At 72.0% G+C, this 57018-nt stretch carries 47 protein-coding genes and 2 tRNA genes; 24 read left to right on the top strand and 25 right to left on the bottom strand.

The window, feature by feature from the left end; all coding sequences use genetic code 11:
* Positions 1 to 114: 114 nt before the first annotated feature.
* The 3 genes from ABZX85_RS33715 to ABZX85_RS33705 all read right to left on the bottom strand — a co-directional run bounded on the left by ABZX85_RS33715 (position 115) and on the right by ABZX85_RS33705 (position 3228).
* The gene (locus ABZX85_RS33715) at positions 115 to 1245 is read right to left on the bottom strand and encodes a MerR family transcriptional regulator (RefSeq protein ID WP_355877174.1); all 1131 of its coding nucleotides are present in this window, start codon (positions 1243 to 1245) and stop codon (positions 115 to 117) included.
* Positions 1246 to 1349: 104 nt separating this feature from the next.
* Positions 1350 to 1853 carry a glutathione peroxidase gene (locus tag ABZX85_RS33710; RefSeq protein WP_355877171.1) on the bottom strand — a complete coding sequence of 168 codons (504 nt, stop codon included), beginning with the start codon at positions 1851 to 1853 and terminating at the stop codon, positions 1350 to 1352.
* A 412-nt stretch (positions 1854 to 2265) separates the two neighbouring features.
* A complete protein-coding gene (locus ABZX85_RS33705) occupies positions 2266 to 3228 on the bottom strand; it encodes a helix-turn-helix domain-containing protein (protein ID WP_355877169.1) in 963 nt (320 codons plus the stop codon).
* A gap of 82 nt (positions 3229 to 3310) precedes the next feature.
* Between ABZX85_RS33705 and ABZX85_RS33700 the strand changes: the two genes are divergently transcribed.
* The gene (locus ABZX85_RS33700) at positions 3311 to 4510 is read left to right on the top strand and encodes an MFS transporter (protein ID WP_355877166.1); all 1200 of its coding nucleotides are present in this window, start codon (positions 3311 to 3313) and stop codon (positions 4508 to 4510) included.
* A 116-nt stretch (positions 4511 to 4626) separates the two neighbouring features.
* Complete coding sequence (locus tag ABZX85_RS33695; RefSeq protein ID WP_355877164.1) at positions 4627 to 5190, top strand: hypothetical protein; 564 nt, start codon at positions 4627 to 4629, stop codon at positions 5188 to 5190.
* A 41-nt stretch (positions 5191 to 5231) separates the two neighbouring features.
* On the opposite strand, the gene ABZX85_RS33690 is transcribed toward ABZX85_RS33695, so the two are convergent.
* Positions 5232 to 5861 carry a hypothetical protein gene (locus tag ABZX85_RS33690; protein ID WP_355877162.1) on the bottom strand — a complete coding sequence of 210 codons (630 nt, stop codon included), beginning with the start codon at positions 5859 to 5861 and terminating at the stop codon, positions 5232 to 5234.
* 125 nt (positions 5862 to 5986) lie between these two features.
* Between ABZX85_RS33690 and ABZX85_RS33685 the strand changes: the two genes are divergently transcribed.
* Both ABZX85_RS33685 and ABZX85_RS33680 read left to right on the top strand, forming a co-directional pair.
* Entirely contained in the window at positions 5987 to 7789 is a 1803-nt protein-coding gene (locus ABZX85_RS33685) for an acyl-CoA dehydrogenase family protein (RefSeq protein ID WP_355877159.1), read from the top strand.
* Between the two features lie 301 nt (positions 7790 to 8090).
* Positions 8091 to 8594 carry a PaaI family thioesterase gene (locus tag ABZX85_RS33680; RefSeq protein WP_355877156.1) on the top strand — a complete coding sequence of 168 codons (504 nt, stop codon included), beginning with the start codon at positions 8091 to 8093 and terminating at the stop codon, positions 8592 to 8594.
* Between the two features lie 326 nt (positions 8595 to 8920).
* Here the strand turns inward: ABZX85_RS33680 and ABZX85_RS33675 are convergent, their stop codons facing one another.
* The 4 genes from ABZX85_RS33675 to ABZX85_RS33660 all read right to left on the bottom strand — a co-directional run bounded on the left by ABZX85_RS33675 (position 8921) and on the right by ABZX85_RS33660 (position 12567).
* Positions 8921 to 10156 (bottom strand): AMP-binding protein, encoded by a 1236-nt coding sequence (locus tag ABZX85_RS33675; RefSeq protein ID WP_355877153.1) that lies wholly within the window; start codon positions 10154 to 10156, stop codon positions 8921 to 8923.
* A 280-nt stretch (positions 10157 to 10436) separates the two neighbouring features.
* A complete protein-coding gene (locus ABZX85_RS33670; protein ID WP_355877150.1) occupies positions 10437 to 11111 on the bottom strand; it encodes a polysaccharide deacetylase family protein in 675 nt (224 codons plus the stop codon).
* A gap of 11 nt (positions 11112 to 11122) precedes the next feature.
* Complete coding sequence (locus ABZX85_RS33665) at positions 11123 to 11770, bottom strand: glycoside hydrolase family 11 protein (protein ID WP_355877542.1); 648 nt, start codon at positions 11768 to 11770, stop codon at positions 11123 to 11125.
* Positions 11771 to 12000: 230 nt separating this feature from the next.
* Complete coding sequence (locus ABZX85_RS33660; protein ID WP_355877148.1) at positions 12001 to 12567, bottom strand: TetR family transcriptional regulator; 567 nt, start codon at positions 12565 to 12567, stop codon at positions 12001 to 12003.
* A gap of 108 nt (positions 12568 to 12675) precedes the next feature.
* Here ABZX85_RS33660 and ABZX85_RS33655 point away from each other — a divergent pair, with 108 nt between their 5' ends.
* Positions 12676 to 13869: an MFS transporter gene (locus ABZX85_RS33655; protein ID WP_355877145.1), complete on the top strand. Its 1194-nt coding sequence runs from the start codon at positions 12676 to 12678 to the stop codon at positions 13867 to 13869.
* Between the two features lie 394 nt (positions 13870 to 14263).
* Here ABZX85_RS33655 and ABZX85_RS33650 read toward each other — a convergent pair.
* A tRNA-Arg gene (locus tag ABZX85_RS33650) sits at positions 14264 to 14336 on the bottom strand.
* 112 nt (positions 14337 to 14448) lie between these two features.
* Complete coding sequence (locus tag ABZX85_RS33645) at positions 14449 to 19326, bottom strand: hypothetical protein (RefSeq protein ID WP_355877142.1); 4878 nt, start codon at positions 19324 to 19326, stop codon at positions 14449 to 14451.
* A 784-nt stretch (positions 19327 to 20110) separates the two neighbouring features.
* Between ABZX85_RS33645 and ABZX85_RS33640 the strand changes: the two genes are divergently transcribed.
* Both ABZX85_RS33640 and ABZX85_RS33635 read left to right on the top strand, forming a co-directional pair.
* Positions 20111 to 20578 carry an RICIN domain-containing protein gene (locus tag ABZX85_RS33640; RefSeq protein WP_355877140.1) on the top strand — a complete coding sequence of 156 codons (468 nt, stop codon included), beginning with the start codon at positions 20111 to 20113 and terminating at the stop codon, positions 20576 to 20578.
* Between the two features lie 171 nt (positions 20579 to 20749).
* Positions 20750 to 21739, top strand: coding sequence for a hypothetical protein (locus ABZX85_RS33635; RefSeq protein WP_355877137.1), 990 nt, complete (start codon positions 20750 to 20752; stop codon positions 21737 to 21739).
* A 78-nt stretch (positions 21740 to 21817) separates the two neighbouring features.
* Here the strand turns inward: ABZX85_RS33635 and ABZX85_RS33630 are convergent, their stop codons facing one another.
* Entirely contained in the window at positions 21818 to 23467 is a 1650-nt protein-coding gene (locus ABZX85_RS33630; RefSeq protein WP_355877135.1) for an IclR family transcriptional regulator C-terminal domain-containing protein, read from the bottom strand.
* 61 nt (positions 23468 to 23528) lie between these two features.
* Positions 23529 to 24833: a M6 family metalloprotease domain-containing protein gene (locus tag ABZX85_RS33625; protein ID WP_355877133.1), complete on the bottom strand. Its 1305-nt coding sequence runs from the start codon at positions 24831 to 24833 to the stop codon at positions 23529 to 23531.
* A gap of 244 nt (positions 24834 to 25077) precedes the next feature.
* Here ABZX85_RS33625 and ABZX85_RS33620 point away from each other — a divergent pair, with 244 nt between their 5' ends.
* Both ABZX85_RS33620 and ABZX85_RS33615 read left to right on the top strand, forming a co-directional pair.
* Positions 25078 to 25725: a TetR/AcrR family transcriptional regulator gene (locus tag ABZX85_RS33620; RefSeq protein ID WP_355877131.1), complete on the top strand. Its 648-nt coding sequence runs from the start codon at positions 25078 to 25080 to the stop codon at positions 25723 to 25725.
* 142 nt (positions 25726 to 25867) lie between these two features.
* Positions 25868 to 27373, top strand: a complete 1506-nt coding sequence (locus ABZX85_RS33615) for an MFS transporter (protein ID WP_355877129.1) — start codon at positions 25868 to 25870, stop codon at positions 27371 to 27373.
* A gap of 37 nt (positions 27374 to 27410) precedes the next feature.
* On the opposite strand, the gene ABZX85_RS33610 is transcribed toward ABZX85_RS33615, so the two are convergent.
* Positions 27411 to 27923, bottom strand: coding sequence for a MarR family transcriptional regulator (locus ABZX85_RS33610; RefSeq protein ID WP_355877126.1), 513 nt, complete (start codon positions 27921 to 27923; stop codon positions 27411 to 27413).
* A gap of 101 nt (positions 27924 to 28024) precedes the next feature.
* Between ABZX85_RS33610 and ABZX85_RS33605 the strand changes: the two genes are divergently transcribed.
* Positions 28025 to 28810 (top strand): class III extradiol ring-cleavage dioxygenase, encoded by a 786-nt coding sequence (locus ABZX85_RS33605; RefSeq protein WP_355877124.1) that lies wholly within the window; start codon positions 28025 to 28027, stop codon positions 28808 to 28810.
* Between the two features lie 43 nt (positions 28811 to 28853).
* On the opposite strand, the gene ABZX85_RS33600 is transcribed toward ABZX85_RS33605, so the two are convergent.
* Positions 28854 to 29372 carry an N-acetyltransferase family protein gene (locus ABZX85_RS33600; protein ID WP_355877121.1) on the bottom strand — a complete coding sequence of 173 codons (519 nt, stop codon included), beginning with the start codon at positions 29370 to 29372 and terminating at the stop codon, positions 28854 to 28856.
* A gap of 181 nt (positions 29373 to 29553) precedes the next feature.
* On the opposite strand from ABZX85_RS33600, the gene ABZX85_RS33595 reads away from it, so the two are divergent.
* Complete coding sequence (locus ABZX85_RS33595; RefSeq protein WP_355877118.1) at positions 29554 to 30552, top strand: sigma-70 family RNA polymerase sigma factor; 999 nt, start codon at positions 29554 to 29556, stop codon at positions 30550 to 30552.
* Between the two features lie 1393 nt (positions 30553 to 31945).
* Here ABZX85_RS33595 and ABZX85_RS33590 read toward each other — a convergent pair.
* Complete coding sequence (locus ABZX85_RS33590) at positions 31946 to 32929, bottom strand: YafY family protein (RefSeq protein WP_355877116.1); 984 nt, start codon at positions 32927 to 32929, stop codon at positions 31946 to 31948.
* A gap of 209 nt (positions 32930 to 33138) precedes the next feature.
* Here ABZX85_RS33590 and ABZX85_RS33585 point away from each other — a divergent pair, with 209 nt between their 5' ends.
* The 4 genes from ABZX85_RS33585 (at position 33139) to ABZX85_RS33570 (ending at position 37673) form a co-directional block, all read left to right on the top strand.
* On the top strand, positions 33139 to 33900 hold the full coding sequence (locus ABZX85_RS33585) for a DeoR/GlpR family DNA-binding transcription regulator (RefSeq protein ID WP_355877115.1): 762 nt from the start codon (positions 33139 to 33141) through the stop codon (positions 33898 to 33900).
* 38 nt (positions 33901 to 33938) lie between these two features.
* Complete coding sequence (gene pfkB, locus ABZX85_RS33580) at positions 33939 to 34886, top strand: 1-phosphofructokinase (RefSeq protein WP_355877540.1); 948 nt, start codon at positions 33939 to 33941, stop codon at positions 34884 to 34886.
* Positions 34887 to 35058: 172 nt separating this feature from the next.
* On the top strand, positions 35059 to 37140 hold the full coding sequence (locus ABZX85_RS33575) for a fructose-specific PTS transporter subunit EIIC (RefSeq protein ID WP_355877112.1): 2082 nt from the start codon (positions 35059 to 35061) through the stop codon (positions 37138 to 37140).
* 233 nt (positions 37141 to 37373) lie between these two features.
* Positions 37374 to 37673, top strand: coding sequence for a hypothetical protein (locus ABZX85_RS33570; RefSeq protein ID WP_355877109.1), 300 nt, complete (start codon positions 37374 to 37376; stop codon positions 37671 to 37673).
* A 56-nt stretch (positions 37674 to 37729) separates the two neighbouring features.
* Here ABZX85_RS33570 and ABZX85_RS33565 read toward each other — a convergent pair whose 3' ends face one another.
* The 3 genes from ABZX85_RS33565 to ABZX85_RS33555 form a co-directional block, all read right to left on the bottom strand.
* Positions 37730 to 38476: a DUF6227 family protein gene (locus ABZX85_RS33565; protein ID WP_355877106.1), complete on the bottom strand. Its 747-nt coding sequence runs from the start codon at positions 38474 to 38476 to the stop codon at positions 37730 to 37732.
* A gap of 380 nt (positions 38477 to 38856) precedes the next feature.
* Positions 38857 to 39879: a P1 family peptidase gene (locus ABZX85_RS33560; protein ID WP_355877103.1), complete on the bottom strand. Its 1023-nt coding sequence runs from the start codon at positions 39877 to 39879 to the stop codon at positions 38857 to 38859.
* A 20-nt stretch (positions 39880 to 39899) separates the two neighbouring features.
* On the bottom strand, positions 39900 to 41147 hold the full coding sequence (locus ABZX85_RS33555) for a low temperature requirement protein A (RefSeq protein ID WP_355877100.1): 1248 nt from the start codon (positions 41145 to 41147) through the stop codon (positions 39900 to 39902).
* A 71-nt stretch (positions 41148 to 41218) separates the two neighbouring features.
* Here ABZX85_RS33555 and ABZX85_RS33550 point away from each other — a divergent pair, with 71 nt between their 5' ends.
* On the top strand, positions 41219 to 41401 hold the full coding sequence (locus ABZX85_RS33550; protein WP_355877097.1) for a hypothetical protein: 183 nt from the start codon (positions 41219 to 41221) through the stop codon (positions 41399 to 41401).
* 100 nt (positions 41402 to 41501) lie between these two features.
* Here ABZX85_RS33550 and mscL read toward each other — a convergent pair whose 3' ends face one another.
* The 6 genes from mscL to ABZX85_RS33520 form a co-directional block, all read right to left on the bottom strand.
* Positions 41502 to 41978 carry a large conductance mechanosensitive channel protein MscL gene (gene mscL, locus ABZX85_RS33545; protein ID WP_355877094.1) on the bottom strand — a complete coding sequence of 159 codons (477 nt, stop codon included), beginning with the start codon at positions 41976 to 41978 and terminating at the stop codon, positions 41502 to 41504.
* A gap of 141 nt (positions 41979 to 42119) precedes the next feature.
* Positions 42120 to 42707, bottom strand: a complete 588-nt coding sequence (locus ABZX85_RS33540) for a hypothetical protein (protein WP_355877092.1) — start codon at positions 42705 to 42707, stop codon at positions 42120 to 42122.
* Between the two features lie 256 nt (positions 42708 to 42963).
* Entirely contained in the window at positions 42964 to 43797 is an 834-nt protein-coding gene (locus ABZX85_RS33535) for an S-methyl-5'-thioadenosine phosphorylase (protein ID WP_355877089.1), read from the bottom strand.
* A 92-nt stretch (positions 43798 to 43889) separates the two neighbouring features.
* Entirely contained in the window at positions 43890 to 44207 is a 318-nt protein-coding gene (locus ABZX85_RS33530; RefSeq protein WP_355877086.1) for an FmdB family zinc ribbon protein, read from the bottom strand.
* 67 nt (positions 44208 to 44274) lie between these two features.
* A complete protein-coding gene (locus ABZX85_RS33525; protein ID WP_355877084.1) occupies positions 44275 to 45552 on the bottom strand; it encodes an MFS transporter in 1278 nt (425 codons plus the stop codon).
* A gap of 231 nt (positions 45553 to 45783) precedes the next feature.
* Complete coding sequence (locus ABZX85_RS33520) at positions 45784 to 47334, bottom strand: potassium/proton antiporter (protein WP_355877081.1); 1551 nt, start codon at positions 47332 to 47334, stop codon at positions 45784 to 45786.
* A 211-nt stretch (positions 47335 to 47545) separates the two neighbouring features.
* Here ABZX85_RS33520 and ABZX85_RS33515 point away from each other — a divergent pair, with 211 nt between their 5' ends.
* On the top strand, positions 47546 to 50371 hold the full coding sequence (locus tag ABZX85_RS33515; protein ID WP_355877078.1) for a penicillin acylase family protein: 2826 nt from the start codon (positions 47546 to 47548) through the stop codon (positions 50369 to 50371).
* A gap of 101 nt (positions 50372 to 50472) precedes the next feature.
* Here the strand turns inward: ABZX85_RS33515 and ABZX85_RS33510 are convergent, their stop codons facing one another.
* A complete protein-coding gene (locus ABZX85_RS33510; protein WP_355877076.1) occupies positions 50473 to 51099 on the bottom strand; it encodes a 5-formyltetrahydrofolate cyclo-ligase in 627 nt (208 codons plus the stop codon).
* 93 nt (positions 51100 to 51192) lie between these two features.
* Here ABZX85_RS33510 and galU point away from each other — a divergent pair, with 93 nt between their 5' ends.
* The 7 genes from galU (at position 51193) to ABZX85_RS33475 (ending at position 56922) form a co-directional block, all read left to right on the top strand.
* On the top strand, positions 51193 to 52104 hold the full coding sequence (gene galU / locus ABZX85_RS33505; RefSeq protein WP_355877073.1) for a UTP--glucose-1-phosphate uridylyltransferase GalU: 912 nt from the start codon (positions 51193 to 51195) through the stop codon (positions 52102 to 52104).
* On the top strand, positions 52101 to 53426 hold the full coding sequence (gene glp / locus ABZX85_RS33500; RefSeq protein WP_355877070.1) for a gephyrin-like molybdotransferase Glp: 1326 nt from the start codon (positions 52101 to 52103) through the stop codon (positions 53424 to 53426). The genes galU and glp overlap by 4 nt, the downstream gene beginning before the upstream one ends.
* 118 nt (positions 53427 to 53544) lie before the next feature.
* Positions 53545 to 54024 carry a cyclic pyranopterin monophosphate synthase MoaC gene (gene moaC, locus ABZX85_RS33495; RefSeq protein ID WP_355877068.1) on the top strand — a complete coding sequence of 160 codons (480 nt, stop codon included), beginning with the start codon at positions 53545 to 53547 and terminating at the stop codon, positions 54022 to 54024.
* Positions 54021 to 54542: a MogA/MoaB family molybdenum cofactor biosynthesis protein gene (locus ABZX85_RS33490; protein WP_355877065.1), complete on the top strand. Its 522-nt coding sequence runs from the start codon at positions 54021 to 54023 to the stop codon at positions 54540 to 54542. The genes moaC and ABZX85_RS33490 overlap by 4 nt, the downstream gene beginning before the upstream one ends.
* Complete coding sequence (locus ABZX85_RS33485) at positions 54539 to 55189, top strand: GNAT family protein (RefSeq protein ID WP_355877538.1); 651 nt, start codon at positions 54539 to 54541, stop codon at positions 55187 to 55189. Before ABZX85_RS33490 ends, ABZX85_RS33485 begins: the two co-directional genes overlap by 4 nt.
* Before the next feature lie 173 nt (positions 55190 to 55362).
* Complete coding sequence (gene glpR / locus ABZX85_RS33480) at positions 55363 to 56748, top strand: gephyrin-like molybdotransferase receptor GlpR (protein ID WP_355877062.1); 1386 nt, start codon at positions 55363 to 55365, stop codon at positions 56746 to 56748.
* Positions 56749 to 56845: 97 nt separating this feature from the next.
* Positions 56846 to 56922, top strand: a tRNA-Ala gene (locus ABZX85_RS33475).
* Positions 56923 to 57018: the final 96 nt, after the last annotated feature.

Genomic DNA, 57018 nt, shown 5'->3' with positions numbered 1-57018 from the left:
AACAAGCACTACCGAGAGCCCTCTCGACGAGATCGCCGTCCTTGCCGAGGGGGCTCGGCTTGTGTGGTGGGTGAGGTATGGGGGGACAGGGGGAGACTTGAGGTGTACAGGGTCTCAGGGGGTGCGGGCCGTGTTCGGGGTGCGGGTCGTCTCTGGCGTGTGGGTCGTCCCCGCTGTGCGGGTCACCGGGAACGCCACGTCGCACACCGGGTCCTCCGGGCCCGCCGAGTCCCAGTCGGTGAAGTAGATCTCCCGGCAGGGGCCGTCGTACGACCAGCCCTCCCGTTTCATCCACGCCTCCACCGCCTCGTACGCCGCGAGTATCTGGGGGTGGGCGACCTGGGCCTTCGTGATGCGCGTGACGGCCAGCCGGCGGGCGGGTTCGCGGTGGGTGCGGGTACTACGGGTACGGGGCTGTACGGCGGCCCAGGCGCGCGCCGCCGCCTCGTCCCCCACGGGTACGCACGCCTCCGCCGGGCCGTCGCTCTCCATCGAGGACTCGGCGTGGTACGCGACGAAGGGGTGGCCGGTGAGGCCCCCGCAGGACGCGGCGGCGTCCTCAAGCCGGCCCAGGGCGGCGGGAATCCAGACGGGGAGTTCGTCCGCGAGGACGTGCCGGGTCTCCGTGATCAGCAACTGCTCCGGGATCTCTACGAGTCGGACCTCGAACGCGTCGTACATGTCTGCCGTCTCCTGGCTCTCTCGGGTCATACGGTGACGGAGGTAGCCGGCGAGGGCCCGGCGTTCGGCGTGCCGGGACTCGGCCTCGGACCAGTAGGCGTCGAGGAGTTGGGCACCGGTGGTGCCGTCCGGGCCGCCCGTGTCGCCGGTGCCGCCCGTACCGTCCGTGCCGTTCGCCGTGCCGTTCGCCGTGACGATCTCGGCGATGAGGGCGAGCGGCATGTCCAGGCGGCGCAACAGGGCTACCAGGCGGGCCTGTTCGATCTGGCGTTCCTGGTAGTACCGGTAGCCGCTCACCTCGTCCACCCGGGCCGGGGCGAGGAGGCCCAGGCGGTCGTACAGGCGCAGGGCCTTGGGGGAGAGGCGGGAGCGGGCGGCGAAGTGGCCGATGCTGAGGAAGGGGGCGGGGGTGGGGGGACGCCTCTGGCCGGGCGGGCCCTGTGGGCTCTCGTGGCAGAGGCGTTCCCGGCCGCCGGGCGCTTCCTCGCGGTCGTGCGGTCCCTCGTGGTGGTGCGGTCTCTCGCGGTCGTGCGGTCCTTCGTGGTGGTGCGGTCCCTCGTCCATTCCGGCATCCTCCGTCACCGGGCGGGGGCGCCCGGTGGGAGGAGGCTGGGGTTTGCCCTTAGGGGAAGGTCAAGGGGGTGGTGTCCGGGGCGGCCGTGTCCGGTTCAGCCCGCGAGCTGTGCCTCGACCGCCGTGACGACGTCCGTGGACTCCGGCTCGGTCTGCGGGGAGAAGCGGGCTACGACGGTGCCGTCCCGGCCGATCAGGAACTTCTCGAAGTTCCAGCGGATGTCGCCGGTGTGGCCCTCGGGGTCGGCGAACCCGACGAGCCGCTCGTACAGCGCGTGCCGGTCGTCGCCGTTCACCTCGACCTTCTCGGTCATCGGGAACGTCACGCCGTACGTCGCGGAACAGAACTCCGCGATCTCCTCGGCGCTGCCCGGCTCCTGGCCCATGAACTGGTTGCACGGCACACCGAGCACGGTGAACCCCTGCTCCGCGTACCGCGCCTGAAGCTTCTCCAGCCCCGAGTACTGCGGCGTGAGCCCGCACTTGGAGGCGACGTTCACCACGAGAACAACCTGCCCGGCATACTGCGAAAGCTCCGCGGACCCACCCTTGAGCGCGTCGATCTCGACCTGAAGGGGGGAGGTGGCATCAATAGTCATGCTCCGGATGCTAACTCCGCCGACCAACAGAACACTGTGCCCCACAACACCCCTGGACGGCGTTCCGCCGAGCGGCACGGAGGTCTCGCCCCGGCAGCTTCGCAGGTCGATGCCGTGATCGCCTGGCGGCCGAGCATCGGACGGGTCCTGCCGCCTTCGACCGGCTCAGGCAGCGGAACGGGCCATCAACCACGTCGGTTGCCGAACGGCCACCCGCACGCTCTTCTCAGGGGCGCGGGGAACTGCGCGAACACCCCCCACTCGCCTGCACCCGCCCTACTTCGCCCACTCACCTGCGGCCTTTCAGGGGCGCGGGGAACTGCGCGAACACCCCCCACTCGCCCGCACCCGCCCCACTTCGCCCACTCACCTGCGGCCAGCCGCCCCGCGCCCGCCCACCCCTCCACTCCCCTCATTCCCCCGCAGCCCGCACCACCCCATCCCCCACCCCCGTCCGCACATACAGCACCGACCTCCCCACCCGCCGCCGCTCCACCAACCCCGCATCCCACAGCACCCGCAGATGCCGCCCCACGGACCCCAGCGCCTGCCCGGTCACAGCGACGAGCTGGCTCGTGCTCATGGGGCGTTCCAGCAGGAGGAGGACCCGAGCCCGCCCGGCCCCCAACAACGCGTCGAGGGACCCGACTTGCCCCACACCACGCTCCTCGGCGAGCACCCCGGCACAGGGGTACACCACGGCATACCGCAGAGCCTCCTCCCAGGCCACCCACCCGACCTGCGGAGTGACGGGTACGAAGACCAGCTCGGCGCCGGAGATCTCCCGAGGCGGATACTCGTGACGATTGACCTGGAACCGACTCTCCCCGAGCCACCGCGTCCCGGGCCGCAGGGAGTCGAGAACGGCGGCCCACCCACCCCGGCTGACCTGATCGAGCCGCACGGCGACATCCGCTTCGAGAACCTTCCGCCGCCGCTCCCAGTACGGCTGGACGGCCTCCTCCCACACCCACTCCAGAAGCGCCGCCGCCCGCTCGGGAAGATCGTCCCGCAGCAGCGCCCCGGGCAACTCCCCACCGAGCGCCATCCGAAGATGCGCATGCGACTCGGCGACCCCCACCCCCCGTACCCGTACGACCTCAGAGGCAAAGTCCTCCCCACCCCTAGGGGCAGGCGTGAGGAAATCGGCGATCCACTCCCGCCCCAACCCGGCCCGCACGAGCAACGCGGTCACAGGGTCTCCGGCGAGCCTCTCCCGGTACGCGGCGAGATGCGCGTCCAGCCACCGGCTCTCCCCGGGATGCCGCCCCACCCCCGCATGCAGCAGCTTCAGCCCGGCGAACGTCTCGGCCAACGGCGACACCACGAACCGACTCCGCGCGAGCGTGTCCGCACTGACTCGCCAAAGCCCCACGAACCCCTCCGATCCACCCGCATACTTTCGCGTACCGGCGAAACAATAACGACCCCGAGCCCCCCACCCCGACACTCCGCCCATGCCCAGCGACACCGCCGCACCCACGGCGACGACCTCGTACAGATCCTTCCTCGCAACCCCCGAGTTCACCCCCCTCTTCCTCTCCTCGGCGGCCCACGTCGCCGCCCAGACCCTCGCCGGCCTCGCCCTCGGCACACACGTCTACGGCGAGACCGCCTCCCCCCTGCTCTCCGCCCTGAGCATGTTCGGCCCGTCGATCGCCCAGGTCCTCGGCGCGACGTTCCTCCTCTCGGGAGCCGACCGCCTCCGCCCCCGTACGACCCTGACGACCCTCTCCCTGACGTTCGCGGCGACGACGGCCCTGATCGCGCTCCCGGCCCTCCCCCTGCCCGCCGTCTTCGCGGTACTCCTCCTCCAGGGCCTGGTCTCGGCGCTCGGCGGCGGAGTCCGCTGGGGCCTGCTGAACGAGATCCTCCCCAACGGCGCCTATCTGACCGGCCGTTCCCTGTTCAACATGATGAACGGCCTGATGCAGATCGGCGGTTACGCCACGGCCGGCCTGCTCCTGACGATCGTCAGCCCACCCCAAGTCCTCACGCTGGCCGCCCTGTTGTACGTCACCTCCGCCGTCACCGCCCGCGCGGGTCTCACCGAACGCCCGCCGAGGACCACCGGCCGCCCCACCCCGGCGGAGACCTGGCGCACGAACGCCGAACTCTGGCGCGACCGCCCCCGCCGCCTCACCTACCTCGGCCTGTGGATTCCGAACGGCCTGATCGTCGGCTGCGAATCCCTCTTCGTCCCCTACGACCCCACGGCGGCGGGCACGCTGTTCGCCTGCGCGGCCCTCGGCATGCTCATCGGGGACGTCACCGTCGGCCGCGTCCTCACCCCGGCGCAGCGCCGCAGAACGGCGACCCCGCTCCTCCTTCTCCTGGCCGCCCCGTACGCGGCCTTCGCCCTCCACCCGCCCCTCGCGGTCACCGCCGTGGCAACCACCCTCGCCTCGATCGGCTTCGGCGCGAGCCTGGTCCAGCAGGAACGCCTGATGGAACTGACCCCCTCTCAACTGAGCGGCCACGCCCTCGGCCTGCACTCCTCCGGCATGCTCACCCTCCAGGGCCTCTCCGCCACGGCGGCCGGCTCCCTGGCCCAACTCTCAAGCCCCGCAACGGCGATGACCGCCATGGCGGCCACCTCGGTTGCCGTCACCCTCACCCTCCACCTCGCGGACAAGGGGCGTCGAATCAGACACTGAGGGGGAGAAACCAGGAGCCCCTGGATGAGCGACGCCCTGCAAGACCTCTTGGCGAACCTCTCCTCCGCGCCCCTGACGTTCGTGGCGGGCCGGCCCTTCGGCAGGCTCCGCGACCTGTGGGCCTGGTCGGCGTCGGTGACGTCCTGGCCATCAACGAACTGCGCCAGCAACTCCAGCGCACGGGCGTCAAACACCTCCCCCTCACCCCGAGCCACCACCTCACCGGCCTGGAACGGCGCGGCAACCTCATCCTCGTCGGCGGCCCCCACTCGAACCGCGTCACCGCCGAGATCGTCCAACGCCTGCCCCTCACCTACACGTTCGGCCCTGCCGACCTCCACGACGCCCGCATCACCGACTCCCGGACGGGTGAGGTCATGTCCCCGGAGTTCGACGCCCAGGGCCAACTCGCCGTAGATCTGGGCATCTTGATCCGCGCCGCCAACCCCTTCCAGCCCGACCGCCACATCGTCGTCCTCGCCGGCAGCTTCGGCTTCGGCACCAGCGCCGCCGCCCGCCTCCTCTCCGACCCCGACTTCCTCAACCACCCCCTGGTGTCCGGCGGTTCCCCCTTCGAAGCCGCCTTCTCGGTGGAGGTCGTCGCCGGTGAACCCCAGCGCATCGACCTCAAGGACCTACGAGAACTGGGCACGACGGTACGGAGAGCGACGGGTGCCTGAACCCCGGCCCGTCCGACCGGAACTCGCGGCCCCGCCGAAGCTCACCGCTCCTCCGGCACCCCGCCCTCCAACAGCCGTTCCCCGATGTCGTCCGCCCACGACTGGGCCCACCGGCGCAGGCGGTCCACGTCGGGGCAGTCGGTGAAGTCGGTGTCGTCGAGCCACTCGGTGTGGAGCAAGCGGGCCTGGAGGTCGGGTAGTTCGAGGCCGTCGGGGGTGTGGCGGCGGCCGAGTTCCTCCAGGTCGGGCCAGCTCCAGGAGTCGGCGCAGGCGGCGATGCGGACGAGGTCGCGGGCGTAACCGCGCCGGACGAAGTCGCGGACCTTGACGCCGAGGGCGTCGGGGAGGGAGAGGGCGAGACCGGAGGGGGTGTCGACGGGCGGGCGGGAGAAGAGCTCCTTGGAGAGGGCGACACCGGTGCCGTCGGCCCGCAGCCGGGCGAACAGCGGACCCTTCTCCGTGACCTGGACGGTCCAGCCCAGATCGGCCAGCCCTGAAGCCAGTTGGGAGGCGATCCACTCCAGGCGCGACGGATGCCCGGTGGCCACGCACAGGGTCCGCGACCACGCCACCACCCCGTGCGCGCGCAACGCGGACCCACCCGTCAGGGCGAGCGGATACGGCGCCCCGACGTCCAGCACATCGGCCGCCAGGGACCGCTCCGAGAACATGGCTGGATTATGCCGGGCGGTCATGCCGTACCAGGGGCGCGCGACCAGCGAAACGCTCCTCACCGGCAACATCGGCCGCTCCACGGGCACTTGACGCACTCGACACCCGCCCTGACCATGAGCCCATGAACGCGATGTCCGACGAGATCGCAGTCATGTTGTCCGCAGGCAGTCAGGAGGAGGCGTACCGCCACCACCGAGAGCTCTTCACCCAACCCCTGTTCGCCCAGGACTGGCGGACGAGGCCGACGGACCCCGGCAGACGCGCGTACGAGCGCTACCTCCGCCTGCTGCCGAGGCTGCGCCCGATGGAAGCGGCCACCGACATCGGCGAGTTGGTCACCCTGCACGAATGGGCGACGACGGTCGACCCGCACCTCGCCCTCCTGCTGAGCGTCCAAGTCAACCTGGCCCTCGGCACGTTGACGGAGTCCCCGCTGTCCGGCGAACCCGAGCGGACCCGCCGGCGGATGCTGGAGGGCCGCGCGGTCGGCTCGTACGTCGTCACCGAACTCGGCCACGGCAGCGACCTGGGCCATATCGAGACGACCGCCGAATTCGACCCGGAGACAAGGGAGTTCGTCCTGAACACCCCCTCCTCGACGGCGGTCAAGTTCATGTCCAGCACCGCCCCGCCCCCGCTCGCCGGCGTCGCCCGCTTCGGCATCGTCCTCGCCCGCCTCATCCTCTGGGGCGACGACCGGGGCCCGTACGCCTTCCTGGTCCACCTCACCGCCCCCGACGGCACGGTCGTCCCCGGCGTCACGGTCCGTCGCCTCCCCGACAAACCGGTCCTCGGCATCGACAACGCCCTCACCCGCTTCGACGACGTACGCGTCGGCCTCGACTGCCTCCTCTCGCCCGACCGCACACACGTCACCGCACAGGGCGAACTCGTCGAACCGCTCGCCGAGAACAGCCGCACCTGGCGTGCGATCAGCCGCGTCCGCCTCGGCCGGATCGCGGCGGCGGCGATGGCCGCGGCGGCGGCCCGCGCCGCCCTCTCCATCGCCGTCCGGCACGCCTCCCAGCGCGAGATCGAGAGCAAGGCGGGCGGCCGAATCCCCCTCTCCCACGTCCGCTCCCACCACGGCCGCCTGCTCGACGCCCTGGCCCAGACGTACGTCGCCACCCTCGCCGTCCGCGACGCGACGTACGCGTTCGCCGGGGTCCCGGACGAGTACGCCCCCGTCGTCACCGACGAGATCGCGCTGACGAAGCACTTCGTCACGACCGTCGCCGCGCACGCCTGCGACGAGGCCCGCGACCGGCTGGGCGCGCAGGGCGCGTTCGCGCACAACCGGATCGTCGAGTACCGCGCCCTCAGGGACGCCGTCACCACCGCCGACGGCGACAGCCACGTCGGCGCCCTGCACGCGGCGTACCGGCGGCTGGCTCTTCCGGAGGAGAAGGGGACGACCCGCTGGGACCCGGCCCGGCCCTGCGGAGCCGATACCCCGGAGCTGTGGCTGCGCTGGCTCGCCGTACGTGAGGAGTACCTCCACAGGAGGGCCCGCCGGCTGCACGCCACCTCCGGCGGCGACGCGCAGGTCCGCTGGGACCGCACCTCCCACGCGGCCCTCGCCGCGGCCGAGGCGCACGCCGCGTACAAGGCGGCGGACGCGCTCGCCCGCCGCGTCGACGCCGTCTCCGGCGCGACCCGGCGCGTCCTCGACGACCTCCTCACCCTCTTCGCGGTCCGCCAATGCCAGTCCCACGGCGCCGACTTGCTCCCCGACGGCCCCTTCCCGACGCTCACCGAACCCCTCCCGGCGATCGCCGACCGCCTCCACGACCGGCTCGCACCGCACCTGCGCACCCTCACGGAGGCGTTCGAACTCCCCACGGGACTGCTGGGCACCCCCTTCGAAGCCCCGGAGGGCTTCGTCTCCCACTACGCCCGCGCCCTCGACCCTACGGGGGAGTGACCCCCCTACCGGAGAGCTACGACGCGTACGTCACCGGCGGCACTCAGTGACACCCGGGGGCCGGTGCCGGGCGCCTCGCCGGCGTCGTACCCGGCGGGAAAGTAGGCACGGAAGGCGGTGGGCGGGGGTAGGCCGAACCGGGGAGCGCGCGCGGCGCCTAGTCCTATGAGGTGATGAATCCCGCGCGCCTCTTTCGCGCGCCCCCGTGCACCCGAGATGGATATACGGCTCTTGGATTAGTTCGGCCCGGGTTGTTGCATGGGTGCCTTCCAGCACCCCTACGACCTCGGAGTTTTCCCCGATGACTACCGCCACACTCGCGCCCCTCTCTCCCGTCCTCGCCTCGGACAGCCCGTTCGTTCGGCGCCTCCGTCGTATGAGCGGGCTGAAGGCGATCCAGGAGTCCGCGGCGCACGGCACCGGGTTCTTCCCGTTCAGTGACGGACTCGGCGTCCGGGTCCAGATGGCCGAGCGCGGCCGGGTGATCCTCAGTGCCACCCCGACGGACGGACACAGCAGCTGGCCCGGTTTCACGCACGGCGGGTTCACCGCGACCCTGTGCGACACGGCGTGCGCGCTGGCCGCGCTGTCGACCGTGCGGCGCGGCACCAAGGCCGTGACCGGCAACTTCAGCATGAACCTGCTCCAGCCGGTGCCGGCGGGCAGCTTCCGGATCTCGTGCGTGGGCAGAGCGACCCAGACGCAGGGCCCCCGCATCCTGGCCCACGCGGACGTCACCACCCCCGACGGCACGCTCCTGGCCCACTCCACCGCCCTGTTCCTCACGAAGGACCTGATGGGCTGAGACCCGTAGTACCCGTAGTACCCGTCACACCCCGTAGTGCCCGTACCTCTCCGCAGCCGAGCCTCCCAGCCGCAGGACACCCCCACCGGGTGTCCTGCGGCTTTTGTGCATGCGTACACCCTCATCTCCACGGAAAATAGCGCTCGTTACGCGACTCAACGACACGCGCCACCGCAACGGCACTGCGTGCACACCGATTTGGGCGGCGGCCTTCCGGTGGAATGTCCCGGGCGCACGTATGCCACCCACTGCCCGTATGGCGGTAGCGAGTTGCTCCAACTCGGGGGGCACGGGTGCGGCCGGAATTTCCAACGTTCGGCTCAGCCTCAGCCGTTCCTGCGCGCGGCCTTGTCGAGCCGGCTCTTCAGCGTCGTCGTGAGCGGCACGGTGTCGAGCGAGGTGAAGAACCGGGGGACCGCGTGACCGGGCAGCCGGCTCGTGCACCAGGTCACCAACTCCCCTTCAGAGGCGTCCGATACGACCTCCGCGGCCACCACCGACCCGACGAACGGCGCGGTCCGCGCGAACACCCGCGCCCAGTGCACCTCGGGGTGGGCCAGCAGCACGTCCCGTACCTGCCCCGCCGACAGCCTCAACCCGCCCACGTTCAGCTGGTCCTGGCCCAGCCGCCCGCTCAACACCACGCGCCCGCCGACGAATTCGGCCCGGTCACTGGTCGCGATCCACTCCGGGACCCCGTCCGCGCCGTGCACCGGACGGACGTGCAACTGGCCGTCCCGCACCCGCAGTCCCGGCTTCGTCCCGTCCGTGCGCTCCAGCCACTCGACGGGGAACCCGGCCTTCCCGTCGTGCACGACGACGCAGGCACCGGCCTCGGTGGAGGCGTAGATCCAGGTGAGCCGGGCGTCGGGGAACACGCTGCGCAGCCGGTCGAGGAGCGGCTGGTCCACCGGCTCCCCGCCCAGCGTGATCTGCCGGGGCCGGAACTCCGCGAGCCCGGGGTCGGCGGAGGCCAGCGCGAGCCGCCAGAACGACGGGGTCGCCGAGACCGCGTCCACGCCCTCCGCGAGCGCCACCGGCAGCCACTGGTCGGGGCGCGGCCCCGGCGCGGTGACGAGGTCCTGCCCGGGGTGCGCGAGGCTGAGCGCGACGAGCTGCCACCAGGCGTACGTACCGGGGGAGTAGGGGAGCAGCCAGCGGTGCGGCGGCGGGGGAGCGGTGACCGTCGTCAGGGAGGAGAGCGTGTGCGCGAGGAGCCGGGGGCGGCCCGCGCTGCCGCTGGTCGGCAGCCAGATCCGGCCCGGACTGCCCGGCCGGCCCTCGGAGAACCGTCGCAGCTCCTTGCACAGCGTCTCGTCGACCCGCTCCCGCGCGACGATCAACAGCTCGCCGGGGCTGCCGAGTTGGGCGCGGGCCGCCATCAGCGCGGCGAGCTGGCCGTCCGCCTGGACGACGGTCCGCCGCTCCAGGGGCGGTGGGTCCAGCCGCCACCAGGTTCCCCGGAACCCCTCGCAGACGATCCGGTTCTCCAGCGGGTCCCCCGTCCTCGCCCCCGCTCTGCGGCCCCATCGCTCGCCCGGGGTGACGCGTCTGTGCGGCATCCCAACTCCTTCCGGCCACGCCACTCTGCGGGCACTGGACGCCCCCACCACACCTATCCCGTCAACCCCCTCCCCCGGGAGGCGTACGACAGGCGCTCAAGTGGCAACCCGTCCCCGGTCACCACCGCATATGCCCCCGTCTCACCCGTCCGCTGGATTGCGGCGGCGGGTCGACGACGGGCGACGAGGGGCGACGACGGCGCGGCGGCCGGAGACCGCCGCGCCGCAGAAACCGATTGCAGAGAACCGTTCGCCGGGAGGCCGCTCAGGGAGAAACCTGTTACGGGGCGACCGCCCGCCCGGTGGACGGCGAGATCGCCCCCGCGCACAGCCCCCGAGCCGCCAGACTCTGCGCGATCCGCGGAATCGCGGCCCGCGTGTTCGCCGGCCAGTCGTGCATCAGGATGATCTGCCCGTTGGTGAGCCGCCCGACGGCGGCCACGATCGCGTCGGTGCTCGCGTTGTTCCAGTCCTGCGAGTCGACGTCCCAGATGATCTGCCGCAGCCCGTACTTGGCCGCGACCGCCTGCACGGTCGCGTTGGTCTCGCCGTACGGCGGCCGGAACAGCCTCGGAGTCCCGCCGCCCGCGTTCGCGACGGCCGTCTGCGTCCGGGACAGCTCCGAGTCGACCTGGGCCTGCGAGAGTTGGGTGAGATGGGGGTGCGTGTAGCTGTGGTTCCCGACCCACATCCCGGCGGACACCTGCGCCCTGACCTGCGCCGGATAACTCGCCGCGTTCTGCCCGGTGTTGAACATCGTCGCCCGAAGGCCGTTCGCCGTCAGGGAGTTGAGCAGCGCCTGCGTGTTCCCGCCGGGCCCGTCGTCGAAGGTGAGCCCGACGTACCCGGAACAGGCGGCGGCCCGCGCCGGAGCGGCGTCCACCGCGAACGCGCCCGCCGTCGCCAGCGCGCCGACCGCCACCGCGGCCGAGAGTGACCGTACCGAGAGCCTCACGTCAACTCCCCTCAGTTCACCGTGATGTTGGAGCTGCCGCTGCTCTGGTAGCCCTCGGTCGCCATGATCATGTAGTAGTTGAACGAGCCCAGCGGCATCCCGGCCCGCGCCCACGCGTCGAAGTGGTTGCCGGTCGTGATGGTCCCGCCGGTGCGCTTCGACTGCCGCACGCTCCAGTACTGGTTGAAGGTCCTGGTGCCTTCCACCGACGGGGCGTTGTAGCGGGTCGTCTGGTAGATGTCGTACGTGCCGCCGTCGCTGGTCACGGTGCCCTTGTAGGTGCCCGTCGGCCGGTAGGTGCCCCAGTTGTCGACGATGTAGTACTCGACGAGCGGATTCGCCGTCCAGCCGTACAGCGCGAGGTAGGAGTTGCCCGACGGGCTGAAGCTGCCGGAGTAGTTCACGGTCCGGCGGCTGCCGTTGCTCCAGCCCTTCCCGGCCACGAAGTTGCCGGTGTTGCGCCACGAAGTGCTGTAGTTCCCGCCGGAGTTGAGGGTCATCGAGACGGTGCCCTGCGAGTCCGTCCAGAACGAGTAGTAGTACCCGGAGTTGGTGCCGGTCTGGTTCGTCGTGACGACCGTCGCGGCGTGCGCGGTGCCCGGCATGACGAGGGCGATCAGCGCGACCAGAGCGGTTGTGCAAACGCTTGCTGCGAAGATCTTGAAGCGGCTCAGAGGGTTCACAGCGTGCTGCCTCCTAGTCCTCCTGGGGTAGGGGAGCCTGATGGGGGACAGTGTTGGTACGGCCCTCTCGACTGTCAACAGTTTCGGCATGGGCGTCGAAACATTCGAAATGATATCCGCAGCTCACAATGGGTGATGGGGTGAAAACTCGCTTGCTCACACCACTGAACGGCCTGTGAGCATCGAATGTTTCGAACCGCTTCCGGTCAGATCTCGCGGTCCAGCACCGCCTGGACGACCGCCGCGATGTCGTCCCGTCCGATGGGGGTGTCGTCGAAGAAGTTGTGCAACGTGAACCCCTCGACGAGCGCGTCCAGCGCCCGTGCCGTGAGCGGGTCGAAGTGCCGGGCCAGCGCGTCCCGGCTGGCCTGCATCCAGCTGTTGAGGACGGTCCGCAGCGCCGGGGTGCGCGCGGCGAACGCGTACAGCTCGAACGTCAGCAGCGGATCGCGGTCGCTCGTCCACAGTGTGCCGCTCATGATGTCGACGACCGCGTCGCGGGCCTCCTCGGGGGTGCGGGCCGCCTCCAACTGGGCGCGGTAGCTGGCCGACACCTTCTCCGCGAGGCGCGTGAACGCCTCGGTGAGCAGCTGGTCCAGATCGTCGAAGTAGTACGTCACCGAGCCGAGCGGCACCCCCGCGGCAGCGGCGATCCTGCGGTACGTGACCCGGATGGCGCCCTCCTCGGCGACGACGTCGAGGGCGGCGGCGAGGATCAGGTCCCGGCGTCCGGAGGGTGTCGATGTGGGCGGGTTCGTACTGTGTGGGGCCATTTTTGAAAACGCTTTCTGACGCCGTGAGCAGGCATGTACATTTGTCCAAGCCGGTGGGTGAGGGGCCCGACCGGAAGTCGACCACCACACCCACGGAGACGCATTCTCATGGATCAGGCCGTGCGCAGGCGCCGCCGGGCGCTGTTCGTGTTCTTCCTGCTCGCCGGGGTCTCGATGTCGTCGTGGGTGACCCGCACCCCCGCGATCCGCGACCGGCTCGAAGTGTCCACCGGCCAGATGGGGCTCGTCCTCTTCGGGCTCTCCCTCGGCTCGATGCTGGGCATCCTCCTCTCCGGCCGCCTGGTGTCCCGCTTCGGCACCCGCCCGGTCATGATCTGGGGTACGGCCGTCCTGATCAGCGGCCTCGCGACGGTCGCCCTCGGCGCCCTGGCCTCCTCCACGCCGCTCGTCACGGCCGGCCTCTTCCTCTTCGGCACCGGCATGGGCGGCGGTGAGGTCGCGATGAACGTCGACGCGACCGACGTCGAACGCCTCTCCGGGGTGACGACCATGCCGGTCCTCCACGGCTGCTTCAGCCTCGGTACGGTCCTCGGCGCGGGCGCCGGTATCGCCGCGACGGCGGCGGACGTGCCGGTGCAGTGGCACCTCGGTGTCGTCACCGTCGTCGCCGTACTACTTCTGAGCTACGCGATACCCGCGATTCCCGCTGGTACGGGGCGAGTTGATGCTGCGGCGGTGGGGGAGTCCCAGGGTGGCGGGACGGCCGTCTGGAAGGACCGGAAGCTGCTTCTGATCGGTGCGATCGTGCTCGCCATGGCCCTCGCCGAGGGGTCCGCGAACGACTGGCTGCCGCTGATCATGGTCGACGGGCACGGGATGGGGGAGGCCGCCGGGTCCCTCGTCTACGCCGGGTTCGCCGCGTCGATGACGCTCGGGCGGTTCGGCGGGGGGTACTTCCTCGACCGGTACGGGCGCGTGGTCGTAGTCCGCGCGAGCGCCGTGTCCGGGGGCATCGGGCTGCTCCTCGTCATCGTCGCCGACAGCGCCGTCGTCGCCGGGATCGCCGTACTCCTCTGGGGACTCGGCGCCTCCCTCGGCTTCCCCCTCGCCCTCTCCGCCGCCGGCGAGTCGGGCCCCGACGAGACCGCCCGCGTGAGCCTCGTCGCCATCATCGGCTACCTCGCCTTCCTCGTGGGCCCACCCAGCCTCGGCTTCCTCGGCGAACACGTCGGCCTGCGCCCCGCCATGACCGTCGTCCTCGCCTTCGTGGCCTGCGCGGCGTTCCTGGCACCGGCGGTGGACGTACGGGGGCGAAAGACGGAGGCGCTCGCCGGGGAGTAGAGCGGGCCTCGCCGCCAGGGGCGCCCTCGCCGCGATCTCCGGCCGCGACGCCGGGTGTCTCGCGGCCCGTCACCGAGAACCGTCCGACGACCGGCGGTCACCGGGGTCTCAACACCCCGAGCACCTTGCGCCCACCACGACCCGGCACGCCCGGCCGAAGCGAACCTCGATGCCCTGCGGCCGTAGACCGTCGGGAACACCCACACCTCGGACCCGCACAGCCCGCGCGCAAACGACTTGATCATTTAGGGGATTTTTAGGAGGCGACCCCCCGTACTGAAGGCGTACGGGGCACGTACCGAAGGTCCGGCGGGAGCGGGAGGCTCAGCAACGAAGAGGGCCCCGAACTGCCCCTGAGCTGGGGAGTACGGGGCCTTCGCCCTGACCGACCATGTGCCCTCGGCAGGATTCGAACCTGCGACACCGGCTTTAGGAGAGCCGTGCTCTATCCCCTGAGCTACGAAGGCGGGGGTCTGTGGAGAGCAGACCAAGGACAGGGTAGCGGATGCGGGCGGGGGCGGGGCGTGGGGGAGAGGGGGTGCGGGGGACCCGTAGGGGTGTTGCTGGGGGGTGTGGTGGTCAGGGGGTTCGGCAGGGGGGATCGAAGGGGATCGTCGGGAAGTAGCGGGCCCAGGTGGTTCGTCCGATGCGGGGGTATGCGGTTGTGCAGATTCTGGTGGTGATGCCTTCGGGGGTGGGGTCCCACAGGCGGACGGTGAAGTCGTTGCCGCCGGTGGCGAGGGTGGTGGCGTCGGGGGAGAGGGCTACGGCGGGTACGGGGGCGGGGCCGGCGGCGAGGAGGGTGGGGGTGTTCGGGGCGGCCGGGGTTCGGGGGGTACCGGTACCGCTCAGGTCTGATGCCGTTTCGTTCGGGCCCGGGCTCCTGTCCAGAGCTGGGCCCCTGTCCAGACCCGGGCTCATACCCGTACCTCTCAGGTATGCCCCGAGCTCCAGGTCCCACAGCCGAACCCTGCCGTCCCCCGCGCCCGCCGCCAGCCGGCGTCCGTTCGCGGAGAAGGTGAGGGCGTAGAGCGGGGCGTTGCCCGTGGGCAGGCGGCTGGCCGGTCGGTTCGGGGCGTCGATGTCGATCAGCCAGACTGCCCGGTCCGGTCGGTGGACGGCGGCCAGCGTCCGGTTGTCGGGTCCGAACTCGGCGCTGGTGAGGTCGCGGGACCAGGCCGGGGCGGGTTCGGGTACGCCGGGGGATGGGGTGGCCGGCGCGGGGGACGGGCGCCGTGCGGGTGACGTCGGCTTCGGATCAGCGCCGTACGCCTCATCGGCCCGCCCCGAGCCCGTTCCGCCTGGAACTCCGCGCGCCTCGTCGTCGTACGCGGTGCCTGGCCGCGAGTCCGTTCCGCCCGGAACTCCGCCTGCCTCATCGTCGTATGGACTACCCCGCCCCGATCCCGTCCCGCCTGGAACTTCGCGCGCCTCGTCGTCGTACGCGGCGCCTGGCCGCAAGTCGGTTCCGCCCGGAACCCCGCCCGCCTCATCGTCGTACGCACCACCCCGCCCCGAGCCCCTCCCGCCCCCCACCCCGAGCGACTCACCGGCGTCCGTAGTACCCGTAGTACCCGTAGTACCCGCACTCTCCCACCCTGATCTCCCCCACCGCACCTCCCGAGGCACCCCCCACCCCCGTACGTCCCAGAACCGCAGGCCCCCCACCTCGCCCGAGCTGGTCACCACCATCTGACCGTTCGGGCGGAACGATGCCAGGGTGATCTCTGTCGTGTCCGGGCCGAGTCGGCCTGTCTGGCGGGGGGTGTGGGGGTCGCGTAGGTCCCAGAGGGCGGCTCCGTGTTGGGCCCAGACCAGGAGTGCGCGGCCGTCCGGGCCGAAGCGGGTGCCCGCGATCTCGCCGGTGCCGGGGTGGAGGACGGAGAGCGGGCGGGGGGTGCGGGGGGCGGTCACGTCCCAGATGCGGACGGTTCCGTCCTCGCTCGCGCTGGCCAGGAGCCGGCCGTCCGGGCGGAAGGAGACGCGGCGGACGAAACCGGTGTGGCCCCGCAGCACCGCGAGCTGCCGGAGCGCACGGCCGCCGGTGACCTGCCAGAGGCGTACGGTGCCGTCCCACCCGGCGCTGGCGAGCAGCCGGCCGCCCGGGGCGAACTCGGCGGTCGAGACGACGTCGTCGTGCGTGCCGAGGGAGAGGTCGCGCAGGTCCAGCAGCCGGTCGGAGACGGCGAGGAGCCGGCCGTCGGGGCTGAACGCGGCCTGGTACGCCCCGCCGGGAACCGCGCTGATCCGCCGGGGCCGGGCCGGATCGCCGATGTCCCACAGCAGCGTCGACCCGCCGACGGAGACGAGCGTCCGCCCGTCGGGGGCGAACGCCACGGACCAGACGATCGTGGAGTGCCCGGACAGGACGACCGGCGTCCAGGTCCGGCCCGGCCCACTCCCTCCACTCCCCCCATTCGCCGCCGGCCGCCCACCCGTCGGCCCATCACCCGCCCGCGCCCCCCTCCCCGCCCTCCACACCCGGACTGTGTGGTCCCAGCTCCCCGTCACCACACTCCGCCCGCCCGGCCCGAACGCCACCGACGTCACCGTCCCCGTGTGCCCGCGCAGCACCTCCAGCCGCCGGGGCCGGGCCGGCACGGTGACGTCCCAGAGCCGCGCGGTGGTGTCCCCGGTCGTCGCCAGCGTCCGCCCGCCGGGCCCGAACACCACGGACGTCACCGCCCCGCTGTGCCCGGCCAGCACCGCCAGCCGCCGGGGCCGGCGCGGATCGCGTACGTCCCACAGCCGCACCCCACCGTCCACATGCCCGACGGCGAGCACGGCCCCGTCGGCACGGAACGCCACCCAGGTGGGAGCCACCCGGCCGGGAACCATCTGGGCGGGCGCCACCCGGGCGGGCCCGACGCCGGACCTCCCTGCCGCACCCGCACTCGCACACGTCTGCCCCGCCCCCGCCTCCCCCGACTCCCCCGCGCCCGGCACCCCTTGCCCCGACACCCTCGACTCGCCCGCACCCGGCATCCCCTGCCCCGGCACCCCCGCCCCACCCCTACCTCCGGCACCCCCCACACCCCCCTCCCCCGGCAAACCCCCCACCCTCACCACAACCCCCCGCCCCCGCACCTCCCACAACCCCACCCCACCCTCACCCGCCGCGGCCAACACCCGCCCACCACTCCCACCTCGCCCGAACGCCACCGACAACATCCGCCCGGCCCCCCGCACCACCCCCACCGGCACCCCCCTCCCCTCCCGCACGTCCCACAGCCGGACCGTCCGGTCCCAGCTCGCCGTCGCCAGCAGGCGGCTGTCCGGGGTGAAGGAGACGGACACGACGTCGGAGGTGTGGCCGGGGAGCCGGTTCGGGTACGGCGTGGCGTACGTGCTCATCAGGCGGTCGCGGACGTCGTCCGTCGGCGAGAGCCGGTACGCGGCCAGCCCCACCTGCGCCGCGAGCGCGGGATCGAGCCGCCGCAGCTCGTCCGCGTCGGCGGCGGCCTTGCGCGCGACCGCGACGTTCCGCTGCCGTACGGCGGAGTCGCGCGCCCGGGTCGCGAGGACCCCGGCGACGACGGCGAGACCCCCCGCCACCAGCGCCACGACGACGAGGACGGCGAGCAGCGCGACCAGCCGCCGCAGCCGGACCGTCCGCCGCCGCACCGCCGCGATCTCCCCGGCCTGGGCGACCGCGCCCGCGTCCAGGAACCCCCGCTCCCCGGCGGTCAGCCGCACGCCCCCGGAGTCCGCGAGGTCGAGCGCCGCCGCGAGCCGCGCCCCGCGCCACAGGGCGTGCGGATCACGCCCCTGCCCCTCCCAGTCGGCGGTCGCGTCGGTGAGCTGGCGGTGCAGCAGCAGCCGGTCCCGGTCCTCCGCGAGCCAGCCCCGCAGCCGGGGCCAGCAGCGGATGACCGCCTCGTGGGTGATCTCGACGCAGCCCTCGCCGAGCGTCACGAGCCGCTGCCGGGCGAGGGATTCGAGGACGGCGGACGTGTCGGGGTCGGTGTCCAGCTCGGCGGAGGAGACCCGGCGCCGGGTGTCCTCGGTGCCGTCGCCCAGCGCGGTCAGCCGCAGGAAGAGGGCGCGGGCGAGGTCGCGGCGGGCGGGGGAGAGGGCGAGGTAGGCGGTCTCGGCGGTCTGGGCGAGCGCGTGCTGGATACCGCCGGCCGCGAGATACCCGTCCAGGGTCAGCCGGTTGCCGCAGCGCCGCCGCCAGGTCTCCAGCAGGGCGTGGGAGACGAGGGGGAGGGCGCCGGGCCGGCCGCTGGCGTCCGCGACGACGGCGGCCAGCAGCGGGGTGGTGACCGTGCAGCCGGCGAGGCGGGCGGGGCGGGTGACGGCCTCGCGCAGCTCCTGCCCGGTCATCGGGCCGACGGCCGTCTGCGCGTCGCGCATCGCCTCGGCGAGCAGGGGGTCGCGTACGCAGTGGCCGTAGAAGTCGGCGCGTACGCCGAGGACGATCCGGGTGCGGCTGGTGGGTGTGGTGGCGGCTGTGGTGAGCGCGGTGATGAAGGCGTGACGTTCGTCCGGGTCCCGGCAGAGGGTGAAGACCTCCTCGAACTGGTCGGCCACGATGAGGAGTTCGGAGCCGTGGTGCAGGGCGGCCCGCCGGATGCGCAGGTGCAGGGCGGCGGGGTCGGCGCGGAGTTCGGCCAGCAGCGGGGCGGGGGGCTCGCCGGTCAGGGCCGCGAGGTGGACGGCGCACTCCTCCAGGGGGCGCGGGCCCGGGGTGAACAGCAGGACGGGGGTGGGTGTGCGGGCCACGAGTCCCGCCCTCAGCAGCGAGGACTTGCCCGAGCCGGAGGGGCCGAACACGGCGAGGAACCTGCGGGTCCGGATCTTCGCGAGGAGCTCGTCGGTCAGCCGCTCACGGCCGAAGAAACGGGGGGCGTCCTCGGGTTGGAAGGGGGCGAGGCCGGCGTAGGGGGTGGGGTTCGGGGCGGGGGTGTCGGGGGGCTTGGTCGGAGAGGGCAGCACGATTCCGGAGGCCGGCCCGGGTCCGGGGGACGACGGTCCGGTGCCTGGGGATGACGGTCCGGTGCCCGAGGAAGGTCTGGTGCCTTCCGCGGGCGGTCCGGTGCCGGAGGCGAGTGCGGGGAGCGCGGAGGGGCCGGCGCCCGGACGCGGTCCCGAGCCCGGGGGTGTTCCCGAGCCCGGATACGGTTCCGAGCCCGGATACGGTTCTGAGTCCGGATACGGTCCCGAGTCCGCGCGCTGCCTCGCGTTCGCCGCCAGCTCCGCCGCCACCGCGTGCCACCGCGCCTCCCACACCGCCCGGTCCCCCGCGCACGCCTCGACGTACGCCAGCGTCACCCCGAGGCTCGGGAGGGCGCGCCCGCCGGCGGCGTCCGAGAGGGTCGTGGACGAGTAGTGGGCCCGTTGGGCGAGGGTGCGGTACGGGGGCCGGCCCGCCTTCTCGCGCAGTGCGCGCAGGTCCGCAGCGAACCGGGTCAGCGGCCCGGGGTCCGGGTCGAGGGGGCGTTCGGCGCGGGGCATGGGCGTCCTTCTCCGAGGGCGGGGGCGCGGGGGCTTGCGGGCTCAAAGGTCGTTGCACAACCCCTGGGCCGTCTGCTTACGCACGGGATTAGGGGGCGGCGGGCTTGGTGCCCGGGGGCTCGGAGGGGGCAGGGGTTTCAGAGGGGGGCGGTCCTGGGGCGCGGGGCTTGGGAGCTGGGGGCTCAGGGGGGCGGCGGTTTTGGTGCCGGACGGCCTTGGAGGCCCGCTGGCTCCGCTCCGGACGGCCTTGGAGGGTCACCGGCTTCGCTCCGGACGGCCTCGGAGGCCCGCCGACTTCGCTCCTGACGGTGTCGAAGACCTGCTGGCTTCGCTCCGGACGGCCTCGAAGACCCGCCGGCTCCGCTCCTGACGGTGTCGACGCCGAGCGAGGGCGGAGCCCCGCCCCTTCCACCCCCGGCGGTCCCCGATGCCCGGCGTCCTCGGGTCGCCCGCCGCCGCGTCCGCCGGGGGTTCCGATGCCGGGTGTTCTCGGGCGCTCGCTGTCCCGTTCCGCGGGGGTGCCGCCGCCTCGTCCTGCGGCGATGCCCCGCCCCGGCGCCCACCTCGCCCGTCTCCCAGCGGTCCCGTCTCCCAGCGGTCCCGTCTCCCAGCGGTCCCGTCTCCCAGCGGTCCCACTTCCCGGCCCCCCCAAACGCCCGCCCCCACCACCCCCGATGTCCGGCGATTGATGTCCGGCACGAAGCCCCCGGCGCCGGACAACGCCCACCGGATACCCAGGAACCAGCGCACTCGCGCACCCCCCCCACACACACGGAGGAGAACCATGAACGCCGCGAAACGACTGCTGCCCCCGCTCGCCGCGCTCGGCCTGGCGCTCGGCGTCGCGCTGACGGGACCGCCCGCGCACGCCGCCGCCCCGCTGCTCAAGTCCAAGCTGGACGGCCGGTGCGCCGACATCTTCATGTTCCACCAGGAGAACGGCTCCTCGGTGGTGACCTGGGACTGCACCGGCAACGTCAACCAGCAGTGGCGCTGGGACGGCGAGCAGATCCGCTCCGGGCAGAACAACAAGTGCCTGGAGATCTACGGCAGCTTCCAGGGCGACCAGGGCTCGGTGAGCACCTGGGACTGCACGGGCGGCGCCAACCAGAAGTGGTACCGCAATGGCGACGAGATCCGCAGCCGGATGAACGGCAGGTGCCTCGACATCCTCGCCGGCCGCTCCGCCAACGGCCAGCTCCTGGTGAGCTGGGGCTGCAACGGCGCGGCCAGCCAGCGCTGGGACTTCTGACCGCGGGACTCCCGACCACCGGCACGCCTCCACGCCCACGAGGCTCCCGTAACCCGCCCGCCCCCGGGCCCGAACGCCCCACGGTCACCCGGACGAGGTAGCTGACCGAGAGAAGGGAGGAGAAACCCCTGATGTTGGAGATCCGGAAGAGCTCCAGCAGAGGGGAATCCCATGACGACACGCTCCGGCCTGCGGACCCGGATTCTGTGCACGGCGCTGATCCTGGCCGCGGTCCCGGCCGTGGCCACGGCTTCCGGAGAGGACGAACGGGTCCAGGTGTGCCTCGTCCCCTCCGGAGCCCCGACGGTCGAGCACCCGTCCCGCCTCCCCGCCGCGGCCGTCCCCGCCCTCCTGCGGACCACGCCCTCGTACGCCGGCCCCTGCGCCGCGTACGGCCCGGCCGTCCGCCTCGGGGACGGGACGCTGCGGGCGTACACGCGGCAGGTGGCCGGGCGGCCGGTCGCCGTCGGGGTCGTCTTCCCGGCGTCGGCGCTGCGCGGACTCCCCACGGCGGTCAGCGACGGCAGGCACTGCTTCGACGCGGACGGGGACGGCCGTACCGACCTCCACACGGAGTGCTCCGTCGGCCACGAGTACGCGCTGGAGCCGCCCGGGGCCGGACAGGCGCCGTTCGTCTGGGACCTCGTGAACTGGAACCCGGCGGGACACAACCCGCAAGGGGTGTACGACACCCCCCACTTCGACTTCCACTTCTACCTCCAGCCGAAGTCCGCCCGCGACGCCATCCGCACCGGCCCCTGCCAGTCGCACATGAACTGCGAGGACTACGCCCGCGCCAGGAGGCCCGTCCCCGCGCGCTACACCGCCCCCGGCTTCGCAGACCTGGACGCCGTCGAACCGGCGATGGGCAACCACCTCCTCGACACGAGGTCCCCCGAGCTGAACGGCGGTCCCTTCACCCACACGTGGATCTACGGGGCGTACGACGGGGAGATCACCTTCTATGAGGCGATGGTCGCGAAGTCCTGGCTTGAGGGGCAGCGGGACGGCCGCGTCGAGGACACCTGTACGTCGTTCCGGCAGCCGAGGGCGTGGCGGGAGAGCGGGTGGTACCCGACCCGGTACTGCACGGAGTACCGGGAGAACCGGAGGGAGCACGTGGTGTCGCTGGAGGGGTTCGTGTTCCGCGAGGCGAGCTGAGGCTCACCCCCTGGGGCTCACCCCCTGGGGCCGGTTCCTCCGGGCTGGTTCCCCCGGGTCGGCTCCCCGGGGCCGGGCTCACCGCACCCGGATGAACCGCGACACCACCGCCAGCTCCTCCGAGATCCGCCCGGCGGCGTCGGCCAGTTCGGGCAGGACCACGGACACGCACTCCTCGACGGACCGCCGGGCCACGTGGGTCGACACGCTCACCGCACCGGCGGCCCGCCCGTCCCGCCCCCGCACCGGCACGGCCACCGAGCGCAGCCCGTCCTCCAACTCCTCGTCGACCAGGGCGAATCCCTTCGCCCGCACGCCGTCCAGCACGTCCCGCAGGACCGCCGGGTCGGTCACGGTCCGTACGGTGTACGCCCGTAGCTCCCCCGGCTCCGCCAACTCCCGTTCCGGGTCCGGCAGATCGGCCAGCAGGACCCGCCCGAGCGACGTCACCCAGGCCGGCAGCCGGGTCCCCACCCCCAGCTCCACGCTCATCACGTGCCGGGCGGCGACCCGGGCGGTGTACTGCACCTCGCCGCCCTCCGCCAACACCCCGAGCGACACGGGCTCCTGGACCCGCGCGGCCAGCTCCTCCAGATGCGGCTGGGCGATCTGGGCGAGGGTGACGCGGGACAACAGGGGGAATCCCAGGTCGAGTACGCGGGGGGTGAGGACGAAGTCCCGTGGATCACTGCCGAGTCGGACGAACCCGAGATGCCGCAGGGTGATCAGCGCCCGGCGGGCGGTCGCCCGCGACAGCCCCGTCGCCTTGGCGACCTCGCTGAGACTCAGCTCGGCCCGCCCCTCCCCGAACGCGGTGAGCACGCTCAGCCCCCGCGCCAGCGACTCGACGAACCCCCGCCCCAACTCCTGCTTCGACGCCCCGGTCCACCCGGCGAGCGCGGCGGGCGCGGGCCCCGGAACCGCCTCGGGCGCCCCCTTCAACACCTGCTCCATCCCGGAGACGGCCTCCCGGAGCCGGGGCAGCAGCGCGCTCCGCAGCCCCCCGGCGGTGTGCCGGCTCGTATGACTCACCACGCTGGCCACACACACGACCCGCCCGTCCCCGCCCCGCACCGGCACGGACACCGCCACGAGCCCCGGCTCGATGAGCTGATCGTCGACGGCGAACCCGTCCCGCCCGGCATCCCGGGCCCGCCGAAGGAACTCGGCTTCCGAGAAGGGGAGTTCGCGGTCCGGGACCGCCGTGAAGCCCGAGTCCGTGGGGTCGGTGGCCCGGCGTGTCCGCCAGGCCGTCCACCCGGTGTCGTCCCACTCGCTCGCGAACAGCGGTCCGGGGGCGGTGCGTTCGGCGGGGAGGAGGTCGCCGATGCGGAAGGAGACGGAGAGGGTGCGGCGCCGGGTGGCCTGGTGGATGAACCGAATCCCGTCCCGGTCGCCCACCGCCAGCGACACCGACTCGTCGAGCTCGTCGGCCAGCCGGTCCGCGAGCCCGCCCAGCAGCGAGGGCAGCCGCAACGCGGCGAGATAGGCGTTCCCCAGCTCCGCGATCCGGGGCGCGAGCGACGCGTCCCGCCCGTCCAGCCGTACGTACCCCACCCGTTCCAGCGTCCCCACGATCCGGTCGACGGTGGCCCGCGCGAGCCCCGTCCTGCGCTCCAGGGCGCTGAGGCTGAGCGTCCCCCCGGCCCCGGTGAGCTGCTCCAGCACGCCCACCCCCCGCAGCAACGGGGTCACGGCCTCGCTGGGCACGGCATCGGACGACGTCATGGGCGCTGCACTCCCGGGTGAGATCTCGGGAAGACACCGTACGGGACATACCGGGAGCGGGTCAGGCGGAAGACTTCCCCCGGACGACCGTCACCAGGTAATTCCCGTCCATGTCGATCCCCCCGACCGCGATGCTCACCCCGTTCCTGCGGTCCACGAACCGCTGCCCCGGCCGGAACGTCGCGTCGGACAGCTCCGCGTGGACGTTGGGGCCGCGGGTGCACCCCCCGCTGTCCCGGCGGGAGTCGTGGACGGTGACGGGACCGAGACCGGTGTCGACGGTGGCGTCCACCTTGTAGATCAGTACGCCGGGCCGGCAGACGGACTCGTCGTTGCCGCCCTTCGTACGGACCTCGACGGCGTACCCGCTGCGCCCGCCGACCGGCACGAAGAGCAGCTTGCGTCCGCCGGGGGAGGCGAGCGGCGTCAGGGTGTAGTCGGAACTGCCCTTCAGCGAGGCGCAGTTGACCTGGTCCGGCGTCAGCCAGCCCAGCTTCCACTTGTGCCAGCCGAGGAAGTCGTTGTTGGCCCCCCAGTCCTCGCTCATGATGTCCCAGTGCCCGACAGCCCCCCCGCCCTCCTGGGTGTACAGGTCGGGCAGCCCGAAGACGTGCCCGTTCTCGTGCGGCAGCACCCGGTACCCGGTCTCGCCGTACGTCCCCGACCCGTCGTCCTGCCGGGAGTACACGAACGACGCGTTGGCGACCGGCACCCCGTCCGCGACGGGCGCCTCCGTGTTCCCGGCGAACGTCACCGACAGGACCGTGTCCAGCGCGGAGGGGCCCGCGTTCGGGGTGACGAGGACGTTCAGCAGGTCGTAGTCCCGGAAGTCGACGCGCGGATCGGCGGCGGCGACGATGTCCTCGACCAGCTCCCGGTACCCGGGGTCGAAGGGCGCGCCGCGCTCTATCCCGTACGCGGCGAACGGCTTCGGCATCCGCAGCCAGCGCGGCACGGGCGCCTCCGCCCGGTAGTCGAGCCGCCCGTAGGACGCGGTCCGGAACCAGTCCGAGGTCTGCGGGAAGAACTCCCGGAAGCGGTCCATCGCGCTGCCCGGCCCCTTGGCGTCGGGAAAGTCGATCATCAGGGTCAGCGCCCGGACCGTACCCGTAGACCTTGAGTAGCCCCCCGGCGTGGGCACCCCCTCCGACATCTGCACGGCACTCGCCCCCCGGATCATGCAGGGCCCGAGCGCGGAGGAGCGGGCGAGGCTCATCGGGTTCGCGCCGGCCGCCGCGGCGCCCTGCTCCGGCAGCCGCTCGCCGGGCCCCGCGGACGTCCCGACGGCGAGCGTCAGCACGGTCACCGAGACCAGCGCGGCGGTGCGGTGCGGGCGTATCCGTCGGCGGGGCGCGTACGGCTGCATGCGGGGCCTTCCGGTCCGGGCAGCCACCGGTCACCGGCTGCGTCCTCCCGCTCACCCTCCGACGCGCCGCGAGGGGGCGCGCGCTGGGCACGTCCGATCGGGCCCCCTCCCGTTCTCGCGTGTGACGCAGGTCACATCGGGGTCGGGAAATAACCGGGGACCCCCTCCCCGTTTAACCCAGCGTCCGAGTGAAACGGGGATCGCCTCCCCGGATCGCAGCCGAAACTCCCCCAAGGAGACCGCCGTGGAGTCCCTCACGCTTCCCGCGCAGCGCAAGCAGCCCCGGCCGCGTGCCGACGCCCTGCGCAACCGGGAGCGGATCGTCGCCGCCGCACGCGAGATGCTCACCGAGTTCGGCCCCGAGGTGCCGCTCGACGAGATCGCCCGCCGCGCCGGTGTCGGGAACGCCACGGTCTACCGGAACTTCCCGGACCGCCAGGCCCTCGTCCGCGAGGTCGTCTGCTCGGTCCTGGACCGCATGTCGCGGGCCGGTGAGGAGGCGCTCGCCGCGGACGGCGACGCGTTCGCCGCCCTGGAACGCTTCGTGCACGTCTCCGCCGACGAGCGGGTCAGCGCGCTCTGCCCGATGATCTCCGCCTCGTTCGACGAGGACCACCCCGACCTGGTCGCCGCGAGGGACCGCGTCGAGGGCATCATCACGGAGGTCATGGACCGGGCGAAGGCGGCCGGCCGGCTCCGCGAGGACGTCGGCCCCGGCGACGTGATGATCGTCGTGGCCCAGTTGAGCCGGCCCCCGGCGGGCACGATGTGCGCCAGCGCCGACCGGTTCATCCACCGCCATCTCCAGCTCTTCCTGGACGGGCTGCGTGCACCCGCCGTCTCCGAGCTGCCGGGCGGTCCCATGAGCATCGAGGAGCTGCGCCGGCCCTGACCGATCAGCGCTGAGCGACGAGTTCAGCCTTCCCGAACCGTCTGAACACCGTACGTCCGCCGTACGGCACATCTTTCACCGCCGCCGATCCAGTGGTCGACGACGTCATTTTCACCAACGAAGTCCCGGAGTGGGTTCACCCATGTCTCAAGCAGTCCCCAAGGCTCCCGACGCCAATCGCTGGAAGGCCCTGGCGTTCATCGCCATAGCCCAGCTGATGGTCGTCCTGGACGCCACCATCGTGAACATCGCGATGCCCGCCGCACAGTCGGACCTGGGCATCTCCGAGGGCAACAAGCAGTGGATCGTCACCGCCTACGCCCTCGCCTTCGGCGGTCTCCTCCTGTTCGGCGGCCGGATCGCCGACCTGTGGGGCCGCAAGCGCACCTTCGTCGTCGGCCTCGCCGGTTTCGCGTTCGCGTCCGCCCTCGGCGGCGCCGCGCAGGACCAGACCATGATGTTCGGTGCCCGCGCCCTCCAGGGCGTCTTCGGCGCCCTCCTCGCGCCCGCCGCGCTCTCCCTGCTCGCCGTGATGTTCACGGACGCCAAGGAGCGCGCCAAGGCGTTCGGCATCTACGGCGCCATCGCCGGCGGTGGCGGCGCGGTCGGCCTGATCCTCGGCGGCTTCCTCACCGAGTACCTGAACTGGCGCTGGACGTTCTTCGTCAACATCCCGTTCGCGATCATCGCGGCGGCCGGCGCCTACTTCGTCATCCGTGAGCCCGAGGGCGGTCGCAACCGCAACCCGCTCGACATCCCGGGCGTGCTGCTCTCCACGCTGGGCCTGGTCGCCCTGGTCTACGGCTTCACCCGCGCGGAGTCCGAGGGCTGGTCCGACTCCCTGACGATCGGCATGTTCGTCGGCTCGGCCGTCCTGCTGGCCGCCTTCGTCGTCGTCGAGTCGAAGGTCAAGGCGCCGCTGCTGCCCCTGCGCGTCATCACCGAGCGCAACCGCGGCGGTGTCTACCTCTCGCTGGGCCTCGCCATCATCGGCATGTTCGGCCTGTTCCTCTTCCTCACCTACTACCTCCAGATCGTCAAGGGCTACTCCCCGGTCAAGACCGGGTTCGCGTTCCTGCCGATGGTCGTGGGCATGATCACGGGCTCGACCCAGATCGGCACCCGCCTGATGACCCGGGTCGCCCCGCGCCTGCTGATGGGCCCCGGCTTCCTGGTCGCCGCCCTCGGCATGTTCCTGCTGACCCAGATGAAGGTCGACTCCTCGTACGCCGCCCTGCTGCTGCCCGCGATGCTGCTGCTCGGCCTCGGGATGGGTACGGCGTTCATGCCGGCCATGTCGATGGCGACCCAGGGCGTGGAGCCCCGGGACGCCGGTGTCGCCTCCGCGATGGTCAACACCTCGCAGCAGGTGGGCGGCGCCATCGGCACCGCCCTCCTGAACACCATCGCCGCGTCCGCGACGACCTCGTACGTCAAGGACCACGCCGTCGGCGGGGCGCAGCAGCAGCTGGTCCAGCTGGAGGGCATGGTCCACGGGTACACGAGCGCGATCTGGTTCGCCGTCGGGATTCTTCTCGCCGCCTCGGCGATCGCCTTCACCCTCGTCAACGCCGGCCGTCCGAATCTCGGCCGCGGTGCGGAGGAAGGTGCTGAGGACGAGCTCAAGGTCCCGGTGGTCGCCCACTGAGTCCCCGCTCTGACCTGCGCGGACCCTGGGGACGAGGTCAGCGCAGCCAGGGCAGGTCGGCACCCGCTTCGTTGGGCTGAAGGCCCTCGGCGACGATCGTCAGGATCTCGCCGAGGGCCTTCGTCTGTTCCGGGGTGAGCCGGGCGAACAACGCCGTCCGCACGGCCTCGACATGACCGGGCGCCACGCGCTGGAGCACGTCCCGCCCGGCGTCCGTCAGAACCGCGAACTGGCCCCGCTTGTCGGAGGGGCAGTCCTCTCTGCGCACCCAGCCGTTCTTCTCCAGCCGCGCGATCGCGTGCGAGAGACGGGACCGGGTGATCTTGGACTTCATGGCCAGCTGGGTCATCCGCAGCCGGTGCTGCGGTGCCTCACCGAGGCCGACCAGCAGGCCGTAATACATGTGCGGCATGCCGGCGTCGCGCTGGAGCTGGCGGTCGAGGTAGTCGTCGAGGAGCGTCGACGCGTGCAGATAGGCACGCCAGACGCACTGCTCCTCTTCGGAGAGCCACTGCGGCTCGTCGGGGGTCGGGGAGGGGGATGCCTTCATGTACTCCACAGTAACGCTCCCATCATTGAATTTTAAACAAACAGGTCGTAGGGTATGTGCAGGTTGTTGTTGCAGATTTGAAGCAAAGGAGATCCGCCGCCATGTCCGACGCCGGCACGCAGCGCATGCCAGCCCTGTACCTCAGTCACGGCGCGCCGCCGCTCGCCGACGACCCCGTCTGGCCCGGCCAGCTCGCCGCGTGGTCGGCGGAGCTGCCGCGCCCCAAGGCGATCCTCATCGTCTCCGCGCACTGGGAGGAGGCCCCCCTCGCCCTCGGTGCCGTCAACCCCGTCCCCCTTGTCTATGACTTCTGGGGCTTCCCCGAGCACTACTACAGAGTCACGTACGGCGCTCCGGGTGCACCGGAGCTCGCAAAGAGCGTGCGCAAACTGCTGCGCGCCCCGGGAATCCCCGTCCAGGACATCCCTGAGCGCGGTCTGGACCATGGTGCCTACGTTCCGCTGGTGGAGATGTTCCCCGACGCGGACGTCCCTGTCCTCCAGATCTCGATGCCGACCCTCGATCCGGTGAGACTCATGGACATCGGCCGCAAGCTCGCGCCCCTGCGCGACGAGGGCGTGCTGATCGTCGGCTCCGGGTTCTTCACCCACAACCTCGCGGCCCTGCGCGGCGCCGGGGTCCCCTCCTGGTCCGTCGAGTTCGACGACTGGGGGCACCGCGCGCTGGAGTCCCGCGACTGGGACGGCCTGCTCGACTTCCTCGACAAGGCGCCGGCGGGGCGGTACGCGCATCCGCGTACGGAGCACTTCGCGCCGCTGTTCGTGACCATGGGGGTCGCGGAGGCGGGGGGCGAGCTGGACGCGCAGCGGTCGGTGATCGACGGGTTCTGGATGGGGCTGGCGAAGAGGTCGGTGCAGTTCGGGTGAGGTCTTGTGCGGGTCGGGCGGGTCGGTCGTGCTGGGTGAGGTGCTAGAGCTTCTTCTCGTACCAGGCCACGTCCCAGTACCGGCCGAACTTGCGGCCGACCTCGCGGTAGGTCCCGACGTGCTGGAAGCCGAAGCGTTCATGCAGCCGCGTGGACGCTTCGTTGGGCTGGACGATGCCGGCGTACGCGCGGTGCACGTCCTCGCCGGCGAGCGCCTCGAACAGGGCCTCGTAGAGGAGCGTGCCGACGCCACGGCCGCCGACGCCCGGGGCGACGTACACCGTGATCTCCACGGATGTGGAGTACGCGGCCTTCGGCCGGTAAGGGCTGGATGTGGCGTAGCCCAGAATCTCCTGTGAGTCCGTGTCGGTGGCAACCATCAGGCGGTACGGGCCGTCTTCAGGGTGGGAGAGCAGCCAAGGGCGGCGTTCTTCCACAGTGAAAACCGCGGTATCGAATGTGATGGGCGTCTCATGGACGTAGTGGTTGTAGAGCTCCGTGAGGGCGGCGAGGTCCCCCTCGATCCCCGGCCTGACCTGCACCTCTGCCGACTTCGCCACCATTCGCCTCCTCCTGTGGCCGGGCAGGATACTGCAAGATCAGAAAATTGGGAGCGCGGGTTGGGAATTCTGTCCTGATTCCAGTCGTTGTTTCCATCGAACGGATCTGAGGGACCCGGATCGGAAGAACCGGCATTCGGACCCGTCCGGACCACCCGGCAGCCACCATCGTTAGGGAGCACGCATGGCAACCCGTGCCGTCGCCCGTCGTCAGTCCGCCACCGGCGAGACAGGCGCCGCGGCCCTCAGTGTTCGCGCCACCGGCGGGGAGATCGCCGACCGCGATCTGGTCGGCATGTACCTCGACGAGATCGCGCGCACCCCCCTGCTCGACGCCGCCAAGGAAGTCGAGCTGTCGCAGATCATCGAGGCGGGCGTGTTCGCGCGACAGCTTCTGGACGGCTTCGAGGAGACCGGCTCCGACGCCAGCCGCGAGGAGCTGGAGGCGCTCGTCGCCGCCGGCGAGCGCGCGAAGGACGTCTTCATCCGCTCCAACCTCCGTCTGGTCGTGGCCGTCGCCCGCCGCTACCCCCGTAGCGGGCTCCCCCTGCTCGACCTCATCCAGGAGGGGAACGCGGGCCTGGTCCGCGCCGTGGAGAAGTTCGACTACGCCAAGGGCTTCAAGTTCTCCACGTACGCGACGTGGTGGATTCGCCAGGCCATCACCCGCTCCATAGCCGACCAGTCCCGGACGATCCGCCTCCCCGTGCACCTCGTCGAGGAACTGGGCCGTATCCGCCGGGTCCAGCGCGAGTTCAACCGCGAGCACGGCCGTGACCCCGAGCCCGCCGAGATCGCCAAGGAGCTGGGCTCCAACCCCGAGCGCGTCGTCGACGTCCTCGACTGGGCCCGTGACCCGGTCTCCCTGAACATGTCCGTGGACGACGAGGGGGAGACCCAGTTCGGCGACCTCCTGGAGGACACGTCCGCGGTGAGCCCCGAACAGTCCGTCCTCACCCTCCTCCGCAGCGAGGAACTGGACGGCCTCATCGACCGCCTCGACCCCCGCACCGCCTCCATCATCAAGATGCGGTACGGCATCGACGACGGCCGCGAGCGCACCCTCACGGAAGTCGGCAAGGAACACGGCCTCACCCGCGAACGCATCCGCCAGATCGAGAAGCACGCCCTCCTCGAACTGAAGAAGCTGGCGAGGGACACGGGCTTCGAAGCGGCAGCCTGACCCTCAGGGAGAGCCCAACTCCCTTACGGGGAGGGGCTGAAGTCTCGCGGGGACAGACCAAAGGCTTCCTGCTCAGGGAGCGGCTGAAGGCTTACGGAGGGAGGGGCTGACTTGCGGAGAGAGACCCGAACGCCCACGGGAGAGGGCGAACGCCTGCGGGGGCTAGCCGGAGACCGGCGGGGGAGAGGCTGAGCGCCTACGGAGGCTGAACGTCTACGGGGGCTGAACGCTCGCGGGGGTGAGGCCGCGCACCTATGAGGGAGGGGCCGCGCACCTACGAGAGTGGGGCTGGACGCCTACAGGGGAGGGGCTGGACGCCTACCGAGGGTGGGGTTGAACACCGGCGGGGGAGCGGCTGAGCGCCTACGGGTAAGGGCCGAACACCGGCGGGAGTCACGCTCACCGGCGGGAGTGACGCTGAGTGCCTGTGTGTGGGGGCGAGTGCCGCTGACGTACCGGCCGAGCCCCGTGAGGTACGGGCTTGAACGCCCTCGGCGAACACCCACCCTCCCCTGCTTCAACCCGTCACCCCGGGGGAACAAGTCTCCAGGGAACGGCAGTTCACCCCTCCGTCCGAGAAACCTCCCGCCCCCACGCTCCGTTGACCCCCCAACAGAGACCAAGTCCCGACGCACTCCCCCCGGCGCCGGGACCACCCCAGCCGGGCTTCGGCACCCTCCCCCCCCGGGTGCCGAAGCCCGGCTCTTTTTCCCCCTCAAGCACATCGCCGCCCACACAAAAAAGCGGGCCACCCCGAACCTGAACCCCGGGGTGGCCCACTCAAACCCCAGATTCTGCCACAGCCCCACCCCAGCCAATCCCCGAGCCGGCAACCACGCCGTCCAAGAACGCGGGCTGCATCCAACCCACGACCCGGCCGCGCGGGCGCGACAGCCCACAACACCCCCGCCCCCAACCCTGAACCGCAACCACGTCTTTCAGGGGCGCGGGGCTGTATCTGATCTGCGGCTCCGCCGCGTGGGCGCGAACAACCACGACGAGCCGCCAGCCGACTGAGTACGCCACCCAGCCTTCCCGGGGGCGCGGGCCTGTATCCAATCCACGGCCCGGCCGCGCGGGCGCGACAGCCCACAACACCCCCGCAGCCAACCCTGAACCGCAACCACGTCTTTCAGGGGCGCGGGGCTGTATCTGATCTACGGCTCGGCCGCGTGGGCGCGAACAACCACGACGAGCCGCCAGCCGACTGAGTACGCCACCCAGCCTTCCCAGGGACGCGGGCCCGTATCCAATCCACGGCCCGGCCGCGCGGGCGCGACAGCCCACAACGCACCCGCAGCCAACCCTGAACCGCAACCACGTCCTTTAGGGGCGCGGGGAACTGCGCGAACAACCACGACGGACCCGCACTCACCCCCTACCGCACCCGCACTCACCCCCCGACCCCACCCCCACCCGCCCTCCCCAACCGCCCACCCAACTCCCGTACACACCGCACCAACCCCTCCGGCCCCTCCACCCGAAACTCCACCCCCACCAACGCCAACCGCAGGGCAAGCCACTCCACAGGCCCCCCGATCACGCCCCGCACCCGACACCCACCCCCCTCCACCACCCCTTCCTCCGCAACCCCCACGGAAGCCGGCAGCCGAGCCGCCACCTCCTCGGCCGTCGCCTCGAACACCACGGAGAACTCGTACGTCTCCCGCTGCCACTGAAGCGCCTTACGGACGAACTCCACCGCACCCCCCTCCGGCAACTCCCGCGGAGCGAACCGTGCCCCGGTGGCGAACGGCTCACTGAGCCGGTCGACCCGGAACGTCCGCCAATCCCCCCGATCGAGATCGAACGCGACGAGATACCACCGCTGCCCCGACGACACGAGCCGATACGGCTCCACGACCCGCCGGCTCTCCACCCCACCCCGCGCGCTGTACGCGAACCGCAACCGCTCCACCCCGGCAACCGCGGAGGCGATCACCGTCAACGTCTCCGGCGCGATCAACCCCCCGTCCCCACTGGTCAACGGCACCGTCGCGGACTGCAACATCACCACCCGCCGCCGCAACCTCGCCGGCAACACCTGCTCAAGTTTCGCCAGAGCCCGCACGGACGCCTCCTCCACCCCCTCCAACGCGTGCCCGGCCCCCGCCCGCAACCCCACGGCGATGGCCACGGCCTCCTCGTCGTCCAGCACGAGCGGCGGCATCGCCTTCCCCGCGACCAGCCGATACCCCCCGTCGGCCCCCATCGTCGCCTGCACGGGATACCCCAGCTCCCGCAACCGCTCGATGTCCCGCCGCACGGTCCGCCGAGACACCCGAAGCCGCTCCGCCAGCTCACCCCCGGGCCACTCCCGAGGCGTCTGGAGCAGAGACAGCAACTGAAGCAGCCGTGCGGGAGTGTCAGTGGTCATGCCGAGAGCATGCCTCACCACTAGGCCACCTCTTGTCCTAGACCGGAAATCCCCGCCCCGCCACACCCCCTCGGGCCCGATCATGTCCGTTTAACGCCCGAACCTGTTTACTTTCCAGAAATCTGAGCGTAGCCTCCGAGCGAAACCACAAGTTCGGGCATCAAGTGGACAAGATCCGGACAAGAACCGGACACCTCGGAGGCGAAGCGATGTACGCACCGGAACGGCAGCAGGAGATCCTGCGCCTCGCCCGCGACGGCGGCCGTGTGGACGTCCTCTCGCTCGCGGAGGAGTTCCAGGTCACGGCGGAGACGATCCGCAGGGACCTCAAGTCGCTCGACCGCGCCGGCCTCGTCCGCAGGGTCCACGGCGGCGCGATACCGGTGGGCCGCCTCGACTTCGAACCCGACCTCGCCGAACGCGAGTCCACCTCCGCCGACGAGAAGGACCGCATCGCCAAGGCGGCCCTCGCCGAACTCCCCACCGACGGCACGCTCATCCTCGACGCGGGGACGACGGTCGCGCGCCTCGCCGCCGCGATCCCCCTCGACGCCGCGCTGACGGTCGTCACCCACAGCCTCCCCATCGCCGCCCGCCTCGCGGACCACCCCGGCATCCAGCTCCACCTGGTCGGCGGCCGGGTCCGCCACCGTACGCGCGCGGCGGTCGACGCGTGGGCCCTGCGGGCGTACGGCGAGATCCGCGCGGACGTCCTCTTCGTCGCGGCCAACGGCTTCTCCCCGGAACACGGCCTCACCACCCCCGACCTCGCGGAGTCCGCCGTCAAGCGCGCGGCGATCGGCGCGGCCCGCCGCGTCGTCCTGCTCGCCGACTCCGCCAAGCACGGCCAGGAACACTTCGCCCGCTTCGGCGACCTCACGGACGTCGACCTCCTGATCACCGACCAGGGCCTGGGCGACGAGGAGACGGCGGCGATCGAGCGCGCCGGCACGGGAGTGGTGCGGGCATGAGCGACGGCATCGGCATCGACACGACCGGCAAGGGCGGCATGATCCTCACCGTCACCCCCAACCCCTCCCTGGACCGCACCTACGAGGTCCCCTCCCTGGACCGCGGTGAGGTGATCCGCGCGACCGGTGAGCGCATGGACCCCGGCGGCAAGGGCGTCAACGTCTCGCGGGCCGTCGCCGCGGCGGGCCGGCGTACGGTCGCGGTCCTGCCGCTCGGCGGTGCGCCCGGCGCCCTCGTCGCGGACCTCCTCGACGCCCAGGGCATCGAGGTCGCCCCCGTGCCGGTGGCCGGCGCGACCCGGTCCAACATCGCGCTGGCCGAGTCCGACGGCGTACTCACGAAGATCAACGCGCCGGGTCCCGAGCTCTCCCCGGCGGAGCAGGAGCTTCTCCTGGAGACGGTCCGCGAGCACTCCGCAGACGCCGACTGGATCGCCTGCTGCGGCAGCCTGCCGAGGGGCCTCGCCCCTTCCTGGTACGCCGATGTCGTCACCCGCGCGCACGCCGCCGGCGCCCGGATCGCGCTCGACACCTCCGGCCCCGCCCTCCTGGAGGCGCTGCGGGCCCGGCCGGACGTGGTCAAGCCGAACGCGGAGGAACTGGCGGAGGCGGTGGGCCGTCCGCTGCGAACGCTGGGCGACGCCCTGAAGGCGGCGCAGCAGCTCCGCGACATGGGCGCCCAGGCGGTCCTGGCCAGCCTCGGCGCCGACGGCCAGCTCCTCCTGGACGCCACGGGCACCTACTTCGCCACCGCCCCCGTCTCCACGATCCGCAGCAACGTCGGCGCCGGAGACTCCTCCCTGGCGGGCTTCCTGATCGCCGGCGGCACCGGCCCCACCGCCCTCACCTCCGCCGTCGCCCACGGCGCCGCCGCCGTCCAACTCCCCGGCAGCGTCATGCCCACCCCCCAGGACCTCACCCCGAGCACGGTGACCCTCACCACCGACCTCCCCCTCAACCGCCTCCTGACAGAACCGACGTCATGAAGGCCCCCTCAGCCGAACCCATCCACCCCGACGCCGGACACCCCCGCCCGGCCCCCACCGTCGTACATCAGGCCCCCACGCGGCGAAGCCCGTCGTCAGCGGCGGCGTTCGCCACCCAACTCCCCGATACCACCCCCGCCTCACTGGCGATACGCGTGCGAAGGAGCCCGCGATGAGCGACATGATCACCGCGGACCTGGTCGACCTCGACCTGTCCGCCGACGGCAAAGAAGCGGCGGCGCGATCCCTCGCCGCCCGCATGGTCACCCTGGGCCGCGTCACCGACCTGGACGGCTTCCTCGCGGACGTCGCCGCCAGGGAGGCCCAGATGCCCACCGGCCTGGACGGCGGCATCGGTATCCCGCACTGCCGCAGCGCCCACGTCACCGAACCCACCCTGGCCTTCGGCCGGGCCGAACCCGGCATCGACTTCGGCGCCCCGGACGGCCCCGCCGACCTGATCTTCCTGATCGCGGCCCCGGCGGGCGCGGACGACGCCCACCTCACGATCCTCTCCGCCCTCGCCCGCCAGCTGATGAACACCGAGTTCACGGACGCCCTGCGCGCGGTGACGGACCCGGCGACGGCGGCGGCCCTGATCCGGGGCGACGAGACGCCCCAGGACATCACCCCCGAAGACTCCGCTGCGGCACCGGTGGCGGCCTCCACCGGTGCCGCAGCGGCCGAACAGCCGCAGCCGCCCGCGCGGCCGGAGTCGGACGCGCAACGGAAGTCGGACGCCCCGGAGCCGGCCACCCCCGCCGCGCCCCCCTTCCGTATCGTCGCCGTCACCTCCTGCCCCACCGGCATCGCCCACACCTACATGGCCGCCGAGTCCCTGGAGAACGCGGGCCGCGAGGCCGGCGTCGAGCTGACCGTCGAGACCCAGGGCTCGGCCGGTTTCACCCGCCTCGACCCCCAGCTCATCGCCGACGCGGACGGCGTGATCTTCGCCCACGACGTCCCGGTCCGCGACAAGGACCGCTTCGCGGGCAAGCCGACCGTCGACGTCGGCGTCAAGGCCGGCATCAACCGCCCGGCGGAACTCATCGCCGAGGTCAGGGACAAGGCCGCGCGAGGCGTCGTCACGACCGGCTCCGCGCCCACCCCGGTGGAGCGCGCGGGCGACTCCACCGAGGGCTACGGCACGAAACTCCGCAAGTGGCTGATGTCCGGCGTCAGTTACATGGTCCCCTTCGTCGCCGCGGGCGGCCTCCTGATCGCCCTCGGCTTCGCGATCGGCGGCTACAAGATCAACAAGGCGCCGTCGGTGATGGACCACTTCCTGTGGACCCAGGCCGACAGCTGGGCCGCGCTGCTCTTCCAGGTCGGCGCCGTCTCCTTCGGCTTCCTGGTCCCCGTCCTCGCCGGGTACATCGCGTACGGCATGGCGGACCGCCCCGGCCTCGTCCCCGGATTCGTCGGCGGCATGATCGCCTCCACCATCAACGCGGGCTTCCTCGGCGGCCTCGCCGCCGGCCTCCTCGCGGGCGGTGTGGTGATCGGCATCCAGCGGGTGAAGATCCCCACCGCGCTGCGCGGCATCATGCCGGTGGTGGTGATCCCGCTGATCTCGACGGCGATCGTCGGCTTCCTGATGTTCGTGGTGATCGGCAAGCCCATCGCGTCCGCCCAGAAGGGCATGACGGACTGGCTGAACGGCCTCACCGGCTCGAACGCGATCCTGCTCGGCGCCCTCCTCGGCCTGATGATGTGCTTCGACCTCGGCGGTCCCGTCAACAAGGTCGCGTACACCTTCGCCACCGCCGGCATCGCCGTCACCGACCCGAGCGACTCGGCGATGAAGGTCATGGCCGCCGTGATGGCCGCGGGCATGGTCCCGCCGCTGGCGATGGCCCTGGCGACGACCGTCCGCGCCAAGCTCTTCACCGAGACCGAGCGCGAGAACGGCAAGGCCGCCTGGGTCCTGGGCGCCTCCTTCATCTCCGAGGGCGCCATCCCGTTCGCCGCGGCGGACCCGCTGCGGGTCATCCCGGCGTCCATGGCGGGCGGCGCGGTCACCGGCGCCCTGTCGATGGCCTTCGAGGCGACACTGCGGGCCCCGCACGGCGGCATCTTCGTCGTCCCGCTGATCGGCAACCCGTTCCTCTACCTGATCGCCCTCGCGGCGGGCGTCGGCGTCACCACCGCGCTGGTGATCCTCCTGAAGGGCCTGCGGGGGCCGGCCCCGACGACGGCCCGCCCCGAACAGGCCGACCGGACCGAGGAACGCAAGCACCCGGTAGCGGCGTAACCCCCGCCGTACGTCGGCCCCGGACCCCTCCACGAGAGGGGTCCGGGGCCGACGCCGTACCCACCCCCTCCGTACGTCCCACCCGCCGCGCACTCCCTCGTACGCCCCCGCTCCACCCCGCGCCCCTTTCACAACTCCCAAGCCCCACCCACGCATTCAACACCCCCGCGAGCTCTGCGCCATCTATCCCGATCCGCTACGAAAGTAACGAATCGTGGTGTCTACTGGTTCCCATGCCCGCACATTTCACCCTCCCTCAACTGGCCGCCCTGACCGCCCTGACGCTCGCGTCGCTGTCCTGGCTGACCACCCTGACCCGCGCCCTGCGCCGCCCCCGCCACCCGTACACCCACCACCCTTACGCCCGCCCCCTCCACGCCACCCCGCCCCGCCCGGCCCCCCTCCGCCCCGACGGCCTCCCCGCGCTCCCCGCGCAGCGCCGCACGGGCCCCACGGCCGAGACGGCTCCGCTGACCCCGGCGGAGGAACACGCCTTCGCGGCGCTGGTGCGCCGGTTGTCGGACGACGGCTGAGTACGGCCGCACTCCCGGGGCGGCGGAGGCGTGTTCCTCCGCATCACGCCCTTGAACTACGACAGTTGGGCTGCCCGGCGTTCCATCGCCGCGCGGGCCTCGTCCTCCGTCGCGTACACCTCGCACATGTGCCGGCCGTCCGGCGTCGCGGTGTGCTCCGCCTCCCAGAGGGACACCTCCTGGCCGTCGGCCAGCAGGAACGCGTGCTCGTAGAGGGCGAATCCGAGTCCGGCGCGCCCCGCTCGGCAGGGCCGGCCGAAGGACTGCGTGATCTCGTAGGCCGACGCCGCCGAGACCAGGTCGGTCAGCTCCGGCCCCGGCAGGTCCGTGTTCTCCGCGCGCCGCAGCAGCCGCCGTACGTGGTCCGCGGAATCGCCCCGCACGTACATGTGACGCGGCACCGGCATCGGCGCGAGCTGGACGAACACCGGGAGTTCGAACTCCGGTGAGTCCGGGGGTAACGGCAGCCTCGCGGTCGCCTCCCGCAGCTCCTCCTGGTCCGCGTACACCTCGTGCTGCGGCTCGCCGCTCGCCGTGATGTTGTGGACCAGCTCCCACAGGGTCAGTGCCTGGCCGTCCGCCAGCAGCCAGGTGTGCCGGTAGGTCTCGCGGTGCAGACCGGCGCTGTGGTGCGCGGAGTGCAGCGAACTGTCGTGCGCCAGCGCGGAGTCGAGCTGCCTCAGCACCTCGTCGGCCAACTCGAAGGAGTTCAGGGCCCGTCCGAGGAGCCGCGCGAGGTGCTCCTCCGGAGACTCCGGCGACTCAAATGGTTCGTACGCCGCCATCTCGTACGGAACGCTCAAGGTTTCTCCCGGCGTTGCTGCATGTCACCTTGTGGGTGCATACCGTAGCCCCTAGGCCGGACATCGTGCCCGGGAACGGCAAAACATATGCCCGGTAAAACGCGCCCCTGCCCCCAGAAGTTCCCACCCACCCACCCAAACCAGCAAAACCCCTCTCCCACCCCCAACTCCCCACCCCACCCCCACACACCACCCCCAAGCCCCCCACAAATCCCCACCCCCACGGCCTTCCAGGGGCGCGGGGAACTGCGCGAACACCCCCACCAACCTGTGGGTGCCCCACTCACCGGCTCCACCCACGGCCTTTCAGGGGCGCGGGGAACTGCGCAAACCCCACCCACCGACCCGCAGACGCCCACTCACCGGCCCCACCCCCAACCTCACCCGTACAACTCCCGATACGAAGGCCAGACACCCCCACCCCCCTCCACGGACTCCGCCGCCCGAACAGCCCGCACGATCGCCCGAGTCACGACATCCGCCCCCGCCTCCAACACCTCGTTCAAAGCCAGCGGATTCCCCTCCGCCAACTCCAGAGCCCCCGTGGCCAACGCGAACACCGTGTCCCCGTCGTTCAGCAGGTGCACAGGCCGCACGGCCCGCGCGATCCCGTCATGCGAAACCCCCGCCAACTTCTGCGCCTGCGCCTTGGACAGGGCGAAATCCGTGGCCACCACAGCCAGCGTCGTATTGAGCGGCGGAGCCACCACCCCCTCCGCACACTCCGCCAACCGCCGCCGCGCAGCCGCGTGCACCCCCACCCCCGGCACCTCCACCCGCCCCCGCGCCAACTCCCCGTACAACGCCCCCGTCTCCGGCTCCACCACCGACCCCACCGCGTTCACCACGACCAGCGCCCCCACCGTCCCCCCGGACGCGAGCCGCACCCCGGCCGTCCCCACCCCACCCTTGAGCCCCCCGACGACAGCCCCCGTCCCCGCCCCGACACACCCCTCCGCGACCACCGCCCCACTCCCGCTCGCCGCAGCCGCCTCCACCGCCGCCCGCCCCGTCCCCGCGTCGGGCCGAGCCCGGAAATCCCCACCCCGCCCGAGATCGAACACACACGCCGCCGGCACCACCGGCACCACATGCCCGGCCTCCGGCCCCACCCGGACCCCCCGCCCCCGCTCCTCCAGCCACCCCATCACCCCGGACGCCGAGTCGAGCCCGTACGCACTCCCACCCGTGAGCACGACCGCCTCCACCCGCTGGACCACGTTCCGCGGGTCCAACGCGTCCGTCTCCCTCGTCCCCGGCCCACCCCCACGCACATCGACCGCGGCCACCGCACCCCCCTCCGGCGCCAGCACCACCGTCGTCCCGGTCAGCCACCCGCCCCCGACCCGCGTCGCATGCCCCACCCGGATACCGGCGACGTCCGTCACCGCGTCAACTGTCATACGCCCAGTCTCCCTTCCGCTCACCCCACCGCCCCCTCCCGCGCCACCATCCGCGCGGTGAGCGTCGTCCCCGTGACGACCGTCAGCGTCGCCACCAGCCCGGCCCCCAGGACGGCCCAGCGCCCCAGGAACGTGCAGCACAGCACCAGCACCGCCGCCCCCGGCAGCACCGCCTGCTGCACGAGCCCCACCTTGAAGTGCCGCGAGTGCAGCGCCCACACGGTCAGCAGATACAGCGCCACCGGCACCGTCACGGCCGCCCCCGCCGCCGTCGCCGAGATGTGCGCCTTGCCGACCGCCTCCTCCACCGCCACCTCCAGCCCCGCCCCGATCGCGGCGGCCGAGGCGAACACCAGGTAGTGGCCGTAACCCCACAGGAACGCCTGCCTGTTGGAGCGCAGATGCCCGTGGACCGGCACCACGAAGTAGATCCACCACGCCGCGAACACGATCAGCAGCCCACCGCCCGCGATCGGCAGCAGCTCGCCCAGCGCGTCGTGCTCGTCGGCCGCCGACTTCACCGCGACCGTCGCCGCCGCGATCGTCTCGCCCAGCACGATGATCGTGAACAGCCCGTACCGCTCGGCGATGTGATGCGGATGCCACGCCGTCCGGTAGTCCCGCTCCGCGACCACCGGCACACCCAGCTCGGCGATCACCATCACCAGGAACACCCACGCCCGCGCGTCCTCGGGGAACACCAGCAGCCCCAGCCACCCCACCTGGCACAGCAGCACACCCCCGGCGTACCGCAGCGCCACGGCCCGCTCCGCGCCGGCCGTCGACATCGCCGCCCGCACCCACTGCGCCACCATCGCCAGCCGCATGATCAGGTACCCGAGCCAGACGAACAGGAAGTCCTGGTGCTCGAACGCCCGCGACACCCCCGCCGCCAGCACCAGCACCCCGGCGATCTGCACCAGCGTCACGATCCGGTACGGCACGTCGTCGTTGTCGTACGCCGAGGCGAACCACGAGAAGTTCATCCAGGCCCACCACACCGAGAAGAACAGCATCGCGTAGTGCACCATCCCCTGGCCCGCGTGCCCCTCCGCGACCTCGTGCACCAGCCCGACCCCCACCTGGGCCACCGCCACCACGAAGCACAGGTCGAAGAACAGCTCCAGCGGCGACGCCACCCGGTGTGCCTCGTCCCGGGCCCGTGCCGTCAGCCGCCGCACCGGCCGGCCGGGCCGCACCGAACCGTGGTCCCCGGAGGAAACCTCCGAAGCACCCGGACCACCTGAGGAAACCGAACCGCTCGTCATGCCCCCCAGCACACCAGACCCCGCTCCCCGCCGCACCACAACCCCGCCCCGGACCCCCGTACCCTGGAGGGATGAACACCCCCTCCGCCGAACCCCGTGACCCGAAGGCCGCCCTGGTCTTCGACGACCCGCTGGACCGGCAGTCGTCGGACGACACGGACCGCGGCTGGGGCGAGCCCTCCGGTACGACCGCCACCGACGCGGCGGCCGACCTGAAGCGCTTCCTCGACGAGAAGCCGCCCCACCACATCTGAGGCGCCCGCCGCCCCCCGGCCCACCCCCGAAGCCCTCCGGAGAGCCGAACGGCCCCGCAGGCACGGCCGGACGCCGCCCGCAGGGCCGAGAGGAGCGCGGCTACCGCCCGTCGTGCCCCGAACCCCGCTGGGCGACCAGCGCGTCCCGGATCTCCTTGAGGACCTCCAGTTCGGACACCTCGATGACCTCCTGGGTGCCCTCCTTGGCCTTCTGCCGGGCCGCCTGCTTCGCCAGGTACTTCGACATCGGCAGCACCATCAGGAAGTACACGACCGCGGCCGTGATCACGAAGCTCAGCGTCGCCCCGAGGACCGAACCCCACTGGATCAGGACGCCGCTCTCCAGCGAGCCGTCGGCCGCCAGCTTGCAGGGCTCCTTCAGACACGCGCTGTAGCTGTCCAGGTTCTTCGTGCCGATCGCACCCACCAGCGGGTTGATGACGCCCTTCACCACCGAGTTGACGATGTTCGTGAAGGCGGCGCCGATGACCACCGCGACTGCCAGATCGACGACGTTGCCACGCGTCAGGAAGGCTTTGAAGCCGTCCCAGACGCCGGCCCCCTTCTTTTCGCTCACCTCGGTGACACTCCTCACATGCTCTGGCTGTGGAACGAACAGCTCCGCAACCTACGCCAGAGCGAGGCGTACATGTCCAATTCGGTAGCTCGAACGAGGGACTTGACGGAGACAGACCGTACCCGAACGGGATGAAGAACCTCACCACAGAGTCACCGCCAGCCGTTCCGTGACCCCCGCGCCGGCCAGTCGCGCCGCCGCCCCGCGAGGCACCGAGAGAACGACCAGCGCCCCGCTGTCCGCCCGCCCGCCGAACGGCTCCGGCACCTTCGACACCAGCGCCCCGCGCGCGACGACCCGGGCCTCCCCACCGCCCGCCGAGGCCGGCTCGGAGGCGATCACGTCGACCCGGTCGCCCGGCCGCAGCAGCCGTACCGTCTCCGCGTCCGCGATCCGCACCGGCGCCGACACGGTCTCCCCGTCGGCCCCCCGCCCGGACACCCCGGCGCCCCGCGGACTCCCGGCGCTGTCACCGGGACGCGCGGCGACAGCGCGAGGGCTCGCGGCGGCGGCGAGCGGCCCGCCGCCCTCCCCAGGCCGCCCGCGAGCCCGCTCACCACCCCGCCCGCCCTCCTGCGGCCCCGCCGCCACCAGCCCCGCGGCGGTCACGGCGAGCCCCAGCGCCAGCGCCCGCCTCCGCTGCCGCGCCAACCGCCCCAGCCGATACCGCGCACCCCGCACCCGCACCGGCGAGAAATGCGGAACCTCGCACGTCGGAGGCGTGTCCATACCCGGCGGGCAGGCGTCGGGCGACGGGGGAGAGGGCGGAACGGACACGGGATCACCACCAGCGACGAAGGGCCGGCCCGCCGGCACCCCGGCGGACCACGCGGACCGCGAACCCGGCCTGCGAACCCCACGATGACCTTCTCCGCAACCCCCCACTTCGCCCTGTGGAAAACCCACAGCCTGTGGAAAAACCCGTCACCCCATCAGGGCAGCCCCGACCATCAGGGCATCCGGACCGACAAGGCAGCCCCGGCCGTCAGGGCAGCTCGAACCCCGGCTCCATCCCGCCCAACGCGTTCACACACAAACACTCCCTCTCCCCATCCGCCGGCAACCCCGCCACCACCTCGAACAACACCTCCCGCAACCGCCCCACATTCGCCGAGAACACCTCCAGCACCTCCTCGTGGGACACCCCCTCCCCCGTCTCCGCCCCCGCGTCCAGATCGGTCACCAGCGTCAACGACGTGTAGCAGAGCTCCAGTTCACGGGCGAGCGCCGCCTCCGGATGCCCCGTCATCCCGACGACCGACCACCCCTGAGCCCGGTGCCACAGCGACTCCGCCCGCGTCGAGAACCGCGGCCCCTCGACGACGACCAGCGTCCCGCCGTCCACGGCCTCCCACCCCCGCCCCCGGGCCGCCTTCAGCGCCGCCGCCCGCCCGGTGGGGCAGTACGGGTCGGCCAGCGACACATGGACGACGTTCGGGACGCTCCCGTCGGGCAGCGGCAGCCCGTCGAAGTACGTGCCCGCGCGCGCCTTCGTCCGGTCGACCAGCTGATCGGGCACCAGCAGCGTCCCGGGCCCGTACTCGGGCCGCAGCCCGCCCACCGCGCACGGCCCGAGGACCTGCCGCACCCCGACCGACCGCAGCGCCCAGAGGTTGGCCCGGTAGTTGATCCGGTGGGGCGGAAGGCTGTGCCCGCGCCCGTGCCGGGGCAGGAACGCGACCCGCCGCCCGGCGACCTCACCGAGGAACAGGGAGTCGCTGGGGGCGCCGTAGGGGGTGTCGACCCGGACCTCGGTCACGTCGTCGAGGAACGAGTAGAAGCCGGAACCGCCGATCACGCCGATCTCTGCGTTCGTCATGTCCGGAACAGTAGCCGCGGGCAGCGGGCACCCCACAGAACGCCGAACACCCCGCCGTCACAGGACGGCGGGGCGGATCGGAGCGAGGTGCGTCAGGCGGCGGTCGTACCGGCGGACGGCTTCGAGTCCGAGGCGGGCTTCGCGTCGGACGACGGCTTGGAGTCCGAGGACGACGAGGAGGACGACGACTTGGCCGACGCCGACGCCGACGCCGGCGAGCTGCTCGACGAGGAGCCGCGGCTGTCGTTGCGGTAGAAGCCGGAGCCCTTGAAGACGATGCCGACCGCGGAGAACACCTTCTTCAGGCGGCCACCGCAGCTGGGGCACTCGGTCAGGGCGTCGTCGGTGAACTTCTGCACCGCCTCAAGGCCCTCGCCGCACTCGGTGCACTGGTACTGGTAGGTCGGCACTGTCTTCCTCCTGGCACTCTCACTCGATGAGTGCTAACGAGGGTCCATAGTGGACTATTCCCGGGGATCAGTCCACTGCCACCGGCACGCGGTGACCGACGCCACGTGCGACCGTGCGCCCGCGCGCGGGTGCCGCGAGCCGGGAACGCAGCGCCAGGACGGTCGCCAGGGCGAGCAGCGTGCCGCCCAGGGGCACGAGGAACCCGGAGCCGCCCCAGAAGCGGTCCTCCAGCTGCCCGGCGACCGTGACGGCCGCCGCCTGCCCGAGGGCGACCGCGCCGGTCATCCAGGTGAACGCCTCGGTGCGCGCCCCGGCCGGGACCAGCTCCTCGACGAGCGTGTACCCGGTGATCAGCGCGGGCGCGATGCACACGCCGACCAGCAGCCCGAGCCCGGCGAGCACCGGTACCGAGTGCGCGGCCCACAGCCCGGAGGCGACCAGCGCCAGCGCGCCGTACGCGACGAGCAGCCGGCGCCTCGGGGCGACCTTCCAGGCGATCGCGCCGCAGACGACCCCGGAGAGCATGTTGCCGGCGGCGAACGTGCCGTACAGGACGCCGTTCAGACCGGGTTCGCCGATCGACTCGCTGAACGCGGCCAGGGACACCTGCATGCCGCCGAAGACGGAGCCGATGCCGAGGAACGCGACGATCAGGACCCGCACCCCGGGGACGCGCAGTGCGGAAGCGTGCTCCACGCGCGCGTGGTCGTCGGCGGCGACCGGGGGCTGGGTGCTCTTCTGCGCGGCGAACAGCAGCCCGCCGATCAGGGTCAGGGAGGCTTCCGTGACGAGCCCGGCGGCCGGGTGGACTGTGGTGCACAGGGCGGTCGCCAGCAGCGGGCCGACGACGAAGGTCAGCTCGTCGGTGACGGACTCGAAGGCCGCCGCCGTGGGCAGCAGGGGGGAGTCCTTCAGGGTCACGCCCCAGCGGGCGCGGACCATGGGGCCGACCTGCGGCACCGAGGCGCCCGTGGGGACGGCCGCGGCGAACAGCGCCCACAGCGGGGCGCCGGCCAGCGCCAGCGCCGTCAGCGTGAGCCCCGAGAGCGTGTGCACGACGATGCCGGGCAGCAGGACCGCGCGCTGGCCGTACCGGTCGGCGAGACGGCCGCTGAAGGGCGAGAACAGGGCCAGGGAGACGCCCGTGACGGCCGCCGTGGCGCCTGCCGCGCCGTACGAGCCGGTGGTGTGCTGGACCAGCAGCACGATGGAAATGGTCAGCATCGCGAACGGCTGGCGTGCCGCGAAGCCCGGCAGCAGGAAGGTCCACGCGCCGCGCGTGCGCAGCAGTTGCCCGTATCCGGGGCGGCCTTCGGCTGACTTCTTGGTGACCGTGGACTCCACGGCCCGTGCCTTTCTGCCGCCTGGTAGCGCGCCCTGTGGGGGACGCCGAGAGCTGTCCTCTTGCGCGCTGCGGTAGATACCGACGCCCCGGGAGGGCGTTTCGGCCGCCATACGGTCGCGCCAGCTCTGCTTCAGACAGAGTTGGTTCGATCTAGGTGCGCGTTCATCGTACAGGCGCGGAACCCCGCGCGGACTGTGAAAGTGAGCACTGCGAAACCTGTCGGTAACGCGTCACCGGCGCTTCACGTTCCCGTCCGTCCCCAGCCAGCCGGCGAGCTTTCCGCCGTGGCCGACGGCGCGCAGCCGCTTCTCGGCGGCGTCCCGGACGGGGTCGGTGGCGACGACGAGCAGTTCGTCGCCCTGCCGCAGGACGGTCGTCGGGGACGGCACGAAGGAGGCGTCGTCCCGGACGACGAGGGTGACGGCCGCCCCGGCGGGCAGCCGCAGCTCGCTGACCTCGACGCCGTGCATCTTCGACCCCTCCGGGATCGCGACGGACAGCAGATGGCCGCGCAGCCGCTCCAGGGGCGCCGATTCGATGCCCAGGTCGGTCGCCTCGCTGCCGCCGCCCAGCCGCAGGGTCCGGGCGAGCCAGGGCAGCGTCGGCCCCTGGACGAGCGTGTAGACGACGACCAGCACGAACACGATGTTGAAGATCCGGTGGTTGCCGTCGACGCCGTTCACCATGGGGATCGTCGCCAGGATGATGGGCACCGCGCCGCGCAGCCCCGCCCAGGACATCAGCGCCTGCTCCTGCCAGGGCACCCGGAAGGGCAGCAGGCACAGCAGGACGCTCAGCGGGCGCGCGACCATCGTCAGGACCAGTCCGATGATCAGGGCGGGCATGAAGTCGTCGCCCAGTTCGTGCGGGGTGACCAGCAGGCCGAGCAGGACGAACATGCCGATCTGGGCGATCCAGCCGAGCCCTTCGGCGAACCCGCGCGTGGCGGGCCAGTGCGGCAGTTTGGCGTTGCCGAGCACCATGGACGCCAGGTAGACGCCCAGGAAGCCGCTGCCGTGCGCGAGCGCGCCGCCCGCGTACGCGGCGGTGGCGATGGCCATCACGGCGATCGGGTAGAGGCCGGAGGCGGGCAGCGCGATGTGCCGCAGGCCCCAGGCGCCCGCGAAACCGACCGCCAGGCCGATCGCGGCGCCGATGGCCAGCTCCAGGGCTATCTCGCCGAGCAGGACGTACCAGTGCTCCACCGGGCCCGCCGTGGAGAAGGCGACGACCAGGATGACCACCGGGGCGTCGTTGAACCCCGACTCGGCCTCCAGGGTGCCCGTCACGCGCGCGGGCAGCGGGATACGGCGCAGCACGGAGAAGACCGCCGCCGCGTCCGTGGACGACACCACCGCGCCGATGATCAGCGCCTGCCGCCACTCCAGCCCGACCAGGTGGTGGGCGGCGGTGGCCGTGATCCCGACGCTCACCGCGACCCCGGCGAGCGCCAGCGCGGAGGCCGCCGGGAGCGCCGGCTTGATCTCCTTCCACTTCGTGCCCAGACCGCCCTCGGCGAGGATCACGACCAGGGCCGCGTACCCGATGACCTGGGTCATCTCGGCGTTGCTGAAGTGGATGTCGCCGATGCCGTCCTGGCCCATGAGGACGCCGATCCCCAGGTACACGAGCAGGCTGGGGAGCCCGCTGCGCGAGGAGATCCGTACGGCCGCGACGGCGACGAGCAGGACGAGCGAGCAGACGAGCAGGAGCTGGTTGAGGTGGTGGACGGTCAGCGGCCGATTCCTTTCCTGGCGCGCGTGGTTGATCACATCGGACATGAAGCGCCGACGCCACACATCCAACTACTTCGTTACCTTACCTAACTCTTGACGATTTCTTGACGCTCGCCGAGGTGTGGACCGGAGGCTCCCGCATCCGCGTTCCCGACTCCGAGTCAAGTCGCGCCTGACCCTGCGCCTATGGTTGCTCCAGCGTTCATTCAAAGTCACAGCCCGACCTGCCGCTCGCGTTAGGACAGCAAGGACAGCGATGCCCCCGAATACCACCGCCACAGCGGGTGACAAGCCCGGCAAGTCCGGCAGGAAAAAGGGGCGCAAAGCCCGCCTGATCGTGATCATCCTGGTCCTGGCGGTGATCGGCGGCATCGCCTACGGCGGTTACTGGTCGGTCAGCACCGTCCGCGCCTCCTTCCCGCAGACCACGGGAGAGATCAAGCTCGACGGCCTGGCGGGTCCCGTCGACGTCAAGCGCGACGGCTACGGCATCCCGCAGGTCTACGCCTCCTCCGACGAGGACCTGTTCATGGCGCAGGGCTACGTCCAGGCGCAGGACCGGTTCTACGAGATGGACGTCCGCCGCCACATGACCTCCGGACGCCTCTCCGAGATGTTCGGCAAGGGCCAGGTCAAGAACGACGAGTTCCTGCGCACCCTGGGCTGGGACCGCGTCGCCAAGGAGGAGTACGACAAGGTCCTGTCGGCCTCCACGAAGAAGTACCTCCAGGCGTACGCCAAGGGGGTCAACGCCTACCTCAAGGGCCGGTCCGCCGAGGACATCTCCCTGGAGTACGCCGCCCTGGGCTTCACGAACGACTACAAGCCCACCGAGTGGACCCCCGTCGACTCGGTCTCCTGGCTCAAGGCGATGGCCTGGGACCTGCGCGGCAACATGAAGGACGAGATCGACCGCGCCCTCATGACCAGCCGCCTCGGCCCGCAGCAGATCGCCGACCTGTACCCGGCCTACCCGTACAGCCGCAACCAGGCGATCGTCCAGGAGGGCCAGTACGACGAACTGACCGGCGAGTTCGAGTCGAAGAACGACTCCGGCTCGTCCTCCGGCAGCTCCGGCTCCAGCTCCGGTTCGGGTTCAGGTTCTTCGGCGAGCTCCAGCGGCTCCTCCACGGGCTCGGGGAGCGGCTCGGGCTCCGGAACCTCCACGCAGGGCTCCTCGGCCCTCCAGGGCCAGCTGGCGGGCCTCAACGGCGTCCTCGACGACCTTCCCGAGGCCGTCGGCGTGAACGGCAACGGCATCGGCTCCAACTCCTGGGTCGTCGCCGGCAAGTACACGATCACCGGCAAGCCCCTCCTCGCCAACGACCCGCACCTCACGGCCTCGCTGCCGTCCGTCTGGTACCAGATGGGCCTGCACTGCCGCAGCATCTCGGCGACCTGCCAGTACGACGTCACCGGCTACACCTTCGCGGGCATGCCCGGCGTCGTCATCGGCCACAACCAGAACATCGCCTGGGGCATGACCAACTCCGGCGTCGACGTCACCGACCTCTACCTGGAGAAGATCACCGGCGACGGCTACGAGTACGACGGCAAGGTCCGCCCGTTCACCACGCGCGAGGAGACCATCAAGGTCGCCGGCGGCAGCTCCAAGAAGATCGTCGTCCGCCAGACCGAGGACGGCATGCCCCTGCTGTCCGACCGCAACGACGAACTCGTCGACGTCGGCAAGAAGGCCGGTGTCACCTCCGCCGCCCCGGACCGCGGCGACGGCTACGGCGTCGCCCTGAAGTGGACCGCCCTCGAACCCGGCACCACCATGGACGCCGTCTTCGCGATGAACAAGGCGTCCGACTGGGAGAGCTTCCGGGACGCCGCCAAGCTCTTCGACGTCCCCTCGCAGAACCTGATCTACGCCGACACGAAGAACGACATCGGCTACCAGCTGCCCGGGAAGATCCCCACGCGCGGGAAGAACCACGACGGCTCCATCCCGGCCCCCGGCTGGGACGCCAAGTACACCTGGACCGGCTACCTCAAGTTCGACCAGCTGCCCTACGAGTACAACCCGGCGCGCGGCTACATCGTGACCGCGAACCAGGCCGTCGTCGACCCCGACGCGTACCCGTACACGCTCACCACCGACTGGGGCTACGGCACCCGCAGCCAGCGCATCACCGACCTGATCAAGCAGAAGATCGAGGGCGGCGGCAAGATCTCCACCGACGACATGCGCCAGATGCAGCTCGACAGCAGCAGCGAGATCGCCAAACTGCTCGTCCCGAGGCTGCTGAAGATCGACCTCGACGACCCGGACGTCCGGGAGGCCCAGAAACTCCTCCAGGGCTGGGACTACACCCAGGACGCCGACTCCGCCGCCGCGGCCTACTTCAACGCCGTGTGGCGCAACATCCTCAAGCTCGGCTTCGGCAACAAGCTCCCGAAGGAGCTGCGCGTCGAGGGGCAGTGCCTGTGGGTCGATCCGGTCAACAGCACCGGACCCGTCGACGACACCCAGAAGGTCCGTGAGTGCGGCACGCGCGACGCCGACCAGGCGCAGCCCGACGGCGGCGACCGCTGGTTCGAGGTGGTCCGCAACCTGATGGACAAGCCCAAGAGCGACTGGTGGACGACGCCCCGCTCCGGCACCCGCCCGGGCGCAACCGACCGTGACGGCCTCTTCAAGCGCGCGCTGATCGACGCCCGCTGGGAGCTGACCGCCAAGCTCGGCAAGGACATGGACACCTGGAGCTGGGGCCGCCTGCACCGGCTGTTCCTGAAGAACCAGACCCTCGGCACCGAAGGCCCCGACTTCCTGCGCTACATCCTCAACCGCGGCCCCTGGAAGCTCAGCGGCGGCGAGGCGTCCGTCAACGCGACCGGCTGGAACGCGGCCGGCGGCTACAACGTCGTCTGGGTCCCCTCGATGCGGATGGTCGTCAACCTCGACGACTTCGACAAGTCGAAGTGGATCAACCTCTCCGGCGCCTCCGGGCACGCCTTCAGCGCCCACTACACCGACCAGACCGGCAAGTGGGCCAACGGCGAACTCCTCGACTGGTCCTTCACCTCGAAGTCCGTCGACGACAGCACGAGCGACACCCTCACGCTGAAGCCGTGACGCGCACGCGCGACTGACGAAAAGGGGCCCCCGCGCGGGGGCCCCTTCTCTTTGCCGTTTCCCGTTCGTCGCTACGACACTGTTTCGTCGCTACGAACGCGTTACGACGAAACAGTCCCGTACCGTCGCACCCCCGACGGCGTCACCACCGCGTGCACCGGCCGGTCGTGCCCCTCCGCGGGCACCCGCCCGACGACCTCCCCGTCGTACAGCAGCACCACCAGCGCCGCCCCGGCCCCCGCCCGCTCCAGCCGCGCCAGCACCCGGTCGTACGACCCCCCGCCGCGCCCCAGCCGCATCCCGCGCGCGTCGACCGCGAGACCGGGCAGCAGGACGGCGTCGGCGCCCGTCACGGCGTCCGGGCCGAGCCGCTCGCCGGAAGGCTCCAGAAGGGCCATCCGCGCCCCGTGCCGGACGCTCACCAGGGAGCCCTCGCCGTCGTACACCCCCCAGTCCAGGTCGTTGTCCGGCAGCAGCGCGGGCAGCAGCACGCGTACGCCCCGCGCGCGCAGCGCGTCCAGGAGCGCGGGCGTGCCGGGCTCGCTCCCCACGGAGACGTACGCCGCCACCGTGCGCGCGTGCGCCAACTCGGGCAGCTCCAGCGCGCGTCCGGCGAGCGCCACCGCCGATTCCCGCAGCTCGTCGGGGGTCAACTCGGCCCGTGCGGCGAGGAGTTCCCGCCGCAGCTCCCGCTTGCCGGACGCGGCCGGACCGCTGGAAACGCTCATGCACCACTCCGCACTGTCTCGAATGCGCTCATATGAGCATCCATGATCCGGTGTCACAGATTCCGCTCAAGAGCACCGGATAGGGTGACCGCCATGACTCAGTCCCACCCCAGGATCAGCAAGGCTGTCATCCCCGCGGCCGGCCTCGGAACCCGGTTCCTGCCGGCGACGAAGGCGACTCCCAAGGAGATGCTCCCGGTCGTGGACAAGCCCGCGATCCAGTACGTGGTCGAGGAGGCCGTCGCCGCCGGACTCGACGACGTCCTCATGGTCACCGGCCGCAACAAGCGGCCCCTGGAAGACCACTTCGACCGCAACTACGAGCTTGAGTCGGCGCTCCAGAAGAAGGGCGACGCCGCCCGGCTCGCCAAGGTCCAGGAGTCCAGCGACCTCGCGACGATGCACTACGTGCGCCAGGGCGACCCCCGAGGACTCGGTCACGCCGTCCTGTGCGCGGCCCCGCACGTCGGGAACGAGCCGTTCGCGGTCCTCCTCGGCGACGACCTGATCGACCCGCGCGACCCCCTGCTCCAGCGGATGATCGAGGTCCAGGAGCGGCACGGCGGCAGCGTCGTCGCCCTCATGGAGGTCGCCCCCGAGCAGATCCACCTCTACGGGTGCGCTGCTGTCGAGCCCACCGCCGACGCCGACGTCGTCCAGGTCACCGGCCTGGTCGAGAAGCCGGAGCCCGCGGACGCCCCGTCGAACTACGCGATCATCGGCCGCTACGTCCTCGACCCGGCCGTCTTCGACATCCTGCGGACCACCGCCCCCGGGCGCGGCGGCGAGATCCAGCTCACCGACGCCCTCCAGCACCTCGCCGAGGACGAGACCGTCGGCGGCCCCGTGCACGGCGTCGTCTTCAAGGGCCGCCGCTATGACACCGGCGACCGCGGCGACTACCTGCGTGCCATTGTCAGACTCGCGTGCGAACGTGAAGACCTGGGACCGGACTTCCGGACCTGGCTCCACCGTTACGTCACCGAGGAGTTGCAGCCGCGTTGAGCACCGCCGCACCCAGCCCCGCCGCCCAGGACCGCAGATGGTCCGTGGCCGAGCACCTGGAGGACGTCCTCGCGACCGTCCGCCCCCTCGAACCCATCGAGCTGCAACTCCTCGACGCCCAGGGCTGCGTCCTCGTCGAGGACGTCACGGTCGCGGTCTCCCTCCCGCCGTTCGACAACAGCTCGATGGACGGGTACGCGGTCCGGGTCGCGGACGTCGCGGGCGCGAGCGAGGAGTTCCCGGCCGCCCTGGAGGTCGTCGGGGACGTCGCGGCGGGACAGCAGGCGGGCCTGCTGCACGTCGGCCCCGGGCAGGCCGCCCGGATCATGACCGGCGCCCCGCTGCCGCCCGGCGCCGAGGCCGTCGTCCCCGTCGAGTGGACCGACGGCGGGCTCGGGGCGGGGCCGGTCGGTTCGATGCGGGCCTACAGCGTCGCGCCCGAGGGGGCCTTCGGGCAGGTCCGCGTGTACCGGCCCGCCGAGGCACGCGCGCATGTGCGCGCGCAGGGCAGCGACGTCCGCGCGGGCGACCGCGCGCTCAGCGCCGGCACGGTCGTCGGACCGCCGCAGATTGCCCTGCTCGCCGCGATCGGCCGCGCCACCGTACGCGTACGCCCGCGCCCGCGCGTGGTCGTCGTGTCCACCGGCAGCGAACTGGTCCAGCCCGGCGAGGAGCTGGCCGACGGCCAGATCTACGACTCCAACAGCTTCGCCCTCACCGCTGCCGCGCGCGACGCCGGAGCGATCGCCTACCGGGTCGGCGCGGTCTCCGACGACGCCGAGACGCTCCGCTCCACCATCGAGGACCAACTGGTCCGCGCCGACCTCCTGGTGACCACCGGAGGCGTCAGCGTCGGCGCCTACGACGTCGTCAAGGAAGCCCTGTCGTCCGTCGGCGACGAGGACGAGGCGGGCAGCGGCGTCGACTTCCGCACGCTCGCCATGCAGCCCGGCAAACCCCAGGGCTTCGGCACCGTCGGCCCCGACCACATCCCGCTGCTGGCCCTCCCGGGCAACCCGGTCTCCTCGTACGTCTCCTTCGAGCTGTTCGTCCGGCCCGCGATCCGCGCCCTGATGGGCCTCCCGGACGTCCACCGGCCCACCACGCGCGCGAAGCTCACCGCCGACAAGCCCCTGACGTCCCCGGCGGGCCGCCGCCAGTTCCTGCGGGCCACCGCCGGAGACGGCACCGTCAGCCCCGTCGGCGGCTCCGGCTCCCATCTCGTCGCCGCCCTGGCGCACGCGGACGCGCTGATCGTCGTCCCGGAGGACGTGGAGCGCGTCGAACCGGGCACCGAGGTCGAGGTCGTCCTGCTCGGCTGACCCGGCCGAGGCACGCGCGCGTGACCGGCGGTCCGCAGGACGGTCCCGTTCCGTCGTCCCGCCGGTCGGGGAGTACCGTGTCGCGCACAACAGGCCCGGACCGGGAGCGCCACACAGCATGAACACGCAGGACCGACTGACGCACATCGACGAGGCGGGCGCCGCCCGGATGGTCGACGTGACCGGCAAGGACGTGACGGCCCGCACCGCGCGCGCCTCCGGGCGCGTCCTCGTCTCCCCGCGCGTGGTCGAGCTGCTGCGCGGCGAGGGGGTCCCCAAGGGCGACGCCCTCGCCGTCGCCCGGATCGCGGGGATCATGGGCGCCAAACGCACCCCGGACCTGATCCCGCTGTGCCACCCGCTGGCGCTGTCCGGTGTGACACTGGACCTGTCGGTCGCGGACGACGCCGTGGAGATCCTCGCGACGGTCCGCACCGCGGACCGCACGGGCGTCGAGATGGAGGCCCTCACCGCCGTCTCCGTCGCCGCGCTCACCGTGGTCGACATGGTCAAGGCTGTCGACAAGGGAGCGGTCATCACGGACGTGCGCGTGGAGGAGAAGACCGGCGGCAAGTCGGGCGACTGGAGCAGGGCATGACAAGCAGTCGGCATGCGGGAGGCGCGTCGTACTCCGCGCTGGTCGTGACCGCCTCCAACCGGGCCTCCGCGGGCGTCTACGAGGACAAGGGCGGCCCGCTGGTCGCCGAGGGCCTGCGCGGCCTCGGATTCGCCGTGGACGGCCCGCAGGTCGTCCCCGACGGCGACCCCGTGGAGACGGCGCTGCGCGCGGGCGTCGACGCCGGGTACGACGTGATCGTCACGACCGGCGGCACCGGCGTCTCGCCCACCGACCGCACCCCCGAGGCGACCCGCGCGGTCCTCGACCACGAGGTCCCCGGCATCGCCGAGGCCATCCGCGCGTACGGCCGCGACAAGGTCCCCGCCTCCGCGCTGTCCCGGGGGGTCGCGGGCCTCGCGCGCGGGACGCTCATCGTCAACCTCCCGGGCTCCACCGGCGGCGTGAAGGACGGACTGGCCGTCCTGGAGCCCCTGCTGGTCCACGCCGTCGACCAGATGCGCGGCGGCGACCATCCCAGATCCGGGGGTGCGAGCTGAACAGCCCATCCTGGCCCGCCCGGCTGGTCGACGGCGACGTCGTCCTGCGGCCGATAAAGGTGCGCGACCAGAACGCCTGGCGCGAGGTCAACCGGCGCAACCGCGACTGGCTGCGCCCCTGGGAGGCGACGATCCCGCCGCCCGCGCCGAACGGGCCCCTCGCGCACCGGCCGACCTACCGGCAGATGGTCCGCCACCTGCGCTCCGAGGCGAACGCGGGCCGCATGCTGCCGTTCGTCATCGAGTACCAGGGGCGTCTGGTCGGCCAGTTGACGGTCGCCGGCATCACCTGGGGCTCCATGTGCTCCGGGCACGTCGGGTACTGGGTCGACGAGGCGGTGGCCGGCCGGGGCGTCATGCCGACGTCCGTCGCCCTCGTCGTCGACCACTGTTTCCGCACCGTCGGACTGCACCGCATCGAGGTCTGCATTCGCCCCGAGAACGGACCGAGCCGCCGGGTGGTCGAGAAACTCGGATTCCGGGAGGAGGGGCTGCGCCCCCGTTATCTGCACATCGACGGCGCCTGGCGTGACCACCTCGTGTTCGCACTCACCTCCGAAGAGGTACCCGAAGGGCTGCTGAACCGCTGGCGCCGTTCGTACGACCGGCATCGCGCGCCGGGTCATCCCACCGGACCGGGAAATTGAATAAACGTTCGAATATGATCGAGCGGTGACCGTCTTCGCACATTGACGTTCACCCTCCGGGTGGTCCGCTGATCGCATCGGTCACAAAAAAAGCTCGAAATATCAGCCAGATCGTGCGACACACCGGCCCAATTGGCGGATGGCCTCAACCAAATCCCTCTACGGTGTGAGGCGTGAGCAGCAGCGGCCTCATCTACGCAGTCATTGTCGGGGCCTGGGCCGCCTACTTGGTGCCGATGTGGCTCCGTAGGCAGGACGAGCTGAACGAGGCCCGTCCGACGGAACGCTTCAGCACTGCCATCCGGTTGCTGTCCGGCCGGGCAGGGATGGAGCGCCGGTACGCCCGGGACCTGAGGGCCCGCTCCGCCGAGGCGGGGGAGCCCGACGACGACGCCCCGGACGTCGCCACCGAACCGGTGGACGTCCGGGCCTTCACCATGCCTCCGGCGCGCCAGCAGGCGCACGCGGCGGCTCCGGAACGCGAACCGGGGCGGGCCGATACGGCGGGGCGGGAGGCGGCGGGGCGTGAGTCCGCGGCCCGTGATTCCGTCGGCCGGGAGTCCGCCGGGCGTGAGGCTGCGGGCCGTGACGCGAAGGGCCGCGATTCCGTCGGCCGCGAGGTCAGGCAGGCGGCCTCCGCGCCGTCGGCCGACGCCGCGCACGCGCGCGAGGCGCACTCCGTACGGGACCGGGAGCAGCACCCCGCGCGGGAGGCGCACCCCGCGCCCGCGCAGCAGCAGCGCGCGCCCGGCGCCCGGCGCACGCCCCCCGCGACCGCCCGGTCCACCGAGCGCGCCCAGCGCTCCAAGGCCCTCGCGCGCCGTCGCCGTACCACCGTGCTGCTCTTCCTCGCCTTCACCATGGGCGCGGTCGTCGCCGCCGTGGGCGGGCTCGCGTTCCTCTGGGCGCCCGGCGTGCCCGCCGTCCTGCTCAGCGTGTACATCGCGCACCTGCGCTCCCAGGAGCGGGGCCGCTTCGCCGTCCAGATGGACCGCCGGCGCGCGGAGGTCGCCGCGCAGCACCTCAAGGAGCGCGTCCGCCAGCCGCACCGCCGGACGTCCGCCTCGGTGGCCACGGAGGCGTTCGACGTCCCCGCAGAGGAGCCGGAAACGGCGCCCGAGCCCGAGGACCCCTCGCTGCTCGCCCTGGCCGCCGACCGCCGCGCGCTCGTCGAGCAGACCGACCACGCGGAGTGGGTCGACCAGCAGCGCGAACGGCAGCGCCGCCCCGACCACGGCGACAGCTGGGACCCCGTCCCGGTGCCCCTGCCGACGTACGTGACCGCCCCGGTCGCCCCGCGCGCGACGTCCGACGTCGACCTCGGCGCCCCGGACACCTGGAGCTCCGCCCGCTCCAGCGCGGTCGCCCCGGAGCACGAGGTGGAGGCCGAGCCGGCTCCCCAGGAGTCCCCGGACGCCGACGACGCCTCCCGCGCGGACGGCGACGAACGCTCCGACGCCCGCCGCGCCGCCTCCGCCCGCCGCTCCCGCGGACGCCTCCGCACGCCCCTGTTCGACCAGTACGAGGACGGCGACCGCCCGCGCGCCGCCAACGAGTGACCGACCGCCCCGTGACCTGCGCCCGGGCATCCGGCTCCCCCCGAGGGACGGATTTCCGAGCACCCCTCCGAGGGTGCTAGAGTTTCACTCGTTGCAAGGGCCTGTGGCGCAGTCTGGTAGCGCACCTCGTTCGCATCGAGGGGGTCTGGGGTTCAAATCCCCACAGGTCCACCAGCAACTGTTCTTGGGATATCCCAGGGGCAATTGACGAGTCCTCGGCTGATCTTCGGATCGGCCGAGGCTTTCGTCGTTTCTGGGGTGTGTTCGAGC

Source organism: Streptomyces sp. NPDC004539, from assembly GCF_040610055.1.
GTDB lineage: Bacteria > Actinomycetota > Actinomycetes > Streptomycetales > Streptomycetaceae > Streptomyces.
Note: the sequence above shows the minus strand (reverse complement) of the source record. Positions and strands in the feature narration are given on the sequence as shown.

What these genes read in the sequence shown, in the direction of transcription:
- ABZX85_RS33715 (WP_355877174.1), bottom strand. Translation starts at nt 1,245, where the DNA reads ATGGACGAGGGACCGCACCACCACGAAGGACCGCACGACCGCGAGAGA.
- ABZX85_RS33710 (WP_355877171.1), bottom strand. Translation starts at nt 1,853, where the DNA reads ATGACTATTGATGCCACCTCCCCCCTTCAGGTCGAGATCGACGCGCTC.
- ABZX85_RS33700 (WP_355877166.1), top strand. Translation starts at nt 3,311, where the DNA reads ATGCCCAGCGACACCGCCGCACCCACGGCGACGACCTCGTACAGATCC.
- ABZX85_RS33690 (WP_355877162.1), bottom strand. Translation starts at nt 5,861, where the DNA reads ATGTTCTCGGAGCGGTCCCTGGCGGCCGATGTGCTGGACGTCGGGGCG.
- ABZX85_RS33685 (WP_355877159.1), top strand. Translation starts at nt 5,987, where the DNA reads ATGAACGCGATGTCCGACGAGATCGCAGTCATGTTGTCCGCAGGCAGT.
- ABZX85_RS33680 (WP_355877156.1), top strand. Translation starts at nt 8,091, where the DNA reads ATGACTACCGCCACACTCGCGCCCCTCTCTCCCGTCCTCGCCTCGGAC.
- ABZX85_RS33675 (WP_355877153.1), bottom strand. Translation starts at nt 10,156, where the DNA reads ATGCCGCACAGACGCGTCACCCCGGGCGAGCGATGGGGCCGCAGAGCG.
- ABZX85_RS33660 (WP_355877148.1), bottom strand. Translation starts at nt 12,567, where the DNA reads ATGGCCCCACACAGTACGAACCCGCCCACATCGACACCCTCCGGACGC.
- ABZX85_RS33655 (WP_355877145.1), top strand. Translation starts at nt 12,676, where the DNA reads ATGGATCAGGCCGTGCGCAGGCGCCGCCGGGCGCTGTTCGTGTTCTTC.
- ABZX85_RS33645 (WP_355877142.1), bottom strand. Translation starts at nt 19,326, where the DNA reads ATGCCCCGCGCCGAACGCCCCCTCGACCCGGACCCCGGGCCGCTGACC.
- ABZX85_RS33640 (WP_355877140.1), top strand. Translation starts at nt 20,111, where the DNA reads ATGAACGCCGCGAAACGACTGCTGCCCCCGCTCGCCGCGCTCGGCCTG.
- ABZX85_RS33635 (WP_355877137.1), top strand. Translation starts at nt 20,750, where the DNA reads ATGACGACACGCTCCGGCCTGCGGACCCGGATTCTGTGCACGGCGCTG.
- ABZX85_RS33630 (WP_355877135.1), bottom strand. Translation starts at nt 23,467, where the DNA reads ATGACGTCGTCCGATGCCGTGCCCAGCGAGGCCGTGACCCCGTTGCTG.
- ABZX85_RS33625 (WP_355877133.1), bottom strand. Translation starts at nt 24,833, where the DNA reads ATGCAGCCGTACGCGCCCCGCCGACGGATACGCCCGCACCGCACCGCC.
- ABZX85_RS33615 (WP_355877129.1), top strand. Translation starts at nt 25,868, where the DNA reads ATGTCTCAAGCAGTCCCCAAGGCTCCCGACGCCAATCGCTGGAAGGCC.
- ABZX85_RS33610 (WP_355877126.1), bottom strand. Translation starts at nt 27,923, where the DNA reads ATGAAGGCATCCCCCTCCCCGACCCCCGACGAGCCGCAGTGGCTCTCC.
- ABZX85_RS33605 (WP_355877124.1), top strand. Translation starts at nt 28,025, where the DNA reads ATGTCCGACGCCGGCACGCAGCGCATGCCAGCCCTGTACCTCAGTCAC.
- ABZX85_RS33600 (WP_355877121.1), bottom strand. Translation starts at nt 29,372, where the DNA reads ATGGTGGCGAAGTCGGCAGAGGTGCAGGTCAGGCCGGGGATCGAGGGG.
- ABZX85_RS33595 (WP_355877118.1), top strand. Translation starts at nt 29,554, where the DNA reads ATGGCAACCCGTGCCGTCGCCCGTCGTCAGTCCGCCACCGGCGAGACA.
- ABZX85_RS33590 (WP_355877116.1), bottom strand. Translation starts at nt 32,929, where the DNA reads ATGACCACTGACACTCCCGCACGGCTGCTTCAGTTGCTGTCTCTGCTC.
- ABZX85_RS33585 (WP_355877115.1), top strand. Translation starts at nt 33,139, where the DNA reads ATGTACGCACCGGAACGGCAGCAGGAGATCCTGCGCCTCGCCCGCGAC.
- pfkB (WP_355877540.1), top strand. Translation starts at nt 33,939, where the DNA reads ATGATCCTCACCGTCACCCCCAACCCCTCCCTGGACCGCACCTACGAG.
- ABZX85_RS33575 (WP_355877112.1), top strand. Translation starts at nt 35,059, where the DNA reads ATGAGCGACATGATCACCGCGGACCTGGTCGACCTCGACCTGTCCGCC.
- ABZX85_RS33570 (WP_355877109.1), top strand. Translation starts at nt 37,374, where the DNA reads ATGCCCGCACATTTCACCCTCCCTCAACTGGCCGCCCTGACCGCCCTG.
- ABZX85_RS33560 (WP_355877103.1), bottom strand. Translation starts at nt 39,879, where the DNA reads ATGACAGTTGACGCGGTGACGGACGTCGCCGGTATCCGGGTGGGGCAT.
- ABZX85_RS33555 (WP_355877100.1), bottom strand. Translation starts at nt 41,147, where the DNA reads ATGACGAGCGGTTCGGTTTCCTCAGGTGGTCCGGGTGCTTCGGAGGTT.
- ABZX85_RS33550 (WP_355877097.1), top strand. Translation starts at nt 41,219, where the DNA reads ATGAACACCCCCTCCGCCGAACCCCGTGACCCGAAGGCCGCCCTGGTC.
- ABZX85_RS33540 (WP_355877092.1), bottom strand. Translation starts at nt 42,707, where the DNA reads ATGGACACGCCTCCGACGTGCGAGGTTCCGCATTTCTCGCCGGTGCGG.
- ABZX85_RS33535 (WP_355877089.1), bottom strand. Translation starts at nt 43,797, where the DNA reads ATGACGAACGCAGAGATCGGCGTGATCGGCGGTTCCGGCTTCTACTCG.
- ABZX85_RS33520 (WP_355877081.1), bottom strand. Translation starts at nt 47,334, where the DNA reads ATGTCCGATGTGATCAACCACGCGCGCCAGGAAAGGAATCGGCCGCTG.
- ABZX85_RS33515 (WP_355877078.1), top strand. Translation starts at nt 47,546, where the DNA reads ATGCCCCCGAATACCACCGCCACAGCGGGTGACAAGCCCGGCAAGTCC.
- ABZX85_RS33510 (WP_355877076.1), bottom strand. Translation starts at nt 51,099, where the DNA reads ATGAGCGTTTCCAGCGGTCCGGCCGCGTCCGGCAAGCGGGAGCTGCGG.
- galU (WP_355877073.1), top strand. Translation starts at nt 51,193, where the DNA reads ATGACTCAGTCCCACCCCAGGATCAGCAAGGCTGTCATCCCCGCGGCC.
- moaC (WP_355877068.1), top strand. Translation starts at nt 53,545, where the DNA reads ATGAACACGCAGGACCGACTGACGCACATCGACGAGGCGGGCGCCGCC.
- ABZX85_RS33490 (WP_355877065.1), top strand. Translation starts at nt 54,021, where the DNA reads ATGACAAGCAGTCGGCATGCGGGAGGCGCGTCGTACTCCGCGCTGGTC.